Below are 57671 nucleotides of genomic sequence, written 5' to 3'. Positions count from 1 at the left end.
TTTGTGGATCGTTTTGCTTATCAGTTTGTTGATCAGATGGTTTGCCATCTTGCTGTTTATCATCAGTCTGCTGTTCATCACTTTGCTCAGATTCATCGCCTTGTTGAGATTGCTGATCCTGATTTGGCTGCTCACCTTGCTGTGACTTATCTTTATTTTGCTGATCTTGACCTTGTTCACCATCTTGGCTTTTTTGGTCTTGATCTTGGTTTTGTTCGCCGTCTTGGCCTTGTTGATTTTGCTGCTGTTGCTGTTGATTTTTCAATTGCTCAACAAGTGCCTGATTTTCTTTTGCTTGGGTAAAGTCGTCTTGCAAAGCTTGTGCTTGCTGATAGGCGACAATTGCTTCGTCGAGCTTGCCTGCCTTTGCTAGAGCATTACCGTAATTATATAAACCAGTGGCGCTTTTATCTTGGCTAAATTGTGCCAATGCAGCATCAAAATTACCTTGCTGGTAAAGCGCAGCGCCTTTTAGTTGACTAGAATTTGCTGTGGCAGCTTGCTCATATTCACCTTGTTGATAAGCGTCCAGCGCACGTTGATCTTGATTTTTAAAGACCGAAGGCAGCTCTACTGCATAAGCATTGTGTTGCGGTAAAAAGCTCACCACTAAAAATGCAGCTGCAAAAGCTCCTCGGCGAAAAATCCACAGCATCATTGGCAGTAAAATAAACAAGCCATAAATCCCCGCATCAATACGCCAGAGCGCTTGACTTTGTTTTTCATTTTTCAGTATTTCACTATTTGCACTGGGAGCAAAAATTTGAATATCGCGGGCACTCGGTTGATAAGTCGCAAATTTACCGCCACTGTTTCTTGCTAGACCATTAAGCATACTGATGTTGATGGTGGGCACCACAATTTGCCCGTAACTATCTTTTAAAAACCCACCTTCAGGAAGTTTAATTGGCGCGCCTTGCTCTGTTCCGATACCGTAAATGTTTAATCGATAAGGGTTAGCGTCTGTAAATTGGCTGATATCTTGTTGCTCACTTTGTTCAATACCATCTGTTACTAAGATAATATCGCCTTCAAGGTATCCGGCTTGTGTTAATAACTCTTTTGCAGCATCAAGCCCAGCAAGTACGTTGGAGCCTTTATCAGGCATGATATCTGGGCTTAAACTTGGGATCAGGTTTTCAAGCGTCGCGGCATCATTGGTTAGCGGCGAAATGGTATAAGCAGTGCCTGCATAGGCCACTAACGCAGTGTCACCTTCTTTAAATAGTTTGATCATATCCAGCGCTTTGAAGCGCGCTTGCACTAAACGACTGGGCGCAATATCCGTGCTGTACATCGATAGCGACATATCCATCACAATTACACGGGCATTTTTGCTTTGAAATACCGGCACTTGTTTTTCTTCAAAACTGGGCCCTGCGCTAAAAATAACGGCTAACACTGCAAAGAGGGCAATTAGCCACATGGGTTGCGTGTTTTTTTGGTTGTTGGTGTTGATCACAAATTTTGCTAAGTGAGCTGCTATTAATTCACCTTGGCTGGTTTTCTTGTGCTTTATCATTGCAATAGTAAACACTAAACACACAGGAACTAATAACCACAATACGGTCGGGCGGATAAATTCAAAGTCCATTAGGCCTCCTGTCTTAATGCTTTTGCACTGATAAACATAACGCGCAGACCAATCAAGGTCAGTGCAATTAATAAAGGGAAGTAAAATAACGCACTTTGTGGGCGAAAGGTTTGCTCATCAGCGCTGATCGGCTCAAGTTTATCAAGTTCTTGATAAATTTGTTGTAAGCCGGCAACGTCTTTTGCGCGAAAATAAAGGCCGCCAGTTTGTTCGGCAATACGTTTTAGCAGGGTTTCATCTAAACTACCTCCGCTCATGCCACCCATATTAAATAAGCTAAAGCCACGCGGATTATCAGAGCCTACGCCGATGGTATACACTTTAATGCCTTCTTCGCGGGCAAGCAGTAGGGCTTCTTCTGGATCTAAGTTACCGGCGGTGTTTTGACCATCTGTTAATAACACCACAATGCGATTGCTTTCATCTTTACTGGCAAAACGTTTTACTGATAAGCCCAGCGCATCGCCAATGGCGGTGGCACGGCCAACCAAGCCTATTTGCGCTTCTGATAGCATTTGGCTTACGGTTTTAACGTCTCGCGTTAGTGGTGTTTGTAAAAATGCCGTATCACCAAATAAAATCAGCCCTAAACGATCGCCTTGACGTTGCTCAATAAAGTCACTTAATACCGCTTTTACCATAGTTAAACGGTCAACATATTGGCCCTGATAAGCCATATCTTGCTCGGTCATTGATCCTGACAAATCCACAGCTAGCATGATATCGCGGCCTTCGTTAGGTAAGGTAATTGGCTCATCAAGCCAGGTTGGGTTAGCTAAAGCGGTGACTAAAAGCAACCAAACCAACCATTCAAATATACTAATACCACGCGCCTGTTGCTGGACAACTTGCGCGCCTAAATTGTGTTTGGCGAAGCTTGGAATACGTAAGCGGGTATTGCCTTCACTGTGCACTGGCTTAAATAAGCGCAACAACCAAGGCAGCGGTAATAATACAAATAACCAAGGCCAGCTAAATTCAAACATTCAGCGGCTCCTTTAATTTAAATTGCACAATGGCGAGTTTTAATTTCTGTGCCAGCGCAGTTTGATTGCTTTGTGATTGATAAAGGCTCATCAGCTCGTGTTCAGTAAATTGTTGTCCGGTCAGCTTATTTAGAGTAATACACCATTGTTTCGTGCCTTGTGATGCAGCACTTTGCTGATAATAGTGTAAAACCAGGCGTTTAATTAAAATATGTAGTTGCTGGGCATCTTCTGCGTGTTGTTCACTGAGGGAAATAGCTTGGCGTTTGGCTTTTTTAAACTGCCGTGCCCGGTACAACTGGTAACTTATAAAGCTTACAGTTACGAGTAACACGACAATGATGAGCCACCAAATAGGTGCTAAAGGCCACCAAGAAACATGGCTTGGCACAATCACATCATGGAGGCCAGCTAATGGAGAGGTTTGCATATTACTTTCTCACTAATTGCAGCTCAAGAGGTGTGGCTGCATTGAATGATATTAAATTAAGACCCGATTTAGTTAAGCGTTGCATTCGTGTGGTAAATGCTTGCTCAGCAGTTTTAGCAAATTTATCACGAAAACTTTTATCCATCAGCGGTAACGCAAAGTCACTGCCGTTGGCGCTCACCGTGACTGTTTGTTTAAACGCCGGTAGCTGATGCTCAAATGGGTCGCTAATATGGCAGCCGATCAGTTCACAATGTCGACTCAGTATTTCGAGTTGTTTAAAACTGGCATCATCAAGGGCGCTAAAATCAGACACTAAATAGACTAAGCTGCCCGGCTTGGCTAAATGATTCAAACGTTTTAGGTTATCACTGAGTTTATTGTCTGCGGGCTCATCAATCTGCGCGAGTGCTTGCTGGTGGTTATTACACAAATTGTGGCATAGTTTTAACACGGCTTTTTCGCGGGCGCTGGGCTTGAGCTCTAAATGACCGTGTTGATTAAACACTATGCCACCGATGCGATCGCCGCGTTGGCACGCTGACCACGCAACCAAGGCACTGATATGCGCCGCTTGCACAGATTTAAGTAATAGCTTTGAGCCAAACAGCATTGAATTAGAAAAGTCTGTAAACACAAACACTGGCCGTTCTTTTTCCTCTTGAAACAACTTAGTGTGTGTTTCGCCAGTACGTGCTGTAACGCGCCAATCAATTGAGCGAATATCATCGCCTTGTTGATAATGACGTACTTCAGCAAACTCCATACCACGGCCTTTATGAGGCGCGAGATATTGGCCGGTCAGGCTATTTCTAATTTTAACTTTTGGCGCAAGCTCTAATAAGCGAGCTTTCGCTTTATAATACATCAGCTCTTTCAAGCCTAAGTCGACCCCATGGCTATGACTTAGGCTGAGCCACTGTTGGTTATCTAATTGGCTTTGCATGGTTTATGGCACGGCAACAAGTTCTAAAATACGGCTAATGACTTGATCTTTAGTAATACCATCGGCTTGTGCTTCATAGCTTAAAATAATGCGATGGCGCAGAACATTATGTAACACAGCTTGAATATCATCTGGAGCAACAAAGTCACGACCTTGTAACCATGCATGAGCACGGGCACATTTATCTAAGGCGATGGTGGCACGCGGACTTGCGCCATATTCAATCCAGCTGCCTAATTGGGCGTCTAGTTTTGCGCCTTCACGCGTTGCAATAATAAGTTGCACTAAATATTGCTCAAGTGGCTCGGCTAAATACAGCCCTAAAATTGCTTTGCGAGAGGCAAATAAATCGCTTTGACTAATTTGTTGTGCTGGTGCTTGATGCTCGCTCAACGCTTCGCCACGGGTAAGGCGTAAAATATCAAGCTCATGCTCGGCGCCTGGATAATCAATACTTAGGTGGAGTAAGAAACGGTCTAATTGCGCCTCTGGTAGCGGGTAAGTACCTTCTTGCTCCAGTGGATTTTGGGTTGCCATCACCATAAATAAATCCGACAGCGGATAAGTGTTTTTACCAACCGTGACTTGGCGCTCAGCCATGGCTTCTAATAAGGCTGATTGCACTTTAGCTGGGGCACGGTTAATTTCGTCGGCTAAAATAAGGTTATGAAAGAGTGGGCCTTTTTCAAAAACGAATTCGCTGGTCTGTTGGCGATAAATATCAGTACCGGTTACGTCAGCAGGTAATAGATCTGGGGTAAACTGTACGCGTTGGAATGAGCCTTCAACGCCTTTGGCTAATGCATTTACTGCGCGAGTTTTAGCAAGCCCTGGAGGGCCTTCTACTAATAAGTGACCATCGGCTAAAATAGCAATAAGTAGTGCTTGCGTTAATTCTGGCTGGCCAATAATTTGGCTATCTAAATAAGTTTTTAATTGTGAAAATACGTTAGTGGCCATAGTAAAAAAACTGTCCTGATTTGCAAGGTTTATAAAAGCTTAACTAGTAATATGGGTAAATAGTTTATAACACAAGTGTTAGACTCAAGTTTTCAAAATAGTTCGTTATTTTTTAACGATTTTTACCCTAGCATAGAAAGCGCAGTATTTTTTGTAAATATGCTAAAAAAAGCCTATGGTTGGTAACTAATTATACTATTTTCAATTTCGCTATTGGCTTTAGCACACGGGTTGTTTAGAATCGAGGAAAACAAACAGGTCAGACCTGTCAGCGGGAGAGCATTAATGTCTGAGCAAAATATACTAAAAACAGCAAAGGGCGATCGTATTGCCATCGTCAGTGGTTTACGTACGCCATTTGCTAAACAAGCAACTGCATTTCATCATGTACCAGCCCTTGATATGGGGAAGTTAGTCGTTAACGAAATGCTTGAACGCCTTAACTTTGATAAATCTGAAATTGATCAATTAGTGTTTGGTCAAGTAGTACAAATGCCAGAAGCGCCAAACATTGCCCGCGAAATCGTATTGGGTACTGGCATGCCAGTATCTGTTGATGCGTACTCCGTATCACGTGCTTGTGCCACTAGTTTTCAGGCGATTGCTAATGTGGCTGAATCAATCATGGCAGGTTCGGTGCAAGTGGGTATTGCTGGTGGTGCAGACTCGTCATCGGTATTGCCAATCGGCGTAAGTAAAAAATTAGCAGGTAGCCTTGTTGATCTTAATAAAGCACGTACCTTAGGGCAACGCTTAAAAATATTCTCTAAGCTGCGTTTAAAAGATTTATTACCAGTACCGCCTGCGGTTGCAGAATATTCAACTGGTTTATCTATGGGTCAAACTGCCGAGCAGATGGCAAAAACTCACAGTATTAGCCGTGAAGATCAAGATGCCTTAGCACATCGTTCACATACTCTTGCTAGCCAAGCATGGGCAGATGGTAAACTTGCTGATGAAGTGATGACTGCACATTTACCGCCGTATAAAAGTTTTATCGAACAAGATAATAATATTCGCCATAATTCAACGGTTGAAGGGTACGCTAAATTAAAACCAGCGTTTGACCGTCAGCATGGCTCAGTCACTGCTGCAAACTCAACACCGCTAACTGATGGTGCAGCAGCGGTATTAATGATGAGCGAAAGTAAAGCCAAAGCATTAGGCTATAACATTTTAGGTTATGTACGTAGCTTTGCATTCTCTGCCATTGGTGTGAATGAAGACATGCTAATGGGGCCGGCTCATTCAACGCCTGTTGCCTTAGCGAGAGCTGGCATAACGCTTGCCGATCTTGATTTAATTGAAATGCACGAAGCCTTTGCAGCACAAACGTTAGCGAACATGAAAATGTTTGCCTCAGATAAGTTTGCGCAAGAAAAACTCGGTCGCAGCAAAGCGATTGGTGAAATTAACATGGATAAGTTTAACGTTTTAGGCGGTTCGCTTGCATATGGTCATCCATTTGCAGCCACCGGCGCACGACTTATCACCCAAAGTTTACATGAACTCAACCGCCGTGGCGGTGGCTTAGCACTAACAACTGCGTGTGCCGCAGGTGGCTTAGGTGCAGCCTTTGTATTGGAGAGTGCGTAATGACACAGTCAGTATTTAATTTAGACGTTGATGATAGCGGTATTGCCGTTGTCACCATTGATGTGCCGGGCGAAAAAATGAATACCCTGCGCGACACTTTTGCAGATGATTTAACAGCCTTACTTGATGACGCAAAACAGCAGTCAGTGAAGGGCATGGTATTCATTAGTGGTAAAAGCGATAACTTTATTGCTGGTGCTGATGTAAAAATGCTTGATAACGTGCAAAGTCGTGATGATGCACTGGCGATCAGCGAATTATGCCACCGTGCATTTTTTGATATGAAAAAACTGCCATTTCCAACTGTTAGTGCCATTCATGGTGCGGCATTGGGTGGTGGTTTAGAATTTGCCTTGGCGTGCGATTATCGCGTATGTACAGACAGTGATATCACTAAACTAGGCTTACCTGAAGTACAACTTGGTTTATTACCCGGTGGTGGTGGAACGCAACGCTTGCCTAAACTGGTTGGTTTGCAAAAAGCCCTTGAGTGGACGTTAACAGGTAAACAAATTCGCGCTAAACAAGCTAAAAAATCGGGTTTGGTAGATGATTGTGTACCACAGACCGTATTGCTAAAAGTAGCAAAAGAATTTGCTTCAAAAGGTAAAGCGAAAGCGGCCAAGCCTAAGCTTGATCGTATTAGCCAATTATTAGAATCGAATCCGTTTGGCCGAAACTTCATCTTTAAAAAAGCACAAGAAAATGTACTGAAAAAAACCGGTGGTCATTATCCTGCGCCGTTGGCTATTATCAAAGCAATACGCGCAAGTGTTGAGCTGGATGAACTAAAAGCTTATAAAACAGAAGCGGAAGGTTTTGCTACTTTAGTAATGAGTAGCGAATCAAAGTCATTACGTGGGATATTTTTTGCCACCACTGAAATGAAAAAAGAGTGGCGCAACGACGACGCTCCAGCAATCACTAAAACAGCCGTACTAGGCGGTGGTTTAATGGGCGCAGGTATTGCCCATGTTAGTGCTGTAAAAGCCGGTGTACCAGTTCGTATCAAAGATGTTGCAGAGCAGGGCATAAGTAATGCCATGAATTACAGCTATAAAATTTTAGATAAAAAGCAAAAGCGCCGTATTTTATCTAAGGCTGAACTGCAACAAACTATGAACCGAATTACTGGTACAACTAACTACAGTGGTTTTAAACACATTGATTTAGTGATTGAAGCGGTATTTGAAGACCTAAGCCTTAAGCAAGGTATGGTGGCAGATGTAGAACGTGAATGCCAAGCAAACACAATTTTTGCTAGTAACACGTCATCATTGCCTATCTCACAAATTGCGGCAGAAGCTGCCCGTCCAGAGAATGTAATTGGCTTACATTATTTCTCACCAGTTGAGAAAATGCCATTGGTTGAAATCATTCCACACGAAGGCACCTCAGAAGAGACTATCGCCCGGATTGTAAATTTTGCCCGTAAGCAAGGTAAAACACCAATCGTTGTTAAAGATAGCGCAGGCTTTTACGTTAACCGTATTTTAGCGCCTTATGTGAATGAAGCGGCTAACTTATTACTGGCAGGTGAGCCAATTGAAAAGATTGATGCGGCACTCGTTGAGTTTGGTTTCCCTGTTGGACCATTAGCACTATTAGACGAAGTCGGCATTGATATCGGCTCTAAGATTGCGCCAATTCTTGAAAAAGAACTCGGTGATCGTTTTAAAGCACCCGATGCGTTTTCACGTTTAATTGATGCCAAACGCTTAGGCCGGAAGACTGGCCGTGGTTTTTATCTTTACGATAAGAAAGCTAAAAAAGTAGACGAATCAGTTTACGAATTACTCGGCGTGAGCCCATCACCACGTTTAAATAAAAGCGAAATTGCTAAACGTTGTGTGGCACAAATGCTTAACGAAGCTGCCCGCTGTTTAGACGAAGGCATTATTGCCAGTCCTCGTGATGGTGATATTGGCGCAATCTTTGGTATTGGCTTCCCGCCATTTTTAGGTGGTCCATTTAGCTATATGGATAAACTTGGCGCAAACAAAGTAAGCTCAGAAATGGCTACTTTTGCTAACTTTAACCCGGTATTTGCGCCGTGTGCAGCTTTAGTTTCGATGGCTGATGCTGGTGCAAGCTTTTATCAGCCTGAGTCTGCACAGCCAAGTAAAGCAGTTGTGATAGAACAAACCGTGGCGGCTAAGCAAGACGTTGCCGATGTAGAACCTGTCGAAGCGGTTGAGGCTCAAGAAGTTATTGTTCCGCCAGCGCCAGCTACTGAAGCTGAATCGGTAACCGACGCGCACCCAGCTGATGCAAGCGATGATAAAGTGAAATAGTATTTAATTGCTAGTTATAAAAACGCACTGATAGTTTGAAGTGCGTTTTTTTATGCCTAGAATTTAAAAAATTTAGTTGCTGAAATCATTTTGCTTTGTTGTTATAACAGGGGCATCCTAACTGATACCGCGTAAAGACGAATAATGAACATCAGCACTGCAAGATTACAATTGAGACTCCTTGAACAAGACGATTGGTCGTTTTTTCTAGCTTTGCATGATGAGCCATGCGTTATTGAAAAATGTTTTGACAGGCCTTCTGATACGCAAATACGTAGTAAGTTTATGCAGCGGTTGGCGCCGGGGCACCCTACAGCCAATAAGTCTTTGTGTTTGATGATCATTGAAATAAAAACAGGCAAAAAAGTGGGCGTTACAGGGCTTACAACATCCTCATCAAACACTCCCGAAGTTGGTTATCTGTTAATGCCTGAGTTTTATGGTCAAGGTTATGCAACTGAAGCACTACAAGCATTTTTAACATGGGCGACGACAGCGTTTAACATTCAACAATTTACTGCTGTGGTTACGAAAGGGAATGTAGGCTCAGAAAAAGTGTTGGCTAAATGTGGCTTTAAGTTAGTTAGCGTTGAACCGTCAGCTTACGAAATTGGTGGGGTATTATTTGATGATCATCATTTTTTACTAACGTGTACGGAGTAAGGCTAAGTTGTACTGAACAAGTAGCTTGCGCAGTACAACATTAAAATTGTGACTTACATATGAATTTCAATCGCTTTGCGATCTTTTTCCGGCATATTGGCAACCACTAAGTTAAATGAATTATCAATCATACGTTCAATTTCACCTTGCGGGATTGAGCCATCTAAAATAACAGTATTCCATAACCGTTTATTCATATGATAGCCCGGGATCACTGAAGGAAAAATATCACGAAGTGATTGCGCTTCATCCGGGTCGCATTTTAAATTCATCCACCAAATAGGGTTGCCGTCTTCGTCAGTTTCCCCTTCGTTGCCAACCGATAAAGTGGCAAACATTTTATGGTTTACTTTATATACATCAACTTCTTGGCCGAAAGGTTGGGTAACCATAACCAGAGGTTTTTTTGCTAAATACTCATGTGCAGTGTGCTGATCCATGATCCAGTCCTTGAAGTCATTTTTGGTAGTTTAACCATAGCAGCTTTTTCGTAGTTTAGTCATGAAAAATCGATTAATAGGTAAAATTTATGAGTAAATACAGGCCCTACGAGAAAAATAGCGGTATGTGATATTTTCTTATTGAAGAAAATCCAGTTCGTGGTATGTTTCTGGGGATTTATAAATTATAGGAAATACACTGATGCCAAAGGCAAGTGAAGTTAAAAAAGGTACTGCGATTGAGTTTAATGGCCGCGTTTTAGTGGTTAAAGATATTGTTCGTTCTGTACCACAAGGCCGTGCTGGTGGAAGTTTGTACCGTATGCGCTTATACGATGTAGTAACTGGTAGCAAAGTAGATGAAACATTCAAAGATAGCGACATGTTAAAACTAGCTGATTTAACTCGTCGTGAAGCAATGTTCTCGTATTTAGATGGCGAAGAATACGTATTTATGGATAACGAAGATTACACGCCATATAATCTTAATAAAGAAGCGATCAGCGAAGAAATTTTATTCGTCAACGAAGAAACCCAAGGCGTGCATGTCATTGTAATTGATGGCGCACCAGTGGGATTAGATTTACCATCAAGTGTTGAACTTGTGGTTGAAGAAACAGACCCTTCAATTAAAGGTGCTTCAGCGAGCGCTCGCTCTAAACCTGCACGATTATCAACTGGTTTGATCATTCAAGTGCCGGAGCATATTTCTACAGGTGACCGCATCCGTATTAATACCGCAGAGCATAAATTTATGGGCCGTGCTGAAAAATAATAATCTTTACGTCTTTTGCAGTATTAATCCATCAAACACCCAAGCTATTTAATTAATTTAAGTAGCTTGGGTGTTTTATGGACTTCGTAGGTATATTCTTTATTTAAAGCAAGGTGAGAAAAAACTCTTGAACTAAATTGAATAATCAATCCCCTCCACACTTAAATCCCCCCTATGTTTTGTTATTTTTACCGAGTTTATAAACACCTCAAAAGTAAACTAGAAATGTGTGAAATGGCTGAAGCGGTTAAGTCCAGCTACTTAATGTTTTTCATGATTAAACATTTTATACTAAAGGAAGATTGAAAAATAACACAAAAACGCGCATTATAACGCGTCATTTCCTTGGTTGAATGTTACTTCTTTCGATACGTTCAACTTTATGTAATCATCAAATTTGTAGTAAATGTAATGCTAAACCATGGATTGGAAAATAGGGCGTTTGTTAAATTACCTGAAGGTGTGGATATAGCTATCACATCCGCTGGATTGGTTTCGCGTAGTTACGCCTACATCATCGATTTTATTCTTCGCACAATTTTGATAGCCATTATTGCTACTGTGCTTATGTTATTCGGCGATTTTGGGGAAGGCATTTTACTTGTCATGTATTTTTTAATTTCATGGGGATATAACATCTTTTATGAAGTTAAAAATGGCCAGACCCCAGGTAAAAAACGTCTAAAAATTCGTGTTGTTCAAGATAATGGCTTACCTCCAACCTTTTCACAAATTGTTGTAAGAAACTTAATTCGCCCCGCAGATATGCTGCCTGTTGGTTATTTTCTTGGGTTAATTGTTATGTGTTTTAATCCCCGTTTCAAACGCATCGGTGATTGGGCCGCAGGAACTATCGTAGTTTACGAAGAAGACGCTATGAGTCGGGAGTTTTTACCAGATGGGCCAGCTGAAGTACCTAGCATTGCGTTTAGTACCGAAGAGCAATTAGCTGTTTTAGACTTTACTGAGCGTGCCCATGAACTTTCTCCTGCAAGACGTCAAGAAATAGCAAATATTTTATCCAAGCCATTAAATATCGAAGAAAATGATAGTGTTGAAACATTATTTAATTACGCAAGGCATTTTGCTGGGCAGAATAATATCAACAGTGGTCGCTCCAATAGTGAGAGTAAGCAATGAAGCAAACTCAATTTGTAAATTTAAACAGCCAAATATGGCAACAATATCAAGCATATTGCGAACTAAATAGTACTTTTCCTGAAGACTTTCCTAAATTATATCGAAAGATTTGCAACGATTTAGCCATCGCAAGAAGTAGGCAGTACAGTCCTTTACTAATTCAGCAGCTAAATCAGCTGGTACAACAGGGTCAAAAAACACTGTATTTATCCCGCAAAAACCAATTTTCAGAAATTTGGCAAATAGCCCGCACCGCTTTTCCTCGTGCTTTGTACGAAAACCGTTTCATGTTAGGCGCTAATTTGTTGGCATTTTGGGGGTTGGCGGTTATTGCTTTTATTTGGGTCACCCTTTATCCAGATGCCGTTTATACTTTTTTAGGTCAAAGTACGGTGCTTGAAATTGAAAAAATGTATAACCCAACTGGAGCTGTTCAAACAGAGACCCGTGCTCCTGACAAAGATATATTGATGTTTGGTGTCTATATATATAACAACATTGGTATTGCCTTTCAAATGTTTGCAGGGGGAGTTTTACTTTGTTTCGGTGCTGTATTCTTTTTGCTATTTAATAGTTTTTATTTCGGCGCCATTGGTGCGCATATTGTCAATGTTGGTTTTGAAAAAACATTTTTCTCGTTTGTTATTACTCACGGTTCGTTTGAATTAACAGCGATTATTATTGCCTCTGCAGCGGGATGTCAGATTGGCTACGCGTTATTAAACCCAAGCCAATTTACACGCAGTTATGCTATGAAAAAAGCGGCTCAAACAGCACTACCATTAATTGTTGGTGCTTTTGTTATGTTAGTTTTAGCTGCCTTTATTGAAGCATTTTGGTCGCCCCGTGCCATTGCTCATGAAATTAAATTCGTCGTAGGTACTGTTTGTTGGACATATGTAATTTATCGATTGTATAGAGGTATGCGCTATGGAACTTAATCGTCTTAGCTTTAATCCTCGAAAACGCGGCGCCTATGAAACGTTTGATTTGACGGTATTACTTACTAAACAACATTTTTTACCATTATTTAGTTTGTATATTTGTTTAGCTGTGCCAGTGTTCATCCTTGCCGGTGTATTGTTTGGTTGGTCATGGAGCGCCTTTATTGTATGGTTTTTTAAACCGTTATTTGAACGGCCAATTTTAGACTACATGTCAAAAGTAGTATTTAATCAACAGGCAACCATTTCGAGTAGTTTAAAATCAATCCTGAAGCTGCAAGCGGGTGACATATTCATCAATATGACGCTTTATCGACTGAGCCCTAACAGAGCTTTTTTAGCACCTGTAACACAGTTAGAAAGGCTAGATGGCCGTCGTAAAGAAATGCGAAAACAGGTGCTGTTTGCAACATCAAAGCCCAAACAAACGCTTTGGATGATGTTTTGCGTACATTTTGAGTTTATCTTAATGATCGGTATTTCTGCGATTATTTTTACCCTTATTCCAACGTCGTTGTCACTTGAAGAGCCATTGTATCAAATATTAGAAAGCCCTTTGTGGATGGAAATTGCATTTAATAGTGTGTATGTGATCAGTGTCGCTTTAGTCGCACCATTATTTGTCACCGGAGGTTTTATGGCCTACTTGCACCGCCGTATAGATTTAGAAGGCTGGGACATTGAGCTAACCTTCAAAAATATGCGTGCCAGATTAAATACTTTATTATCAAGTGCTTGCTTGTTTTTTGCTTGCTGTTTGTTTGCTGTGCCGAGTAAGTCAATGGCAGAGCCAATAGATAAGTTAATTATAAAAGAGCAAGTTTCTACACTTTATGCGCAGGATGATGTTATCGAAAAGAAAACCACTTGGGTACCAAATTTTGATTTAGAAAAGGACTCTTCAGCGGATGGTGATTATCGTTGGCTTGCTAATTTTTTCAAGAGCTTAGGCAATTTTCTTAGTTATTTTATTTGGTTGCTAATTGTTTTATTTGTGTTGTGGTTGGTGTATTTATTAGTTAAAAAGCGTGGCTTCTTCTTAGCACTAGAATTACCGAAAAGACAAAAAAATCAGCATCGAGAACATATAATCCCAACCATGTTTGCTGATATTAAACCGCAAGACTTACCTGAGGATTTAATTGCAGCTGCAAGGTCAGCATATCAGGAGAATAATCAGCGTCTAGCGCTTGCTTATTTACTGCATTTTTCGCTTCGCTGGGCGCAGAGCACTCATCAAGTAAAATTACACCGTTCGATGACCGAAACAGAGTGTAAATCAGCAATTGATGCAAAAGTCACTGAGCAAAGCAAAGATGTTTTTACTCAACTTTTTTCTGCTTGGGTAAAAGTGGCTTGGGGCCATCAATCACTTAATTTTGATTTTAACGTATTAATAGCACAAATAGAGGCTATGGCATCAGCAAACAAGGAGTAAATAAATGAAGCTTAAGTTTGTGGTGGTTTTTTTGTGCTGTGTGTTAGTTTTTTTTATTGGCTCAGCGTTGTTGTCAGCTGACTGGCAAAAAGAAGAGATTGAAATAGGTTTTCACTCCGAAGTTAGCAAAGATAATTTCACAATGGCGCAGAGATTATTAGCTGAACATGGGGTGCTATGGAAAAAAGAAAAGCAATTAGATAACAATAATCAACAACCACTTATTATTGATCACCGCAGTATGTTAATTGTCGATGAAGCGGCGCTTAGTAATTCGCACACACTTGATCAGCAATTGTCCCAATGGGTGAGTGAAGGTGGGCGTCTTGTTTATATATTAAATAAGCAAAGGGATGAACTTGGTTTAGACAATACTTTTACCTTTCAAGATCTTGGGATTAGTGTAAACACGAGTGAAGGGATTTTTGAAAATCATTTTGTGATGGTAAAAGAGGGGCAGAAAAATAGCGTGTTAACGCTCAATGAAAATACCCAACTGGATTTAGAATTGAGTCAGGCATTTGAAATTGAAAACTGCCCAGGTATAGCCACCAAAAATAGTGATGATCAAGTTATCATGTGTGATTTTAAATTTGGTGATGGCCGTATTATTGTGATGCCGTCTCTAGCTCCCTTTACAAACTATCAGTTGCGCCATTTAGATCATGGCAGTTTACTGGTTTGGTTGAGTCAGGGGGTTGATGTAATAACTTATGTTCCTTATTTAAGTTACCCTAATTGGTTTGCTAAGTTATGGCAATGGAGCTGGCAGTGGGTGATCTGTGTGATGCTATTGATGTTATTATTTATTTGGCATATTAGTAGTCGTATTGGTCGCGCTTATGCGCCTGATTTAATTTTAACCGTAGGCTTTAAACACCACATTCGAGCGATTGCTAATTTTTATATAAAGCACGGTTTTGAGCAACGCTTGTTTACTGCATTAAAAAAAGATTTTAACGCCAAAGTAGAAACTAGGATCCCTCACTTCAAATCACTAACCGAAGTTCGCCAAGCAGAGATAATCGCCAACTTAGTGCATTTTGATAAGCAACAGGTAGCTGAGCTTCTAAGTGTTGAATTGCCAGAATCTCAGCAACAACGAACAGAGTATATCAAACTATTTAAACAATTAAGGAATGCCCTATGAGCACCGAATTTGCAACAGGACAAATAAGCTTAACGGATGCGGCGCAAGCAGTTAAGCAAGTTAAGGATAATATCTCCCGTGTGTTAGTTGGACAAGATGCCATTATTGAAGATGTGTTAACTGTGTTATTTGCAGGAGGTCATGTATTACTTGAGGGAGTACCGGGCCTTGGCAAAACTTTACTTGTAAGAGCATTAGCGAAAAGCTTAAGTGTGTCGTTTTCACGAGTGCAATTTACACCCGATTTAATGCCATCTGATGTTGTAGGACACAGTATGTATGATATGAAGTCTGGCGATTTCAATATAAAAAAAGGCCCAGCATTTACCAATATTTTGCTTGCTGATGAAATCAACCGAGCACCTGCTAAAACTCAGTCAGCTTTATTGGAAGTAATGCAAGAACAACAAATTACCATTGATGGCGAAACCTTATCTATTGGCTCACCGTTTATGGTACTTGCAACGCAAAATCCGCTTGATCAAGAGGGGACTTATCCATTACCTGAAGCTGAGTTAGACCGTTTTATGATGAAAATTGAATTGGGTTTTCCATCATTAGAGGCCGAGGTTGAATTATTAAAGCTCAACACCAAAGTTGTTTCGAATGAGTCAGAAGTTAGCCAATTGCCGGCAGTATTAAGCGTCAGTAATATTGCTCAGATTAAGCAATTATGTGCTGACATTTTAGTAGATGAAAAGATTTATAATTATGCGGTGGAGTTAGTTCGTAGTTCGCGAACATGGCAAGGAGTATTACATGGTGCAGGACTACGAGCATCAATCAACATTATTAAAGCAGCAAAAGTAATGGCATTGATGAATGGCCGAGATTTTGTTACCCCTGATGACGTTAAGCTAGTGGTACCTAATATTTTACGCCACCGCTTGATACTTTCAGCCGATCTAGAGTTAGAAGGGGTGTCTTTTAATGAAGTGATTTCAGCAATACTAGCCAGTGTTGAAGCGCCTAGATCATGATCCGCACTAAGTTACGACCAGCAAAGCGTTTGTTGCAGCTGGTTTGCGCATTAGTTTTGCTGTTACCCATATTAATCTTTACTGAGACAGCGAGTTTATTAACTACAGTACTCATTGCTGGACTGCTTGTACTAGCGTTATTAGATTATTTGCCTACTCGCTTCAAACATAAATTAAGTATTGAGGTAAACACCAATCAAAACATGTCATTGGGACGTTGGCAACCAGTTAAACTAAGTATTAAAAATACCTCAGAGCAATTATTAATTACTGATATAAGTTTGCACCTAAGCAATGCGATTGAGCTATCTGAATTATATACCAGCGTAACTCTGGCAGAAAATGAGCAAGCCCGTTTACAATGGAGTATGTGCGCACATCAACGCGGAGATGCGCAATTGGCTGCCGTTGAGCTTAGAATTAGTTCACGGTTAAAGCTGTGGCAGGCAAATTGGATAATACCTCAAGATTTAGCGTTAAAAGTTTACCCAGATTTTAGTCGAGTAGCTCAAAATCAAGCGCTTAATGGGGTGACAAACACACCAATAAGTGGTTTAAAACTGACAAAAAAACGAGGTGATGGTATTGAATTCCATCAACTTAGGGAATACCGACAAGGTGACAGTATTAAACAGATAGACTGGCAGGCTACAAGTAAACGTCGCAAACTAATTTCTAAAGAGTACCAAGAAGAACAAAATCAGCATGTTGTTGTAATGCTTGATGCATCGAAGAAGATGAATATAGATACCATATCGGGTACTCACTTTGATCACGCATTAAATGCTTTGCTCTTACTTGCTCATACAGTACTCAAACAAGGGGATTGGTTTAGCATGCAAAGTTTTAATCATGATATTCGCTGGTTACCTAATGTTAAAGGTGCACAGAATGTATCGCGTGTGATGAATCATTTTTATGATCTGTACCCTGACCAAAGTATCAGCGATTACCTTGTTGCAGCTAATCAATTAATCGCAAAAAGAAGTAAGCGTTCTTTAGTATTACTTGTTACGACATTTGATGATCAAAGCTTAGATGAGGTGCTTCCAGCTATAAAGTTATTGCAAAAGCATCACCTTGTTGCAGTTATTAACCTCTCTAATCATGCATTGACAGAAGTACTTGCAGAGCCAATAGAGAATTATGATGAAGCTACGACCTATTGTGCTGCATTAGATTTATTAAATACGCATAAAGCTAATATGGCAAGGCTTAAAAAAGAAGGCGTTATCGCAATTGATACACAACCACAAAAGTTACTTCCTAATGTGCTAAATACATATTTGAATGTAAAGCACTCAGGAGTGCTTTAGAAACAGGTTGAGATGAAAAAGGCATTAAAATAATGCCTTTTTACTTTTTATTTCTGTTGATCAATTGCTTCGTTAATTTTGTATTGGAAGTAAATTATATTAAAGAAGAAGGTTAAAACGCCATTGAGCTTAACGGGTTCACTACTACCTTTATTGATTAGTTCTGAAATAGAAGAACGTAACGAAAAAATAAAGATTAATCCGACCAAGATAGAAGCTAGCGAAATAATAATTGACAACACTGGTAGTACTTCGGTTATAGAGAGAATTAAATTCGCAACGTATAAAGCTAAATAACCATATATCAATCCTTGGCTAATTTGTTTAGTTGCTAATGCATTGGCTTTATTGGTTCTGCTTATTAGCCAATATACACCATAAATTCCAAAAGTAATGACGGCTAAAAAGAACACTCCCCAAGCCGAAAAACGATCAAAATTTAAAACAGGTTTATCTCCGCTTTCATTATTTTTGGTTAGGTTTGCTGCTGGTGCTTCGTATACATTTGAAGTATTTTCTGACATGATATCTCCTAGAAATATTTAATTATCCTTTAAATGTGTATTGCACACGCAAATACACGGGTAGATAATAGCAACAGTAATAGTTTTTGTATATCATTCTTGTTACTGAAAGAATTAAATATTCTGATTTTATTAGTGAAAATAAAGAACTAATTATTGTACATTGCAGGTTAATTTTAAGCGGTATGGGTGTGGTGAATTTGCAATATTTATTGATCAGTGTTGTATCTATTGTCGTTATGTATGCACAGGCAATTAAAAAAGGTATGCCAGTTAAACGCTGGTTGCTGCTAGCAGGGTTGTTAGGCCCCGTTGCATGGTGCTTGTTTAACTTACATTATCGTCGTGCACTAGTGCGCTGCGTGGGTATACAAGCGTGCACATGGCGACCATAGGCTGTCATTTATGCCTGTTGTACTAAACTAAGTGCCGCTTGGTTTTGTTGTTTCTTCAAAAATTCTGTAAATTCAGCTCGCGATAAAGGTTTTGAATAGTAGTAGCCTTGCATCGTTTCGCAATTAAGCTCTTTTAAGATTGCAATTTGCTCTGCTTGCTCAACCCCTTCAGCCACCACATGTAAGTCTAAGTTATGTGCAATAGTAACTATTGAGTCAACCATATTACGGCCTCGCTCTGTTTGCATATCATCAATAAACGCTTTATCAACTTTTAGGGTATTAAGTGGAAACTGCTTTAAATATGCAAGTGATGAGTAGCCAGTGCCAAAGTCATCCATGGCTAAATGAATACCACGAGCACTGAGAGAGCGCATGATCGAAATAGCATCTTGTGGGTCGTCCATTACCGTACCTTCAGTAATTTCAAGTTCTAAAAAGTACGATGGCAAGGCGTGATTTTGTAAAATCACATCAATACGAGTAGTTAGATCCGGTAGGCTAAATTGTTTAGCAGACAAGTTTACCGCAACTCGGCCATTAAATAAGCCAGCATCCAGCCAGGCTTTAACATCACGGCATGCTTTATGAAGTACCACTTCACCAATTTCGATGATTTGCCCGGTTTCTTCTGCGATGGGAATGAACACGCCAGGACTAATAATGCCTTTTTTCGGAGTAATAAAACGCACCAAGGCTTCCATTCCAGTGAATTTACCGGTGCGGATATTCATTTTTGGTTGGTAGTAAACTTCAAAATGATCTTCTTTTAAACCAAATCGCATTAAGTTTTCAATTTGCAGGCGTTTTACTGCTTGGCGGTTCATGGTGTCGTTAAAGAATAAGTAGCTATTACCTTTCTTTTTCGCATGGTACATCGCAGTATCGGCATTTTTAAGCAGTAGTTCTGGGGTATTACCATCTTCTGGGAATAACACAATACCGACACTTGAAGTGATCACTAATTCGTGACCTGCCATTTTAAATGGCGTGGCAATGGCGGCTAAAAACTGTTTTGCCATTCTGGTAATGGTATGAATATCGTTAGTGCCAGACATAACTAAGGCAAATTCATCGCCACCTAAGCGGTAAAACACATCTTTTTCACGGGTGAGTTTACTCAACCGCATTGCTAGTTTTGCCAGTAAACTGTCGCCTAGTTGATGCCCTAATGAGTCATTAATTTTTTTAAAGTTATCTAAATCAAATACTAGTAATGCATGGTGGCTGTCTTGTTTTGCCAGCTTTTTAAGATCGGTAAAAAATAGATTTCGGTTAGGTAAGCCAGTTGTACGATCGCGATTTGATAAGTTATGTAGTTGTGATTCGGCTTTTTTACGCTCGGTTAAATCTGAATATACAATGACATAGTTACAAATTTGATTATGTTCATTCTTAATTTCATCGATTGAGATTTCAATCGGTAGTAGTTTTCGCTCACTGTTGCGCAGTTTAACTTCTTGTTGCCAATGGTCGGTAAGACGAACAGTATTTTTAATATCATCAATATAACTTTGCTCGTAACCTGGTAAGGTAAATGGCTTGTTTAAATAGTTATCTCGGTTCCCACCAAACTGCGATAAAAAGCTGGGATTAAGATCAACCAGGTTAAAGTTTTTATCGTAAATGGCTAATGCATCAGTGAGTGATTCAACACATTTAGCGAATAAGTTAAGGCGTGCCTCGGTTGATTTTAATTGCGTGATATCGCGTACCGTGCCAGTCATGCGTAGCGGGTTTAAATTGGTGTCTTTTTCAATGATCTTGCCTCTGTCGAGTACCCAATGCCAGCGATCAAAGCTGTCTTTAATGCGATAGCTGGCTTCAAAGAAAGCGGTTTGCTCCGCAAAGTGTTGCTTTAACAGTAATTCAACTTGCGCTATATCATTAGGGTGAATAAGGGCTTTATTAGGTGGAATATCAATGATGGTATTTCTATCCATCATGTATTTATCGTTAATGCGCAGTACTTCACCAGTTTTGATATTCCAATCCCAAAGTGTGTCACCACTGCCTTCAACCGTGCTTTTTAAACGCCGTTCAGAAATACATAATTGGCGTCGTGAGCGGCGTAATTTGTAGATTGTGAATAATAAGTAAGGCAGCACTAACGTAACAAATGCACTCGGTAAATAAAGCATTAAAGTTTGCTGATCGACTAATTGCTCGCTATAGCCCAATGGGCTAAAGCAGAGTAATAATGAGGCGAATATGAATGTGTTGAATATTATTTTTATTATTATCATAGGGCACTTCTGTATTTTGCACTTGATAATCTAATTGAAGCACGGTGTTGTGTCAAAGAGAATGAGAAGAAATCAGCTTTTTTGTCGTTTTGTTTGTTTTAGGTACGCTTAGTAGCTCATATCTTGGTCTATGTTCTGCAAATGTCTCGCGAATATAAGTAACTATCTGCGCAAGACTAAGGTTTTCCAATGCTTCTAACAATTTTTGTTGCATATGAAAGTGATGATCTTGATTACCAATGGCAAGCCACAAGCGTTGTGAACGCAGCCGGAGGTTTTTATCTTTTTCGGCGATGTGGGTGGTTAAGCCATGTTTTTGTTGCTGCCATTGCTCTTCATTTAATTGCTCTAATGAAGCAAGGAATTGCTCAAGAAACGCATTATGACGCTCAAAAATCGCGGTTGCACTGTAGTTAGGTGACTGCACGTAGAAGGCGATGCCCGCACGAGTATTAAAGGGCGCATAACCTGCGCCCACTAGGTAGCCTAACTGTTGTTTGGTACGAAGTTCATTAAAGTAATCTTGATTAATAAGATGGTTTAGCGCCATCATTTTTACTTTTTCAACAACGTCATCGGTTTGTGCTTGGTAATAAATAACCATCGCATGATCGCTACAATTTAGGGTCAGTTGCGAGCGGGTTATTTTGTCTATTTCAAATAACGGTCGCGTCAAATCTTCGATAGTCGCTGATTTGGCTAAGTGGTGAGCCACTTTCTTTTGAAACTCTATCGCATCACTTTCGCGCCAATTACCATGTAAAAATGATTCAACATGCAAGGCATTGAAAAATTCGCGACGAAAACAATTAAATTGATGAAAGCTGGTATCTTTAAGTGCAACAGCAAGTTGTTCTGGTTCTGGGTTCCACGGCATTATTTTAGCGCCAAGTACACTAAATAACTCGCCAACGGGTTTATTTTGATTACTGTTACGCCAATGACGGACTAACTGTTTTTTATACTCAGCAAAACGTTTGGCGCAAATATCGACATTGAATAAAGCTTCAAGTAACTCATCAACTAATTCTAATTGGCTCGATGAGAGCCCCGCAGTGTGCAAGGTTAAGCCACCTTGATGTGACGTTAAATGGTAACTTAAACCGGCTAGTTCTGCTGGGTAAAACTGCTCTGCAACACTGTCCATAAATAAATCCGCAAATAAGCGCGTCAGTGCCATATGCTTAATATCTTTAACGGCAAAATCTGAGTCCATTGCTAAATAAAAATGGCCTTTGGCAACTCGAAAAGTGTTGTCTTGCTTGAACCAAAAATCAAACCCCGGCTCTTTTACTAGTAGTTGTGGCTTTGACTGCGGTTGCTCAACATCGTACAGCGACACTTCCTTAGTCAAATAAGGGTTGGCAGTAGGCAGCAGCATTTCAGGTAATGGGGTATTAATCTCACATAATGCTTCAAGCCAACAGCTAGAAATACTTTCGATCCGATAGGGCGTGTGATACCACTGAGTGGTATGCTCAGGTTCAACATCAGGATGGATCAACACCAAGCGCATATTATGCGGCGTTAACCATTGCATTGCAGTTTCATGAGCCGTTTGATTAAAACCATCCATGAGATAGTCACCTTGCACATAATTGGCTTCATCGTAGTGTTGCATGTTGATGCTTAAATTACTGACCCAATCGATTAAGCGGGCTTTTTCTTGGTTATCAAAGGCGATTTGTAATAGATTTTTTTTATCTTGATATAAGCGCGGTAATTTATCGATGTTTTGATTAATTAAACAAATATATTCAAACACCATTTCAACGATGTCTTCATAGTATTCAATTCCTTCATCGGTCAGTGCCATGCTGATATTAAAATCTTTAAAGTTGCTACCGTTAATGCCACCTCCAGCAGAGAGGGCATTGATCCAACCTTGCGCTTTTAAAATAGAGTAAAGCGACCCTTGCCCTTCATACCCTAATAAATGCGCAATAAAACTAACGGTTTTATGGCGATAAAAATCATCAATATTAGGCATCGCAAAACTTACTATGAGTTTTTGCATATGCTTATGCGGTTCTATATGCAGTACTTTGCAAAGATCTTGCGCGCGATAAAGTGATGCCTCAATGACGGGTTTTGGTTGCTGCTGACCTTTAATATCATTAAATAATGTAGTTACCCATTGCACCATAGTGTCAATTTCTGCATCAGCGCAGATCACTAGGCTCATCCACTGGGCTTGATAATGGGTGTTAAAAAAATCTCGCAATTCTTTGCTTACACAGCCATTACGATCCGCTAAGGTTTGCTGATTACCCACTGAAAATTTAGCAAATGGATGAGCAGGATTAACGGTTTCTTTGTGTGCTTGATAGATGCGTCGGCCATCGTCTTTTATTTTTAATTTAAACTCTGCATCAATGGCATTACGTTCTTTTTCAGTTTCGCCAGGGTTGAGAGAAGGTGCAATAAAAAACCGGCTAAATTGGCTCAGTGCTTGTGCAAACTCTTGATTGTTAATATCGAAGAAATAACACGTGTGCTCGGTGCCGGTCCATGCGTTGGTGTTGCCACCGGATTGGGAAACAAAATTACCAAACCCGCCGGATTCCGGAAATTGGTCTGTGCCTAAAAAAAGCATATGCTCTAAAAAGTGTGCGAGCCCTTGTCTATCAACAGGATCGTCAAAGTGACCAGCATTCACGGCCATCGATGCAGCGGCTTTAGTTGAATCTTTATCTTGCACTAACAGGACTTTTAGACCATTGTCCAGTGTGAGGGCACGGTATGTTCTGTTATCATTGCGGCTGATATTCAAATGATGCTCCTGAAACGTTAAGTTTACTCGTTAACAACAATGATAACTTCAGGGCTGCGATTAAATTGCTTGGCGATTTTTACCTGAATATCATAAGCGAAATGTGTGACGTTGTTTTAATATAGCGGACAAACAGGCAAACTGGCTACTGTTTTATATTCTTTAATCGGTTGATTTTTTATGAAAACAATCTTAATAATGCGCCACGGCGAAGCAACACCGATGCAAGCTGACGATGCAAGTAGAAATTTGACCTCGGTTGGCCAACAACAGGCCGAAAAAATGGGTTTATGGTTGCAAGCAACGCATACCCCAACGGCATTGTTAGTAAGCCCTTACATTCGTGCTCAGCAAACAGCGGAAGGAGTAAAAAAGCATAACGCTTTTTTATTCGAAGAAACTTGCAGCGATATAATCCCTGAAGGCAATCCACAAATTGCCGCCGATTATCTAGAAACTCTCATCGCGATGCATCCACAATGCGATACCTGGTTGGTCGTAGCTCACATGCCAATAGTTAGTTATTTAGTTGACCAATTGAGTGCTGGGAATATGCCGATATTTAACACTGGAGCGGTTGCCGTATTGAGTTACGATGAAAGTCGCCATAAAAGCCAATACCTCAGTATTCATGCACCTAATAACGTAGCAGTTTAGCCTCATACCCAAACCTTGCGTTCCTTTTTAAATTTGCTAAATTAGCGACACACTAATTTAGCAAAGACAATTTTATGACAATTGAACGTATTCAAACCGCAACTCGCATGAGTCGTATCGTTAAGCACAATGGTACGGTGTACTTATGTGGCCAAGTATGTGCTGACGCAGAGCAGGGCATCACCGAACAAACGCAAACTATGCTTGATAAAGTTGAGTTACTTTTGAATGAGGCTGGAAGTTCAAAAGAGCATATGCTCAGCGCCACTATTTATGTAAAAAGCATGGATTACTTTGCCGATATGAATGCGGTTTGGGATGCGTGGGTACCAGCAGGTCATGCGCCCGCACGTGCCTGCGTGGAAGCTAAAATGGCCCGCGATGCTTTGTTAGTTGAGATTTCAGTTGTTGCTGCAATCAAGTAACCCCCAAGCAATTGAACGACTTATAAATGAATTTAATTACGCCTACAGTCGTTCAATCACAAAGCTCCCGGTTTGGCACTTTTGTGATAATCAAATTGATGCCGATGAATGTGCAGCACTGGTTTTAAAGGGCATAAAGCAAGCAACTACAACATCACTTTATTGGTTTGAGCATAGTAAAGAAGCGCTTCCCAAAGTAGGTGATTTAGCCATTTTCACTAACTGGCATGGTGAGCCTTTAGGGATTATTGAAACAACGAATGTCGCAATCGTGCCTTACAACGAAATAACCGCTGAATATGCGGCGTTAGAAGGTGAAGGAGATAAAAGTCTTCACTATTGGCGAAAAGTGCACTGGACGTATTATCAGCGGGAACTTGCCGAAACTAAATTTGAACGTAGTAATATGATGCCCTTAGTTTGTGAACAATTTAAATTGGTTTATGTGGCGTATATTATTTTGTATAGATAAGGACAGACAATGAAATCTAACCCAGTAGTACTTATAACCGGAGCAAGCCGAGGAATTGGTGCTGCAACCGCAATTTATTTTGCTCGTCACGGTTATGATGTTTGTATTAATTATAAAACGGATCAACACAGCGCAGAAAAAATAGCAGATCAAGCACGCGGCTTTGCTGTAAAAGCCGAAATAGTGCAAGCCGATGTGTCTGATGAAACGCAAGTGCTGACCCTGTTTACAAAAGTAGATGAGTTATTTGGCAAATTAGATGTGCTTATAAATAATGCAGGTATTTTGAAACCGCAAATGCCATTACTTGAGATGGGAGCCTCGCGTATAAATGAAGTGCTAACCACCAATGTAACAAGCGCTTTTTTATGTGCCCGTGAAGCGATTAAGCGAATGCCCAGTGGCGGCAGTATAGTTAATGTATCATCGGCAGCGGCTAAAACCGGTTCACCAAATGAATATATTGATTATGCCGCATCTAAAGGAGCAATGGACACGTTAACCATTGGTTTAGCCAAAGAAGTAGCCAAGTTAGGTATTCGTGTTAACTCAGTGCGCCCAGGATTAATTTACACCGATATGCACCGCGATGGTGGTGAAGTAAATCGGGTGGAGCGTCTTAAAGACAAGCTGCCATTGGGTCGAGGTGGACAACCTGAGGAAGTTGCCGCTGCAATTTACTTTTTAGCCTCTGAGCAGGCATCGTTTACCACAGGTAGCTTTGTTGATGTAGCTGGCGGTTTGTAAAGGTTAAAGCAATACCGATAACCAAAAACTAAAGCTAATCACACTTAAAACCGTTGACAGTACAACTGCACCGGCTAATGTCACCTGATGTTGACCTATTTGACTGGCAATAAGGTAAGCATTTACACCAACAGGAGAGGCGCTTAATAGCACTAACACGTTCATAATCTCTCTATCTAATTCAAATGCGTATGCACCGATTAAAAATACCCCAGCAGGAAGTAACAAAATCTTCATTAACGAGGCGATTAATGCGGGTTGCCAGTTAGCTGCAATTTTGTAAAACGCTAAGTTGGCGCCTAATACAAATAACGCGCAGGCAATGGCGGGGGTCGCTAAAAGCTCTAAACTCTTTGCTAGGTTATCAAACAAAACAATGCCGCTGACATTTAATATTAGCCCGCAGCCGATGCTCAATACAATCGGATTCAGTACCATGCTCTTAGCAAAACTTGACCATGAAAATGCGTGTTCGCTGCCCTTTGCGCCGATTAAATAGGTGAGTGCAAACAGCAATGTGCTATGAAAGGTAATGATCATAAAAGCGATGGCGATCATTTCTTTGCCAAGGGATGCGATGATGATAGGAATGCCCACCAACACCATGTTTGAGTAACTCGACGCTAAGCCAAATACACTGTGTTGTTGATAATTTTTTTGCTTAGCTAAATAACAGCGGTCAACCAAAATACCTAAGGCAAATACGCTCAGTACAGGAATATAAAAACTCAGAAAGGCCGATAAACTAATACTTTGCTGTAAATCGATTTGCGACATATTTAAAAATAAAAATGCTGGCAGGCTAATGTAAAAAGTAAACTTACTTAGCCCTGCAATGTGTTGCTGTTCAAAAAACTTTAATTTACAACAACTAAAACCAAGCGCAACAATGAAAATCAGCGGAAAGATGATAGAGAAAATATGCACTGCACTGTTGCCTTGAAATAGGGATAACGTTAACGCTTAGCGTCTAAATTCATCACTTTGTGGTAAGTTTATTAAAATAAGTACTGCACCTTTACCACCGTATTCAAGTGGCGCTTGGTGTATTGCTATGACATCTGGATGCTGTACTAAATATTGCGGCACTTTGTGTCTGAGTATATGTCCACCAATACCATGTACTACACACGCACAGTAGTAATGCTTCTTTTTGCACTCATGGATCAGTCCTGCGAGTTCATCTTTTGCCAACTCCTTATTTAAACCATGTAAATCAAGGGTTAAATCAGGTACAAAGTCACCTCGGCGTAACTGCTTTGCTAAAAAACGATCTTGACCGTCTTGCACATAATTAACCGTTCCGTTGGTATCAATATCTGGCACATATTCATCAGAAAAGAAAAATTCTGCCTGATGTTGCTTTTTTTGCTGGGCAAACAGCTTAGCTTGTGAGATTTTAGGTTTGTTAGCAAAGCGATGCGTGTCTTGTTTAAATACACGGGCACCATTAATACTTTGACGAAACATATCGATGTCGTCAGGGCTAATATCTGCGTTTGAGAGAGGATCTTTTTTCATAGCGGCAGTCTAAACAAAAAAACGCTAGAAATCGAGTGAAAACAGAGTAAAAACTGTGTAAAAAAGCGTTACAATAGGGCAATCATGGGGCCTTAATTGCGCCTCGATTGAATTGATATTTTCTAAAGCAGCAGGTAGATAACGAATATGAGCGAATTATTAATAGAAGAAGCAACCTTAGATGAAGCTGTAGCAGAACTGTCAACGTTACACGATTGGCTACGGTGGACCACGAGTCAATTTGCCAGCAGTGGTATTTTCTTTGGTCATGGAACTGATAACGCATGGGATGAAGCAGTCAACTTGTTACTGCCCGCGTTAAGCTTACCCATTGATGCACCAAAAGAATTAATGCATGCCCGGTTAACTAGCACCGAAAAAAACCGCCTTGCGGGATTAATTGCAGAACGTATAAATGATTTCACGCCAGTACCTTATCTGACTAATATTGCATGGTTTGCTAATATGCCATTTTATGTCGATGAGCGCGTATTGATCCCACGTTCACCTTTTGCAGAGTTAATACATAATCGCTTTTCACCTTGGCTAGCTGAGCCTGAATCGGTAAATCGTATTTTAGATTTATGTACCGGTTCTGGTTGTATCGCGATTGCATTAGCACAAACTTTTGCAGAAGCGCAGGTTGATGCCGTTGATATTTCTTATGAAGCACTCGAAGTTGCTGATATCAATATCACAGATTATCAGTTAAGTGACCGTGTATTACCTATTCAATCCGACGTATTCAGCGGTGTACCAGGGCAGAAATATGACCTGATCGTGGCAAACCCTCCGTATGTAGACGCCGAAGATATGGCTGATTTACCGCGTGAGTTCCACCATGAGCCAGAGCTTGGCTTGGCATCAGGCCATGATGGTCTTGATGTAACCCGTACTATTTTGAGTGAAGCGGCCGATCATCTAACTGACAACGGTTTGTTATTTGTCGAAGTTGGTAATTCTATGGTACACATGGATGCTCTTTATCCAAATGCGCCTTTTGAATGGGTTGAGTTTGAGCAAGGTGGATTTGGCGTATTTGTGATCAGCAAAAAACAACTCGTTGCATATTTCGCAGACTGATCACCACAAAAATCAAAGCCGAGCCTCAGGCTCGGTACTTAGTAGTCATTAGGAATGAGGAAAGTTAATGGCAGGTAATAGCATAGGGCAGTTATTTAAAGTGTCCACCTTTGGCGAAAGCCACGGCGTCGCCTTAGGCGGTGTTGTGGATGGCACGCCCGCAGGTCTTGAAATCACTGAGGCAGATTTACAAATCGATTTAGATCGTCGTAAGCCAGGGCAAAGCCGTTACACTACGCAGCGCCGTGAGAGCGATCAAATTAAAATTTTAGCGGGTGTTTTTGAAGGTAAAACCACCGGCACCAGTATTGGTTTATTAATTGAAAATACCGACCAACGTTCACAAGATTATGGCAAAATTAAAGACGTATTTCGCCCAGGTCATGGTGACTACACGTACTGGCATAAATACGGCCTACGCGATTATCGCGGTGGTGGCCGTTCATCTGCTCGCGAAACCGCTATTCGTGTTGCCGCAGGCGCTATTGCTAAAAAGTATCTAAAGCAATTTCATGGTATTGAAGTACGTGCGTGTTTGAGTCAACTTGGGCCAATTAAAGCTGAAAATTACGATTGGGATGAAGTTGAAAATAATCTTTTCTTTTTCCCAGATGCAAGCAAGTTAGACGCGCTTGACGACTATATGCGCGACCTTAAAAAACAAGGTGACTCAGTCGGCGCGAAGGTAAAAGTAGTGGCTAAGAATGTACCTGTTGGTTTAGGTGAGCCGGTATTTGACCGCCTTGATGCAGAACTTGCCCACTCACTGATGAGTATTAACGCAGTAAAAGGCGTTGAAATTGGCGACGGCTTTGATGTGGTTGAGCAAAAAGGCTCTGAGCATCGTGATGAGTTAACCCCTGATGGCTTTACCTCAAATCATGCCGGTGGGGTGCTTGCAGGTATCTCTACAGGGCAAGATATAATCGCGTCAATTGCACTCAAACCGACATCAAGTATTACGATCCCCGGTAATAGTATTAACACGAGTAATGAATCGGTTGAGATGATCACCAAAGGCCGTCACGACCCATGTGTTGGCATTCGTGCAATCCCGATTGCCGAGGCGATGATGGCCATTACTTTAATGGATCATTTACTACGTCAACGTGGTCAAAACCCGCATGTTCATCATGAGCATGGGCCAATAAATGGCTCTGTTTAGGGTTTAGTTAAAAGCATTTAGAATTATTTAAAAGCGCGATGTTAATCGCGCTTTTTTGTTGTGGTTATTTTAAGATAGACATCAAAGTTTCAGGAGCGGGATCAGGCTGTGTTTTTGATCTGTCCATTGCGCCAAATGTACTGTTGAATAAGGTGTTATCGGTGATAAGTCTGTCATGGCTATCGAATTTAAAAATGCTTGGTTATTCGTCATTACGACCCATTGTGAGCCTAACTGCGTACCGCTATAGTTAAATTTGATCAGAGATTTATCGAAGCGCTTACTGTGAGCTTGGAGCACTGGCATCAAATCAATATGATTATTGGATATATGGATAATTAATAAGCCGCCTTTTGTTAGTCGCTGCCAATATAACTGAAAAGCTTCCTCAGTCAGTAAATGGGTAGGAATAACATCACTTGAAAAAGCATCAATAATTAACGCATTCATTAACGGTGCATTATTTTTTTGCTCTTCAGTTAAGGTGATTCTGCCATCGCCAATAGCCACATCAATGCGTGCAGGACTATCTGTTAAATATGAAAAATAATTCATGGCCATGTTATAAACCGCAGGGTTAAGTTCATAAAAGCGGATTTTATCGAACTTATCGCCAAACTTTGCTAAAACTCCAGCACCTAAACCAATAATACCTATATTTAAATCTTGTTGCTTTTTTAATGCTGACAATGATTTAGCGATACCAGTATGGTGATGGTAATAGCTGTTTGTGAGTTCAGTTTGTTTATTAAGTGGCTGTGAGCCATGAATCGTTGTGCCATCGATTAGGCGTCGTTCAGCAAGATCAGACGTTGTAATGTCTTTGACAGTGACATAACCGTAAAAATTTCTCTCAGACGCTAAGTTGTATTGATTAAAATTAACAAAAAGATAGCTATATCCTGTGCCCCAAATAACCAGCGTAGCCAGTAAAGCTATTGTATAGCAAGAGGACGTTTTCGTCGTCTGGGTGAGTAGCGTGTATATAAATAATGAAAGCGCTACAGCTAACGCCACAATGAATTCTGTTATTTGTTCAAACAGTAGCGGTGCGACTAAGGCACTGAGTAAACTGCCGATCACTCCTCCTAAAGCGATATATAAATAAAATACAGTAAGCAGTGAGCCATCTGGCGCGAGTTTTCGAAGTTCACCATGACAGATCATACAAACAATGAATAAAATAAAGCTGTAGATCACCAGTTGAGCTAAAGCATTAAATTGGCTGCCAAGGAAAAACATCATCAGCCCTGCGAATGCGCTAAATATTAATAAGTACGTCCAATGGGCGCGATTATAGCTTTTTGCGGATGCAAACGCATAACTGAAGGTCAGCAAATATATTACCAATGGTAAAGCCCATATCAGAGGCATAGGCGGGATGTTGATGCTGATCATCTGAGTTGTCGCGATCAACATCATTGAACTGGTTGCTGAGAACACAATCCACAGCCAATTAGGTTTGACGAGCAAAGTCGTTTTTGACTTAGTAATAGCTTTATCAGCGATACTGCCATTACTAAATAATACATAAATTAGGCACAATAACAGTATGCAGTATGCAAATAACCCCACTGTCCAATAGCTCTTTTGCTCATCGATTGAAAATAAAACTTCAAAAATAAATGGGTAACTCAGCAAAGCAAGTAGTGAACCCAGATTCGAAAGCGAATACCATTGATAAGGTACAGTCATAGCGGTCGATTCAATATACCAGCGCTGCAATAGTACGCTGGTGGCACTTAGTAACATAAAGACTAAGCCAACCTGTAAAAACAATTTAGCAATCACTGACCACGCTGGTGTTAGTGATAAAAATAGACTGACTTCAATTGTGTTAAAAGTAATGATGCTCGATACAGCCACTAACAATGTGTGTATAAATAATTGTCGTTTGAGCTGATAACGGCTTAACAAATGAGCATATAAATAGCCGAGTAACAGCATGCTTTGATAAAAAAATAGGCTGGTTGACCAAACCGAAGCGCCACCGCCAAACTCGGGTAGTAGCTCTTTCGATAAGATAGGTTGAATTTGAAAGAGTAGAAACGCGCTCACAAAAATAATGAATGTCGATAATATCCGTTGCATCTTTTTTATTACTTAGTAAATGGTGCCTAACCATTAACTGAACTAATTAATGCGGCAATGTAATAACCCTTGAGTTTATCTTAAGAAAATCTTAATCTATGATTTGTATGAATTTATTGGAGTTGTAAGTGGGTAGGTTTCGAATCGGGAATTTTGACGTCGATGTTAGCCGTGGTAAAATTTCCTCAGCTGAAGGCGTACAAATTGTCGAACCTAAGGTTATGGATGTGCTCCAATTTTTGTACTCTCATAGGGGCAATGTGGTTAGCCAGGAAGAAATTTTTGCAGCTGTGTGGCCTAATTCAGTGTTTAGCCCAAGTAATGTGCAACGCAATATTGCACTGCTTAGGAAAGCATTAAATGAAGATTCTAAAAATCCACAATTCATCATTACCCACCCGAAACGGGGTTATTGCCTTGAGCTTAACGAACAAACACGTTCTCACTGTGTAAAGTGGCCGTTGTTGGCTTTTATCGCCGTGACAATTGTATGTTTGGTTGGTGGTTGGTTCGCATTTGCAACGCAGGTTGTTAAAACTGATTTCTCTGCGTTGGTGCCTGTAACATCAAATGAAGCCAATGAATCCTCTCAATCGCAATCTAATAACGGCAATTATTTAGCATTTGTTCGCGGTGACAATGATAATCAGCATATCTGGCTAAAAGAATTAACGACAGGTAAAGAGGTACAATTATCCCAGCACCCATCGACCTACTATAGTCTAGGCTGGAGTCCGGATAATCGCGCATTGGCTTTTATAGAAAAACAAAATGATGTTAGCCAATTAGCGTATTTTAATTTAGACATGATAACTCTAACGAGTTTAAATTACGCCAACGTACTGGAATTTAAAGAATATTTAGTTACCAGCCAGCAATTACAATGGACTAATAACAATCAGGTTTATTTTATTGAGCGACGAAAACATAAAAATGATACGCAGCTTTCGACCGTCAATATAGAAACTAAACAAAAACAGGTAATCAAAGCCTCAATGGGTCAAGACTGGTTAAAGTTACATGCGTTGTCGCCAGATCAAACGCAACTAGCGCTTGGTTATGAAGCAGGACAAAATAACTACCGTATTGAAATACTGAATTTAACGGATAATAGCAGTAAAACAATTGCCGTTATTGAAGATGGTATTCAGGGGCTTAGTTGGCACCCAAGTGGTGAATACTTGCTGATAAGCAACACAAGTAATCTATTACTTATTGATCGTCAGGGCAACTTAACTGATATCGCCTTTAATAATTATCAAGTTATTCGAGATGCTGCATTCACGCCATCTGGTGAGGAGATATTGATGGAGCTTGTAAATATTGATGTTGATATTTTGCGTGCAACTAGTGCAACTAGTGCAACACCTCAGCAGTATGAAAAGCTTGTCGATACCTCGTCGGTTGATTTTTTACCGGTGTTCTCACCTGATTCAACTAAGTTTGTCTTTGAATCCCATCGTTTTGGTTTAAAACAGCTATTTTTATATGAGCAAGGTAAACAAACGCTGATTTTTGCAAACCTTAATAATGAAGAACTGTTTGGGGTTGTTTGGTCAAAAAATGGCGAAGAAGTGATCACCGCAAGCAAAGATAAACTGTTTCGAATTGATTTAAAAAGTGGCGATTATCAAGAAATAGCCCACCATCATCATTCGTTTTATCTCAGAGAGAAGTTTTATAATGAAGATGCGATCTTGGTTTCATATCGCGCTGACGATGGCGTTACATTTCACCCAGCAAAATTAGACATGCAAACATTAAGTTTATCGCCATTCACTGGCCAAGGAGAGCGGCTGGCTTGTTATGCAATGGCTTTAGACAAACACGATCAGATTTATTTTTCAAATAACAAACAGGTATTTCGACTCGATCAAGATGGCAATTTTGCTCAAGTATGGCACGCAGATGATAGTGATATTATTGGTCTGGCGGTCGATGAGCAAACGTTGAGTATTACCTTAGAGCAAGAAGATGGTTATGAGCTTAATATGCTTGATTTACAAAGCGCTCACTCAGAAATACGCCATATTGCGAACGAGAAAGGCAATATGTTAATTAATGCTTCACACGATAATACGCAACTTTTATATCTTACTGAGCCAAAGCGAAAACGCACCTTAGTAAGGCTGCGATAGTCTTTAAAACCCAAGATTCACAAGGTAAGTGCATAGTCTGCTGCTATTAGCTTTACTAACTCTCGTTTTATCGGGTTATGAGCGTGGTTAGCGTGTAATAGCACGATATCAATAACGGGCAAGGGCGGCAGAGTTGAGTCAGTAACCGTCACCAGCTCCTGAGTGTTACTTACCTCAGCCATCACACCAACGGCTAGATTGGCTTTTACTAATGCTGTGAGCGCACTGAGCGAGCCGCAGCAAGCAACAATGTTAAATGGGCGTTCAGCCTTTAGTAACCCTTCAATAGCCGCTTGATGAAATTTACAATCTCGTTGAAATATTGCAACCGGCAGGGTCATAGCGGATTGATAGTTAAATTCGGCACTTTTAACCCACACACCTTTGCTTGATTGTAAAAAATAACCTTCTTCAGAGCTGGGCGAGCGCGTCGCAATCACCATGTCTAGCAAGCCTTGATCTAGCTGTGTTTTGAGCTGGTTGGTCGGCGCGCAACTGATTTGTAAATCAAGTTGCGGTATATGTTTATGTAATAAAGCCACAACTTTAGGTAATACTGTGCCTGCATAATCGTCAGGACATGCTAAGCGCACGCGAGTTTGCCCACCACCGGTTTTAAGTTGTTTATAGGCTTCATCATGCAGTGCTAATAATTGTTTTGCGTAGCTGGCTAAGTGAACGCCACTTGACGATAGTACAAGCTGCCTGCCTTGTTTGATAAATAATGGATTACCCAGCTCTTGTTCGAGCTTTTTCATTTGCATGCTCACTGCCGATTGGGTGCGGCATACTTGTTGAGCAGCGCGAGTAAAGCTGCCCGTTTCAACAAAAGCGCAAAAAGTACGTAGGGCGTCTAAATCCATATTTAACTCATCTATCAATTTTATTTATGTATTGTATAAAAACTATTGGTAAGTAATTAATTTACTACTGCTCTATATTAGGGATATTAAACACTACTAAGGAATGCAAATGCAATTATTTATCGGTAATAAAAACTATTCGACATGGTCGCTTAGAGCATGGTATTTAATGAGTAAATTCAATGTTATTTTTACTGAGAAACAACTCGTATTAGACACCCCTGAGTTTTATGAAACGCTTAAAAACAGTTTTGCAGTACAGAAAGTACCCGCCTTAGTCGATGGCGACTTGCAGGTATGGGATTCATTGGCAATTTGTGAATACATCAATGATGCTTATTTATCAAATACAGCTTGGCCTATTGATACTGCGCAGCGAGCGACAGCCCGCAGTTTAAGCGCTGAAATGCATACCGGCTTTATGGCGCTGCGTAATGAAATGCCAATGAATATTCGTGCAACTCGCCTAATTGAGTTATCTGCGGCGGCTAAAAAAGACATTAGCCGCATTGATGAAATATTCAGCCAGCAACAACGTAGTTACCCAAATGCGTGGTTGTTTGGTGAGTTTAGTATCGCAGATGCTATGTATGCGCCTGTAGTACTTAGGTTAAAAACCTACCAAATTTCACTTTCAGCTTTGGCGGAGCATTATTGTCAGCATGTTTTAAGTTGCCCTACATTACAACAGTGGATCACCGAAGCGCTAAAAGAAACTGATATTGTTGCTTGCGATGAAGCAGGGGTTGATGTTACTTAAAGTAACTTGCCAAGCGATAAGGTTATGAGGACGTATGGAACAGATTAAGCTATCACACCAAGATACATTAAAGCGGCTAGAAAGGTTTAGTCGCTTTACCGACAGCAGTATTGGCATTCCTTTTACTCGGTTTAAGTTTGGCGTAGAGGCACTGATCGGTATTCTGCCTGGTATTGGAGATCTAGCTGGGCTAATTTTATCTAGCTATATTCTATTTGAAGCCCAGCGTCTAGGAGTTAGTAAGCGTATAAAATTACGTATCGTAATAAATATGTTGATTGATTTTTTTGGTGGCCTAATTCCGCTTGTCGGTGATATTTTTGACGCTTACTTTAAAGCAAATACCCGCAATACCCGTCTACTGAAACGCTACTTAGTAAAACAATAACGATAAAAATAAGTTAGTTTTTATCGTTATTAAAAAAGTATTCTGCAATCACTTGTTTCTGTTGGCCAAACGGGTCTGAAATGCCAATCCCAATGCCGATTATTTTACCCTGCGCTTCAGGCGGGTGGGCTTGCATTTGTTTATTTAAAATAACGAGCTTAGGGCTTTTCTCGTTAGCTAATAATGTTAAATGCGGCTGAAAGTTCTGAAATACATTGGGGCTACCATAGCGCTCAAATGCCGTTAATTTGTTGGGGTAGTTTTTAACCCAGCTAGGGATTGTGGCATTTGTATCGCGTAATGGCTCAATCGCCATTGTTACTTCATCTGCTAGCCTTTGCAGCTTAGGCGAATACTGTAAGTTAATAAATGCCCAATTACTTTGCGTAACACTAAAACCTTGCGCTGTTATAGCAAACTCTTGATGTTGCTCGGTGATACTTTTTACAGCACGTTTAATGTCTTCTTCTGAGCCTTCAACAAAGTCAGTTAAATACAAAGTAGCGTGCACTGGCTTACCTTTTTCATAAAAACTCATGATCCCTTCTTTTTTTAATGCATCACTAGTTTGCTCAACTAAGTTAATGATTGACTTGGAAGGGATTGCAAACACATTGATGCTGACACTTTTTGCAAATGAGGGCAGGGGGATACTTATCAGCGTAATTAAAGTAACAACTAAAAGCTTCGGTCGTTTTATAAAAAGTAATTTGAACATGGGTTTATAATTTTATTCTTAAATTCGGATAGTAAGTGTAAAGAGGATAAGGGTTATTACTTGAACAGTAAATAAAAGGAGCTAGATTGCAGCGAATACATATTTTTGGCTTAGCTAAATTTGCAAAGTAAAGGCAAGACAATAACGCATGGCTGCTTAGTCGTTATCAACTTTTACATTCTTGCTAAAAGCCCGTACAATTCGCCTCGATTTTAATGTGCATTTGTTGCATTTTACCGAGGCGAATTAATCAGACTTTTATGCATCAAATAGCCGATTTAACATCTATTTTTGAACGCACTTTTTACCACAGCCATAATACACGCTTGGTCAAAGGTGAGCATGAGCCTATTTATATTCCCGCTGATGTTAAAACGCCGTATCATCAAATTGTGTTTGCCCATGGTTTTTATGCCAGTGCACTGCACGAAATAGCTCATTGGCTAGTGGCGGGTGATAAACGTCGTTTACTCGAAGATTACGGTTATTGGTATTGCCCAGATGGCCGTGATAAAGCTCAGCAAGCAGAATTTGAAGCCGTTGAAGTAAAACCGCAAGCAATCGAGTGGGCGTTGAGTGTTGCTACAGGTTTTGAGTTTAATGTTTCGGTTGATAATTTAAATGGTGAGCAAACCTGTCGTTTTGATTTTCAGGCGCGAGTACACAAGCAACTTTTACAGTTACTAAAAATAGGCTTTAATCCTCGGACTACTGCACTTTTAAAAGCATTAAGCGAATTTTACAATACGCCATGGCCATTGAATGCCGGGCAGTTTGTATGGCAACATCCTCAGGAGTTAAGTAATGCAGTTTAAGTTAGGACTAATTGTAAACCCAGTTGCTGGTTTAGGTGGCAGTGTGGCGCTCAAAGGTAGTGATGGTGTTGCGGCTAAAGCTCTGGCGCTTGGCGCTGAGCCAAAAGCTAATTTACGCACTAAAGCAGCGCTTGAGGTGTTATTGCCTTATCAAGATAAAATAACAATTTATACTGTTAATCACTCAATGGGTGAAAGCACCGCGGCAGATCTTGGTTTTAATACCGAAGTTGTGTATCAAAGCGAGCACCCCAGTAGTGCAGATGATACTGAGCGTGCAGCCAAGGTATTGCAACAGCTAGGTGTTGATTTAATTTTATTTGCTGGTGGCGATGGCACTGCGCGTAATATTTGTCATGCGGTTGAAGATAGCTTACCGGCACTGGGCATTCCTGCCGGCTGTAAAATTCATTCAGGGGTTTATGCAATCACGCCAAAGGCCGCAGGGCGGGTAGTCGAAATGCTGGTCAAAGGTGAACTAGTTACCTTAGGCGATGCCGATGTGATGGATATTGACGAAGATGCGTTTCGTCAAGGCACAGTTAAAGCAAAACGTTATGGTGAAATGCAAGTACCCAGTGAAGTACGTTATGTACAAGCGGTAAAAAATGGCGGTAAAGAAACCGACGAGCTGGTACTTGCTGATATTGCCGCCTATGTCGTCAGTGAAATGGATGAAGATACGTTATATGTAATGGGCAGTGGCTCAACAGTTGCAGCTATTATGCAAGAAATGGGGCTTGAAAATACCTTATTAGGTGTTGATTTAGTTGCAGATCAAAGCTTAATTGCGCAAGATCTTACAGCTGAACAATTATTAGCGATGACCCATCAGCGCGACACTAAATTAGTGATCACGCTAATTGGTGGCCAAGGCCATATTTTTGGCCGTGGCAATCAACAGTTAAGCCCAGCACTTATTCGCGCGATAGGGCTGGATAATATTATTGTGGTGGCTACCAAAACTAAATTACAGGCTTTAAACGGCCGCCCGCTCATTTGCGATACAGGCGATAGTGAGCTGGATGATGAATTAAGCGGTTATATTCGTGTAACCTGCGGATTTAACGACCATATTATGTATGCAGTAGGCCATCAAGATTGATTGGTAGAAGACCCTGCAAAATCAGGAGAAGTAGAAGTGAGTTTAGTAAATTATATTGACGCAGCCCAACAGTATTTTGATGACTTAGTGATCAAAGCCACTGATGATGAGTTATTTGCCGGTGGTTATTTACGAGGCCATTTTGATTTAGCAGTAGGCTATGCGCAAGTTGAAGAGCTTAATCTTGAAATAGATGAGCTCAATGAAACCGTTGAAAAAAGTTTAGTGAAAGCGTATCGCAATGGTGAGCTTAACGAAGAAGATAAAGCCCTAGTAGTAAGATTATGGGAAGAAGTAAAAGCACTCGCTTAAAAGACTAAATAAAAAGTTATTTAAAAAAACGGCAATAGTGCCGTTTTTTTGTGCATTGAGCCTATTTAGTTCCTATAAAATGTATTTTCTGTTCACTTAAAATTTACCTCATTCCCTAGATACGCTAAAGTACCACTGACTAAACTCTAGGGAACAAGTGAAATGAATAATAATAAAGATGTGGCAATGCCCTCGGGCATAGTTGCGCGATTTTTAAATTTTGTTGAGCGGGTAGGAAATAAACTGCCTGATCCGGCAATCATCTTTTTGTTTGCCATGTTACTAATTTGGCTACTGTCGTGGTGGTTCTCAGGTGTTACTTTTGACGCTATCGACCCTCGTACCGGTGAAGCCATTATTATTAATAATATGTTGGCGAGTGATTCGTTAGCGACCTTTTTATCATCAATGGTAAAAACTTTTACCGGTTTTGCACCGTTAGGTGTGGTGTTAGTGGCCATGCTGGGTGTAGGGGTTGCTGAACATTCTGGCTTTATTAATACTGGCCTTAAGTTAATGTTAAAGGTGACACCTAAAAAACTTTTAACACCGTCAATTATTTTAGTCGCCATCGTCAGCCATACAGCAACCGATGCAGGTTATGTGTTAGTCATTCCGTTAGCTGGTGTTATATTTTATGCAGCAGGGCGCCATCCATTGGCGGGTATTGCGGCGGCATTTGCGGGAGTCAGTGGTGGCTTTGGTGCAAACTTTATTCCGTCGGGGATTGATCCACTACTGCAAAGCTTTACCCAAAGTGCGGCGCAAATTATTAACCCCGCGATGTCGATTAACCCATTAAATAACTGGGCGTTTACCTCGGCTTCAAGTTTATTCATTATTTTATTAGGCTGGTACATCACCGATAAAATCATTGAACCACGGTTAAAAAATACCGAATTAGATGGTAATAAAGAAGATTTACCTGCATTTGAAGATGCCCGTAGCGACGAAAAACGCGCGTTTTTTATTGCAAGTACAGTGATGATTGCAGGTCTTGCGTTATTAGCCTATGTGTCAGCCCCTGCGGACTCTGCAATGCGAAGCGAAGATGGCTCTTTAACTAATTTTCGCTCGCCTTTAATGCAATCTATCGTACCGCTAATTTTCCTACTGTTTTGGATACCTGGTGCAGTGTATGGTTTTACCGTTGGCACCTTTAAAAGCTCTAAAGATATGATAGATGCCATGAGTAAAGCAATGGGCGGCATGGCGTATTATATTGTAATGGCGTTCTTTTGTGCCTTGTTTATTGCTGCATTTAGTAAATCAAACTTGGGAGCTCTGCTGGCAATTGAAGGCGCGCAGCTGTTAAAAGCCATGCAGTTACCAAGTGCGGTGACTGTTGTCGGTATCATCTTTTTAACTGGTTTTGTAAACTTGTTTGTTGGCTCAAGTTCAGCAAAGTGGGCGCTACTGGGCCCGGTGTTTGTGCCTATGTTAATGCAGTTAGGTATCTCGCCAGATTTAACTCAAGCGGCTTATCGCGTGGGCGATTCTAGTTCAAACATCATCACTCCTTTAATGCCGTATTTCCCATTAGTTGTGGTGTACTGCCAAAAATACGTCAAAGGCACGGGCATTGGCACGCTTATCGCGATGATGCTGCCATATTCAATCGCTTTTATGATTGGCTGGAGCTTATTTTTACTCGGTTACTGGGCACTGGGTATCCCGCTTGGATTAGACGCAAGTTACGTGTACCCAGCAGTCGCGCCTTAATAAAGCACGGCTAAATATTTATGTGTAAAAACCTCGTCATTATAATGGCGAGGTTTTTTTGTGGTTAGTTTTATCCAGCCAGTTGTCAATTCGATCGTATACCCAGCTTGGTACGTATAAACCGGTAAATATATTCGTTAACTAGGTTTTAGTATGGCCAATGAACGCGCTGTTCCTACATCTCGATTTTCACGCTTTGCAAAGTTAGGCTCATTAGCAACCAGTGTCGCGAGTAATATGTTATTTGAGGGAGCCAAAAGTACTCTTTCAGGAAAGGGTTGGGATAATAAAAGCTTATTACTGCAGCCTAAAAACATAAAAAATCTAGCGACAGAACTATCACACTTACGCGGTGCGGCAATGAAATTAGGGCAGCTACTGTCAATGGATGCTGGGGATCTACTCAGTCCAGAGCTTGCTCAATTACTTGCATTACTTCGATCAGACGCTAACCCCATGCCACATAAACAACTCATTACTGTATTAAAAGAGCAGTGGGGAGATGACTGGTTATCGCGTTTTTCACATATTGAGCTTAGGCCATTTGCTGCCGCTTCTATTGGTCAAGTGCATTTGGCCTACCATGAAAACGGCGAGCAATTAGCTGTAAAAATTCAATACCCGGGGATCGCAAAAAGTGTGGTCAGTGATGTTGATAATGTTATATCGCTGCTTACACTGTCTCGTTTACTACCTAAAGATCTTGATATCAAGCCACTCGTCGCAGAGGCTAAAATACAATTATTAGCGGAAGCTGATTATCACCGTGAAGCGCAGTATTTATTACGTTATAAAAATGCATTGGCAAATAACCGACACTTTATTGTTCCTAACGTCTATAAAGAGCACAGTACTAAACAAATATTAACGATGCAGTATATTGAGGCTCAGCCTATAGAGGGAATTACCGATCTACCCAAAGCAGAGCAAAGCTTTGTGGCACAGCAACTTATTGCGTTATTTTTTAAAGAAATGTTTGAATTTAGACTGATACAAACAGATCCAAACTTTGCTAATTTTCATTATCAACCAGCCACACAAAAAATCGTTTTATTTGATTTTGGGGCAACCCGTGAGATTTCGCCTCAGTTGAGCCAAGCTTATCTAGCTTTATTTAAAGCAGGCAGTGAGAATAATCGTGATGGGGTATTAAATGCGGCCACTCAGATTGGTTATTTTAAAGATACATTGCGTGACAGTTATAAAGATAATGTTATAGAGCTATTTTTAATGGCGTGTGAGCCACTGCGTCACGATGGTGATTTTGATTTTAAAAATAGTCAACTGGCAGCAAATATTAAAGATGCTGGGTTGCAACTTAGTGCACAAGCACAGCAATGGCATACACCACCAGTGGATGCATTATTTATTCACCGTAAACTTGCTGGTTTATATTTGATTGCGGCTCGCTTAGAAGCAAAAATAGATGTTAGAGCGTTATTTATGCCAATTTTATTAAAAACATGATTATTTTAGCGAATTCAAATACTCATTCATTCAATGCAATTGCTATCAACGAATATTGTGACTTCACAAAATCTTCCCCTCACGAATATTTACTTTATTCCAAACACAAAAAAACCTTGTCACTTTCGTGGCAAGGTTTTTTTTATTAAAGAGTCGTTGCTTATTTAGCTGTGAAGCTTACTGGGCGACGTTCTTTACGAGGACCGCTACGCTTATCACCGCGTGCACTGTCATCTTTGTTAAAGCTGCGTTTTTTGTCACCTGATGGACGCTCAGAGCGTTCAGCACGTGGTTCAGCAGGACCTTGATCTTGTGTTAATGTTAAGCCCATTGGACGTTTACAAATAAACACTTTTTGGAAATGATCAAGTACATCTTTAGGCATGTTTTGCGGTAATTGAACCGTACTGTGATTGTCGTGTAAACGAATATCACCAATAAACTTGCTTGAGATGTCAGCTTCGTTAGCGATAGCGCCAACAATGTTCTTAACTTGAACACCATGTTCACGACCTACTTCGATACGGTAAGTATCCATAGGGCCTGCATCACGGCTATTACGTTCACGTGGTTTAGCATCACGGTCACGTGCAGGGCGTTCGCTGCGTTCATTACGACGACCACGGTCACCACGATCATTACGCTCACGTGGGTTACGGTCATTACGTTCGCTACGCTCACGTTGTTGGATCTTAACTTCTTCAACCTTAATTGGTGATTGTTGCTGTGCTAAACACAGTAACGCACCTGCTAGGTCTTCAGGAGCAAGTTCAAGCTTTTGCGCCATATTAGCTGCTACTTCATTAAAGAAAGTAATATCTTTATTTTCAAGCGCAATAGCTAATTTAGCTTGTAACGCTTCGATACGTTTTTCTTCAACAACTTTTGCAGTTGGTAGTTCAACTTGTACAATATCTGAATTCGTATGACGAATGATATTTTTAAGTAAATAACGTTCGTTATGTTTTACGAAAAGAATCGCTTTACCAGTACGACCAGCACGACCTGTACGGCCAATACGGTGAACATAAGCTTCAGAATCTTGTGGGATATCGTAGTTGATAACAAGGCTTAAACGGTCAACATCTAGACCACGTGCTGCAACGTCTGTTGCGATAACAACGTTTAGCATGCCACTTTTTAAGCGTTCTACTGTGCGTTCACGTGCTTGCTGGTTCATGTCACCGTTAAGTGGAGCTGCAGAGAAACCTTCGCGCTCTAATAATTCAGCAAGTTGTACTGTATCGTTACGTGTACGTACGAAAACAATCGCGCCTTCATATTGTTCAGCTTCTAAAAAGCGAACAATCGCTTTATTCTTGTGTACGCTGGCATTCCAAAATACTTGCTCAACAGATGATACTGTTGAGTTACGCGCAGATATATGAACCTGTTCAGGGTTATTCATATATTTGCTGCTGATGTTTTGAATTTGCTTAGGCATGGTCGCAGAGAAAAGACATGTTTGCTTTTCGCGCGGCGTTTTTTCCATGATGTTTTCAACATCATCGATAAAGCCCATACGTAACATTTCATCGGCTTCATCAAGTACAAGAGCTTGTAAGCTGTCAAACTTGATAGTGCCACGGTTAATATGATCGATTAAGCGACCTGGAGTAGCGACAATAACTTGCGCGCCACGACGAAGTGCACTTAATTGGATACTGTAGCTCTGGCCACCATAAAGTGCCAATACTTCAATACCACGAACATGTTTAGCATATTGTTCGAATGCCTCAGCTACTTGGATCGCAAGCTCACGGGTTGGTGTGAGTACAAGGATCTGCGGCTGCTTCACAGACGGGTCAATATTATTAAGTAATGGCAGTGCAAATGCTGCGGTTTTACCTGTACCCGTTTGAGCTAGTCCCAGTACGTCCTTTCTTTCTAGCAATAACGGTATACATTGAGCTTGGATTTCAGATGGTGTCTTGTAACCCAACTCTTCAACTGCCTTCAAAATTGCAGGAGAAAGATTTAGAGATTCAAACGTGACTGGTTCTGACATTAATACGCCTCAACGAATTTAAAGAGGCGCGCATTGTATAGGATTTACGAGGCAAATGCTTGTATAAATTGAAACTAATTTGTATGTAGTTGATGTTGGTCATAATTTAATCAATTTGATTGTGGGTAAATCAAATTGATTAACAAATTTTATACAGAACTTATTGATAAAGTCCAAGATTCTCTTTAGCGTAAGCTTCAAACTCAGTGAAACCACCGATGTGTGCTTGGTCAATAAAGATTTGTGGCACGGTTGGGCAAGGCTTACCTGCTGATTGTTCTAAATCGGCTTTACTCACGCCTTCTTTAATAATATCAACATAACGATATTTAAAATCATCACGTTCATTTGCTAGTTTTTCAGCAACATCTTTAGCACGTACACAATAAGGGCAGCCTTCACGGCCAAAAATTACAGTTAACATATCGCTCTCCTCGATTTTATTTACATTCATCTTAACTAATTGAGAAAAAATAAACAGCGTAAAAAAACGATTGATGAATTCTATTTTAATGATTACATACACCTTTAATCAATATTAAAGGTGTATGTGGGGTGGCTAATTAAAACTTAACACTAAAGCCAATTGAAGGGCGCATTTCAAAATCATCCTCGTTTTCTTTGATAATTAAATCATTAGTCGAGGTTACTTTCTGATAATCTAAATCAATGCTACTGGTGTTTGCTTGGCCGTAGGCGTTCATTAATTCTAAAATTAACACACCGTCTAAGCCCCAAAAGTCGGTTTGACGTTCAAAACGAAGATCAAGCCGATGATAAACATCGAAACGCTCAGAAAATGGATCACCATATTGTGGTAAAAAACGTCCTTCGAATTCGGAATTTTCTGTGACGCCAACAATCGGGGTGTAAGCTTGACCGCTGCGGGCAGTAAAGTTAAAGCCGCCTTGCCATTTTTCACTGATTTGGTAATTAAACACCATGTTGACAACTAAAGGGGTATCAGCGTAATAATCCCGAGTGATATTTTGGCGTTGGTCAGTACGTTCACTTTTGGCATAACTAACTGCAAGCCAGCCATACCATTTATCAGTTTTATTTTTGTTTATTAATAGATCAACACCGTAAGCTCGCCCAGTTACATCATTACTGTAACGAATTGCTGCATCGGAATAATTGTTTAATGCCAACGGTAAATCGTCCATGGTTTTGTAATACCCTTCAATAGACCATGTCCATTCATCGGCAAGTTCTTGTGCAAAACCCAAACTGCTGTGTTTTGAGGTTTGCGAACGTAAATTCGGGTTGCCGTGTTCAGGCAATAGAGTGTCAATATCTTGCATGCGATTATAATGCCCGTATTTAGCATTGATGCTATTGTGATTATTAATAAAGTAGCTAAGCGCAAGGCGCGGCATCACAAAATCTTCATCAGTGTAATCATTGCTTTGATATTGCACGCCGACTTCGCTTTGCCATTGTTCGTTAATAACCCAAACATGGCTAACACCAACAAAGAACTTATCAAGGGCTAGCTTGTCTTTACCCGTTATTCGCTCACCTTTGTTTAGATCGCAATCAGGATCGAGCTCGGTACAAAGATATTGAAAACTATCGTAACTGTAAGTACTGTCGTTATCAAAATAGGCGGCATCAAACACCAGTTGCTGGGCTTTAGTAACACGCCAATTTAATCGTCCTTTATAAGTGATTTGCTTTTGTTGTTCTTCATCAAAATAGCCATCACTTAGCGTGGCACGTTTAGCGTATTCCAATCGGCCAGAATGTTCGAGCGAACCAACGCCTAAGCGTAAATGAAAGTCTTTATTAAAGTGATCCCATAAAATACTTTGGCTGGTAAATTCACGAATAAAATCAGCATCGCCTTGATACTCAGGATTTTTTAGTGAAAGTTCAGCGCGTTGATTAAAGCCTGCTGCAACCGAGTCTTTTGCGCCTGTAAATGACACTGTTAGGGCGTTTTGATTGTTTATATCCCAGATCCATTTGCCTTGGTAATCATGATCATCTGGGGGATCATTGATGGTGATACCACTGAGTTCACCATCGTCGTTTTCAAGCTCTTCACCTTTAGAGAAGAACAGTGGTAATGTACTTTTACGTGCTGATAAATAAAACGCGGTGTTCTGCGTGAGTTGCCCTTCAACAAAGACACCGGCATTAAACATTGTAAGATCAAGCGTGGTAGTAATCGGTTGATATTTAGGATTACGCAGTGTTACGTCAAATACGGCACCGGTGGCGTTGCTGTAACTGGTGCCATAGCCGGCTGAGTAAAGTTGAAAATCTTGAATAATGTACTTGTTGAAAATAGAACTGCCGAAATCATGAAAAATATAGCCTGCAGGCATAAAATCCACTTCAAACAAATTATCATCGGGCGATGAGCCACGTACCGCCGGTTCACTCATTGAGCCGCCAGCGGCGACAACGCCTGGTAATGCAAATACTGCCCGCAGTGGATCGCCCATAGCACCGGGCATAGTGATCAGTTTTTCAGTATTTTCGGTTATTTCACTGGTAATGCTACTGCGTTTATAAACGGTTTCAAGACGCTCTATTATTTCTTCATTAGCATCAACGTTGGCGTGCGTTAAAAATGGCAAACACAACGCCAGTGGCGTTAAACGGTAAAGTGATGGCAAGCAGGTGGCTAACATGATTCTTCCATGGTTATGAGTAAGTGTGACTGCGACCTATAGTAATGAGAAAATATATAAAAATACGTAGTAAACTGTACGAAAATGTAGGCAAATGTAGGGAGGTGTTACAAGCTGTTACATTTAGTTTTGAGCTCTGATAGTAATACCTAATTGGCTTGAATAGCCCATTGAGCGTGCGGTTATTCGCAGTTGTTGATCAATTACATAGTAAGTAGGAAAGGCGCTGATTTTATAATTACTCTGGGTATTTTTATCGCCTAGTAAAATGGGCATTGTGAGTTTAAGTTCACTAACAAACTGCGCAACTGCTTGTTCATTTTTATAATCAAGTGCAATGCCAATGGCGTTGATATTAGAATCAACCAATGCCGCTTCTAGGTTTGGCATACTGTAACGACAGATTGTGCACCATGGCGCAAAAAAATAAACCACGGTGGTGTTACCTTTGAGCATCGCAATATCAATACGTTGTTCGCTGTCATTGAGCACAGGTAAATTAAAATATGGAGCAGGGCTGCTATCTGAGCTGAGTAAATTGCGTTGCTGATATGTAGTCACTACAAAAAACACCACAACTAACATAATTATATTGAGCAGCAAACTCGTTACTTTTTTCATATCGACCTCTAAAGCTAATTCCCCTTATTACTATTTAAAGACTTGAAAAGCAAACTTTGAGTCCTCACTTTATTGAGTAGGCAAAAAGAGATTTTGAAAAAAATAAAACTTTTTTCAAAAATAATCTTGAAAACAATTTTGCCGTCCATATATAGTTTAGTGAGGACGCCTGATGGGTCCCAACTAAACATAAGTAATTGAAATTTATATTATTAATTAAACTTTGCTTGCGCTTGTTCAACCGAAAAGCACATGCAAAATATCGCTTAAATATGAGGATATTATTATGCGTACAGTAGATTTATCACCACTTTATCGTTCATTCATTGGCTTCGATCATTTAGCATCTTTAATGGATGCGGCCGCTCGCACTGACAAGCAGCCAAGTTTTCCTCCGTATAACATTGAAGCACTCGATAAAGACAAATATCGCATTACTATGGCTGTTGCCGGTTTTAGTGATAATGAGCTGACGATAGAGTCAGAAAATAACACCTTAAAAGTTGCTGGCATTAAAGCCAATAAAGATGACAGCGCAGAGCGCAAATTTATTCATCAAGGCATTGCTGAGCGCAACTTTGAACGCAAATTCCAGCTAGGTGACCACGTTAAAGTACTCGGCGCTGATTTAGCCAATGGGCTACTTAGTATCGACTTGCAACGCGAGATCCCTGAAGCACTTAAACCACGTAAAATTGAAATTGGCAGTGGTAACTTGCTAGAAGGTAAATAACCATCCCTTTGACAGTGTTTTTCCCCTAATTTACTTGTTATTTTTAGTAGCCGCCTCAGTTGAGGCGGCTTTTTTAGCTTTGCTTAAACATCGGGTCCGCTTAGCGCACCATTAATCGCAGATGATTAATGATGCTGTGTTCAGTTTGTATCTTTACTTTTTAATTTGGCTTGCATGTCTTTTAAGGCGGCAATTTTATCAATAGCAACTTGCAGCTGCCGTTGAGGGAGGCCTTTTTGACGGCCTTTTTCGAGCAAGCTTTCAAGGTTAGTTATTTTTTGTTGAGCAGCTATTACAAAGCGTTGCTCGAGCTGAGTTTGCTGCTGTTTATGAAAATCGAGGTAAGCTTGATGATCGGTTAAGTCGCCTTGAAACTGACTCGCACTGATTGGATTTTTTGCGATGACAGGCAAGTAACTCGGTGTAGTAATGGGCGGCAGTTGTTGACTGGCATCAGTATTTTTTAATGAGGTGTGACTATCAATCGCCGCTTCAGCAGTCATATCTGGATTAATAGCTGTCGGTGCCGACGCATTATTTATTTGTGGTGCGGGCGTTACTGGCGTTAAATCATCAGCAGCGCGGATGGGAGCTATTTCACGTTTTCGCTCTGTTGTTAAATTTATTACTAAAAAACCTAAACAAGCGACGCCTGTAATTATGTAGATAGCTTTTTTATTCATAGTTTTACTGCATTTTGTTGTTGCCAAGCCAGCCAATTTTGCTGATAGCGTTGCTGCGCTTTTTGTATTGCGATGGCTTTTTTAGCTTGATAGCGAACCGTTTCGTCAGTAGCGCTAAAGTAGTTATACTGATGGTTATTACTAATTATGACGACCCATAGACCTTCAGGTGAGCGCATCACCGCAGATAATTCTTCTGCTTTTAGCGTATAAGCCAGTTGCACAGCCCAATTACTTTTATTTTTGCGAGTTAGTTTATTGTGATACTTAGCATAAATGTCGGTTTGCTGTGATATATATAATGCATCTGTAAAAGAGCTTGCTTGTACTGTGTTTCTAAAGCGAACCGCTTGCTCTCGCTCAGTAAACGCAGCGCCGTAAGCTGTCACTTCACTAAGGTATTTAAAGCGCGCTTTATTTGCCTGATAATAATTTTTTATTTCTTTATCGGATATTTGTTGTTCAAGACTGTCGAGTATTGGGCTTTGAACGTGCATCATGTCTTTAATACCTAGCCAACTTTGAATCGAAGGCCTTAAAATATCGCCTTTTGCTAGTTCTTCTAGGTGCGCGATACTGATCCCTTGCTTTAAAAGTAATGGCGTTGCTTTTAAAAGCAACGCCTCAAATTGTTGCTTTTTTATCACTTCAGTTTTGAATAAGTCACTTTCACCTTGGTGCAGTCGAAAGCGTACTTGCATAGATAAAGGGGCTATAAACTCATAAAGATTGACGGCGGTTGTAAAGAGACCTCTGAGCTCAGTGCGCTGCATTTTATTGATTTGTTCAGCGTTGTATTGGCCATCAGCAGGGTAGCTAGGCAATACTTTGAGCAGCCACTGGGCATTATATTGTGTGAGATTACTTCCTTTAACATAGGATGTTGATAAATTGAGTTGCCTGTCAAATATGTTCATTAAATAGCGCTCAACATGGTACTGCGTGCTAAAGCCTACCGCAGATTGACGTTCAAGCAGCTCAGGCATATGTTGTTCTGCTTGATATAATAAAAATTGATTTTCAAACATATGTTTACGAACGTCTTTGCGACTAATGTTGGCATTGTGTTGTTGATAAACTTGCTGCATTAAACGCACTTCAGCAGCGCTATATTGGTTAAATGATGCCATTGTTAGGCTGCTATAAAGCAGTCCTAACAATAACAAAATACAACTGCTCAGCGCTTTCATTGGCGTACGACCATGGCATGATTAAGTAGGTGCACAACCATGGCAATCGCATGTGGGATCACTTGTTTTGCCGTATTTAAGCGGTCGTAATGGTCTTGTGAATTAAGCACAATACCGCCTTGAGCATAAGAAAAAGCGCCACCTTGTGTCAGTAAAGGGCGTACGTCTTGACTGTTTATATCCAGTGCTGAAAATGTTTGCATGGCTTGTGTAATAAGGGCAGAGTCATTGAGTTGTTCCTGATCATAGTAGTCTTTTACCCAGCTTTCCCAGCTTGAATGATTGAGATCAGATGTGGTCCAAGTATGGTGTGGTTGTAGTAAGTCAGTTGTATGGAAAACAAAACCTAACACTTGTGGGTTGCCACTTTGCAAATAGCTTTGATACCAGTATTGACCTAAATTATCAATTGGCTGAAAAGGCATTTCTTCAAAGTCATCGTACATGTTGTAATTTGATTGGCTGTCAATTCGGTAATTAGCTTCAGTAATACCATAGCTGTTGTACTTTGATGAATCGGCATTAAACCAGCCTGTTTCACCGCCTTGACCGTCATCAAGGTAGTCACCTTTTAACCAGCTTGAAGCCAAGTTATCAACGGTGCCCCATACCGTCAGTTTTTGGTAATTGTAGCCACCAAAGTCGTTACCGTGTTGATCAGCCCCTTGGGTATGGTTTTGGAAATGCCAATAGCTGGTATATTTAACAATACTCTCTGCTGCTCCCCATATTGGTGCTTGAACACATGACCCCGTTACAGCACCACAAAAGAAGGTGTCTTCAAAGTCATCCACATCATAGGCTGCTTGGCCTAGTACTTCGGCTAACTGGGTTACCGTCATATTATTTTGTTGAGCGTATTTGCTTAATGCCGAAAACTGTGTGCTGCTTGGGTGCTGCTGCATATAGTTCACTGCATCGATGACGATACGTTTATGTGTTTCTTGGCTAAATGCCTGTGCTTGGCTTGTACTGATCAGTAATAATGCCGTTAAAAACTGTTTTTTCATCGTGTTCTCATAGTGTTGTGGAGTAATTTCTAATATTAGAAAGTAGGGTAATTACACTATAATTACAAATTAATTAAACATTTAATTAACAATATTACCTGATATGATACTTCTGTTAGAGTTTTTCTATATTATTTAGGCACCATTGCGCTCGCTCTAAAATAGCGTGCTGTTGTGATGTATCTTGTTTTTGCCAATTTTTATAGACCATGCCAATACGTGGGTTACGAGCTAAGCGGGCTTCATGGGTGTGCATAAATTGCCAATATAAACTATTAAAAGGGCAAGCCGTGTCGTCACTTTTTTGTTTTACGTTATAGTGGCAGCTGGTGCAGTAATCACTCATTTTGTTTATGTAGTTACCGCTTGCGGCATACGGTTTTGTGGCGATTAGGCCGCCATCTGCAAATTGACTCATACCACGGGTGTTAGGCATTTCTACCCATTCAATGGCATCGATGTAAATGCCCAAATACCAGCTATCAACTTCATTTGGATCAATACCGGTTAATAAGCAAAAGTTTCCGGTGATCATTAAGCGTTGAATATGATGCGCGTAGGCGGTCTCTAAGCTCTGCGTGATTGCCTGTTTCATACAGTTCATTTTTGTTTTGCCACTCCAAAAATAATCTGGTAACAGACGAGCAGCCTCAAGTTCATTTTTACTCGCGTAATCAGGCATATTTTGCCAATAAATACCTCTTACATATTCTCGCCAACCTAAAATTTGCCTAATAAACCCCTCAACTTGGGCAAGCGTGATCTGTTCTTGCCGTGCCGCAAACTCAGCCAGTACTTGCTTAATAACTTGCATTGGGTGCAGCATTTTTGTGTTAAGTGCAAACGCGATACGACTATGATACAAGCTCCATTTGTATGAGCTCTGACAGGTCATCGCGTCTTGAAATTTTCCGAAACAGGGGAGTAGATGAGTGCAAAAGTAATCGAGTAATTGTTTTGCTTGAGCACGACTGGTTGGCCATAATAAAGTTGCTGAACAATGGCCAAGGGTATTTACCTGGTGTTTTTTTATGCGCTGTAAAATAGCTTCAATATTATTGGTAAATATTTTTGGTTCAGGGATAGCAGCTAAATCAGTTTTTTTTAATTTGTTACGATTGTCTTGGTCAAAGTTCCATTGCCCGCCTAGTGGAGCATTATCTTGCATCAATATGTCAAAGCGCTTGCGCATCATGCGATAAAAAAATTCCATTTTCACATGCTTATCTTTTTTAAAATGGTCGCTGATATCAGCAAAAGGTAATAAAAAATGTTCGCTGTCTGTGGCACTAACATTAAAGTCACTGCTGTTTGCAAACTCTTGCAGTTGAGTTTTTAATCTATACTCATCAGGATACTGATATTGGATTTGTTGACACTGATATTGCTTCGCCAAGCGTGTTAGTAATGAGGTAATGCATGCGTCATCGTGGGTATCATCGAGTGTTAAATGAAGCACATTTAATTGTGCTTGTTTGAGCGCAGTCGCAAAGTTCTCCATTGCCGCAAAAAACGCCGCTACCTTTTGTATATGGTGTTTTACATAATCTGTTTCTTGTTTTAATTCAGCAATGACATAAAGGTATTGTGTTTGATCCTCTTCTTTATACCAACTGTGATTGGCATTAAGTTGGTCGCCAAAAATAAATCTCAGAGTTTTATAGATCATTAATTTTGCTCAAAATTGTTTTATACGAATTAAATTGTCGATTAGATCGCATTTATTAATACTGATAGTCGTGGTATAGGTATTAATACGTAAACAAAGGAGTGTCGCCTTATGAATCAATATCAGTATGCTATTTGCAAATTTAAAATTGTTTTACCTTGTCTCATTGCACTTTGCCATGTTAGTTCTTTGCATGCCACAGTCTATCAGTGTGAAAAAAAAGGCGTCGTGGAATTTAGTCAATTTCCATGTGGTGATGATGCGAAACTAATCTCTGTAAAAGAGCAAAACCCAAGCTTATCTAGTCAGATTGTTGCTAATGAAAATATTGATACCTCGGGCGTTGATAGTTATATTCGGACTCGGCAAATTGATGCTGATATTCAACAGCATCAAGATAAAATTGATAGCTTAAGCGAGAAAATGAATCAGCAAATTGCCGCCTTAGGTGAGCAATCAGATGCGCAGTTAAATAATTTATCTGGTGCAAAAAAAGAAACTGCAATAGCTAATCAAATGACCAGTATTTCAGAGCGCTATAACGTTTTAATTGCACGTGAACAGCGGGATATTGATCGACTCTTAAAAGAAAAACACGCTTTGCCTGCGTCGAAAAACACGTCTGAAATTGACCAACAATCAACCCAGAGCAAAGGTATTGATTCGTTCATTCGGTCACAAGAAATCAAACGAGATGTTGAACAGCGACAATCAAAAATAGATACTTACCAAGCTCAAATGGATCGCCAAATAGCAGCCCTCGAAGCTCAGGCTAAAGAGCAACCTAATAACTTAACTGATGCGACTTTTGATAACTCCTTATCTAGAAAAATGAGTGCGTTAACATCAAAATATGCAACTTTAATCGATGTTGAACAGCACCAAATAGATCGTCTTCTACAAGAGTTAGCCAGTATAGAATAATGCATGTAGGTTATTTGTTATGAATTCACTTGCTGCTGCACGGACTTGTTAATTGCAACAATATTACTGGTATTAAATAAATAGCTTTTCACTATGCTGTTAAACATCCTGAGTGCATAACGCCACGCTTGTTCTAGGTTTAGCGTAAATTCTCGGCCCAAATGAATTTTTAGCGCAGCTATAAAAGCATCACATAATAAATCAACATCCTGACAAGTGAGGCCAGATTTACTTAGGTTGTTGGCATGATAATGAATAAAAGGTAATACAGACAATAAGCGATCTAAGTGGGTAATAGTGCGTTCCAATGAGCAATACAACAAATAACTTTTTTCACTTATTTCATCACTGCTAGGCCATTGCATTGTCAATGCATGACGTTTTAATTGCACATGAAAGGTAACAGTAAAACAGTGAAAGTTGGGTTTTATTATTGCGATACTTCATAATAACATTTTTTGATGATGAGCAGAAATACTCATAATAAGCCCTCTCTAAATAGCCTTAAATATGCAGATTGCCATTAAAAACTTAGTATAGACGCTGTGTAGGAAAGAGTGAGTAAATCGATGGAAATTGCGCGATAGCATGCTTTATTAATGCCAATAAGGCTAGGGCGTGTTGACCTTTGTGGATTGAAATTTGTTCAATCTAGGGGCGATTTAATCGCGGCGCGAGGTTTGTAACCTAGTGGGCTAAGTAAAAATCGAGCAACAAAGAGTTAATCGCCCCTAGGAAGAACCCTTTGGGCAGCGCATGTTTGGAATTTATACTGCGTTATCGCCTATTTATGGGGAACAACCACACTACATAGACTCTGCCTTGCCTAAATACCAAACATACTGCTGCAAAATTAATCACAAAAGGTCAACACGCCCTAGGGCCTTTATGTTGGTTTTTAAAAATCGCACTTGGTGTTCCGTTATAGCTAATTGTTCTGACCTATAATTTTGTACTTTATAATCTAGTCATTCTTTACCAGTTTTTGGTTGCTAATTCCGCCAAGCCTCTTTATAATAGCCGCCATTGTCTAGCTCACTTAATTAGCTGCTAGGCAAGTATCAGATATTTGATACAAGTTGGCGCGGGATGGAGCAGCCTGGTAGCTCGTCGGGCTCATAACCCGAAGGTCGTCGGTTCAAATCCGGCTCCCGCAACCAAGTTTTTGAGATAAGCCATTAATTTTATTAATGTTTCTCAATTCTTGAAGCCATACTTTTGAGTAGCGATTTTAGTTACTGATTTGAAGTCGCGCATTCTATGTAATGCGCGTTTTGCGTTTAAGCCTTTGGGTTTAATTTAGATGGTGTTAGCTATCCGCAACCAAGCTTGGCCCATGGCCACACAGTTTTATGCTTTAGGTGTGACGCCCCGCTTGGTTCGGGGCGTTGTTGTATCTGCACCTCTTGATTTTAAATCAAGGTATAAGCTAAGTATTTTAGGGCTATAAGCCCTTTTTTTGTTTGTATGGAGAATTTTCGTGACAAAACTTGAGCAAGATTTATTAACCATGCTTTCACCGTCAGTTGAAATGTTAGGCTTTGAATTACATGGTCTAGAGTTTGTGCAAGCGGGTCGCCATTCTACGCTTAGGGTCTATATCGATCACGAAGCGGGGATCTCGGTTGATAATTGTGCTGATGCAAGTCGTCAAATAAGCGCAATTTTAGATGTCGAAGACCCGATTACAAATGAATATGATTTGGAAGTATCGTCTCCTGGTGTTGATCGTCTATTATTCAAACAAGATCACTACGAGAAGGCACAAGGAGAGGAAGTACGCGTGCGTACTAAGCTTCCACAAGATGGTCGCCGTAATTTTAAAGGCGATCTAATAGCAGTTAGCAGTGATATGATCACACTTTCATATGACGGTACTGAGCAGTTAATTATGCTCAGTAACATTGAACGTGCGAACATCATCGCAAAGTTTTAATCCGAGTGCGAAGGAATAGGGCAAGCGAGGCATAACCCATGGCAAAAGAGATATTATTGGTTGCTGAAGCCGTTTCCAATGAGAAAGCGGTTCCAAAAGAAAAGATTTTCGAAGCGTTAGAGTTCGCATTAGCGACTGCGACTAAGAAAAAACATACTGGTGAAATTGAAGTACGCGTTGCAATTGACCGTAAAACAGGTGACTACGACACTTACCGTCGTTGGCAGATTGCTGCAGTACTTGAAGATGGCTCACTGGAAAACCCTTACAGCGAAATCACGTTAGAAGCGGCTCAGGTTGATGACCCAGATCTTAAGATTGGTGATTTCATCGAAGAGCAAATCGAGTCAATTAAATTTGACCGTATTACTACACAAATGGCGAAACAAGTAATCGTACAAAAAGTACGTGAAGCTGAGCGCGCACTTGTTGTAGAAGCTTATAAAGATCAACAAGGCGAGTTAGTAACAGGTGTTGTGAAAAAAGCAACGCGTGACGCAATCGTATTAGATTTAGGTAACAATGCTGAAGCGGTTATTTACCGTGATGACATGTTACCACGTGAAAACTTCCGTCCAGGCGATCGCATCCGTGGTTTACTTTATGAAGTAAAACCTGATGCTCGTGGTGCACAGTTATTTGTAACACGCTCTAAGCCAGAAATGCTGATGGAATTATTCCGCATTGAGGTGCCAGAAATTGGCGAAGAGATGATTGAACTACGTGCAGCGGCACGTGATCCAGGTTCACGTGCTAAAATCGCCGTGAAATCTAACGACAAACGTATCGACCCAATTGGTGCGTGTGTTGGTATGCGTGGTGCACGTGTACAAGCTGTTTCTACCGAATTAGGTGGTGAACGTGTTGATATCGTACTTTACGATGACAACCCAGCCCAGTTCGTTATTAATGCAATGTCACCTGCTGAAGTTGCTTCAATTGTAATGGATGAAGACACCCATTCAATGGATATCGCTGTTGAAGCTGATAACCTAGCACAAGCAATTGGTCGTAACGGTCAAAACGTACGTCTTGCTAGCCAGTTAACTGGTTGGGAACTAAACGTAATGACAGTTGAAGAGATGCGCGCTAAGAACGAAGCTGAATCTGATAAGTTAATTAACTTATTCACTGAAAACTTAGACATCGATGAAGACTTTGCAACATTACTTATCAACGAAGGTTTCTCAACCCTTGAAGAAGTTGCCTATGTGCCTGCGTCTGAGTTTTTAGAAATTGATGGTTTAGATGAAGATACTGTTGATTTGTTACGCTCACGTGCAAAAGATGCATTAACGACTAAAGCACTTAAAACAGAAGAAAGCCTTGATGGTGCAGAGCCTGCTGAAGACTTATTAGCACTTGAAGGGTTAGAGCGTCACCTTGCGTTTGTTATGGCAAGCAAAGGGGTTGTTACGCTAGAAGATTTAGCAGAGCAAGGTATTGATGAATTAGTCGATATCACAGAGCTTTCTCCAGAGAAAGCGGGTGAGCTAATTATGGCTGCGCGCAACATTTGTTGGTTCGCAGACGAGTAATTTATTAACGGAGGTATTAGAGACTATGGCAGAAGTAAATGTTGAAAAACTAGCCGGGGATATTGGTACAACTGTTGATAAATTGCTTCAACAATTATCGCAAGCCGGTATCACTAAGCAAGCGGGTGATAATGTAACTGAAGCAGAAAAAGCAACGTTACTTGATCACTTAAGCAAGCAACACGGCGGCACAGGCTCAGATGGCCCAGCGCGTATGACATTGCAACGTAAGAGCAAAAGCACATTAAGTGTTACGGGTTCTACAGGTCAAGCAAAGTCAGTACAAGTTGAAGTACGTAAAACACGTACTTACGTGAAGAAAAGCGCGGTTGAGCAAGAGCAAGAGCAAGCACGTATAGCAGCAGAAGAAGCCGCTCGTCGTGAACTTGAGCAACAAGCTGCAAAAGAAGCAGCTGAGCTTAAAGCAAAACAAGACGCAGAGCGTAAAGCCAAAGAAGAGGCTGACCGTAAAGTGAAAGAAGAAGCTAAACGTAAAGCAGATGCTGAACGTGTAGCAAAACAGAAGCAGATGACCCCAGAACAAACCGCGAAGTCTGAAAAAGATCGCGTTGAAGCTGAGCGTCTGCAAAAAGAAGCAGAAGAGGCCGCATTGAAGAAAGCTGAAGAAGAAGCGAAACGTCAAGCAGAAGAGGCAAGAAAGCTAGCAGAAGAAAATTC

53 protein-coding genes and 1 tRNA gene (1 of these 54 running past the window's edge) are annotated in these 57671 nt (G+C 40.5%); 31 read left to right on the top strand and 23 right to left on the bottom strand.

Translation table 11 applies throughout. The features are described from left to right. The 5 genes in view from H5200_RS12500 to H5200_RS12480 are tightly spaced (at most 3 nt apart) and all read right to left on the bottom strand, a layout consistent with a single transcriptional unit that may run on beyond the window. Positions 1–1594 carry the 5' portion of a VWA domain-containing protein gene (locus tag H5200_RS12500; protein WP_182761611.1) on the bottom strand. Its footprint begins 338 nt before the window's first position, so 1594 of the gene's 1932 nt are visible here — the first part of the coding sequence; the start codon lies at positions 1592–1594; its stop codon lies off the left edge, out of view. After that, positions 1594–2580: a VWA domain-containing protein gene (locus tag H5200_RS12495; protein ID WP_145240351.1), complete on the bottom strand. Its 987-nt coding sequence runs from the start codon at positions 2578–2580 to the stop codon at positions 1594–1596. Before H5200_RS12495 ends, H5200_RS12500 begins: the two co-directional genes overlap by 1 nt. Further along, entirely contained in the window at positions 2573–3010 is a 438-nt protein-coding gene (locus H5200_RS12490) for a DUF4381 domain-containing protein (protein ID WP_145240353.1), read from the bottom strand. Before H5200_RS12490 ends, H5200_RS12495 begins: the two co-directional genes overlap by 8 nt. A 1-nt stretch (position 3011) precedes the next feature. After that, positions 3012–3956 (bottom strand): DUF58 domain-containing protein, encoded by a 945-nt coding sequence (locus H5200_RS12485; protein WP_145240355.1) that lies wholly within the window; start codon positions 3954–3956, stop codon positions 3012–3014. Between the two features lie 3 nt (positions 3957–3959). After that, positions 3960–4916, bottom strand: a complete 957-nt coding sequence (locus H5200_RS12480) for a MoxR family ATPase (protein WP_182718611.1) — start codon at positions 4914–4916, stop codon at positions 3960–3962. Between the two features lie 285 nt (positions 4917–5201). Here H5200_RS12480 and fadI point away from each other — a divergent pair, with 285 nt between their 5' ends. From fadI to H5200_RS12465, 3 genes are all read left to right on the top strand, one after another. Then, on the top strand, positions 5202–6512 hold the full coding sequence (gene fadI, locus H5200_RS12475; protein ID WP_145240359.1) for an acetyl-CoA C-acyltransferase FadI: 1311 nt from the start codon (positions 5202–5204) through the stop codon (positions 6510–6512). Next, a complete protein-coding gene (gene fadJ, locus H5200_RS12470; protein WP_182761610.1) occupies positions 6512–8806 on the top strand; it encodes a fatty acid oxidation complex subunit alpha FadJ in 2295 nt (764 codons plus the stop codon). The genes fadI and fadJ overlap by 1 nt, the downstream gene beginning before the upstream one ends. Positions 8807–8950: 144 nt before the next feature. Beyond that, entirely contained in the window at positions 8951–9469 is a 519-nt protein-coding gene (locus H5200_RS12465; RefSeq protein ID WP_182740096.1) for a GNAT family N-acetyltransferase, read from the top strand. Positions 9470–9522: 53 nt separating this feature from the next. On the opposite strand, the gene H5200_RS12460 is transcribed toward H5200_RS12465, so the two are convergent. Next, entirely contained in the window at positions 9523–9909 is a 387-nt protein-coding gene (locus H5200_RS12460) for an MmcQ/YjbR family DNA-binding protein (protein ID WP_145240364.1), read from the bottom strand. A 202-nt stretch (positions 9910–10111) separates the two neighbouring features. Here H5200_RS12460 and yeiP point away from each other — a divergent pair, with 202 nt between their 5' ends. From yeiP to H5200_RS12425, 7 genes are all read left to right on the top strand, one after another. Next, complete coding sequence (yeiP, locus tag H5200_RS12455) at positions 10112–10684, top strand: elongation factor P-like protein YeiP (protein ID WP_145240366.1); 573 nt, start codon at positions 10112–10114, stop codon at positions 10682–10684. Between the two features lie 411 nt (positions 10685–11095). Next, positions 11096–11824 carry an RDD family protein gene (locus H5200_RS12450; RefSeq protein WP_182761609.1) on the top strand — a complete coding sequence of 243 codons (729 nt, stop codon included), beginning with the start codon at positions 11096–11098 and terminating at the stop codon, positions 11822–11824. 302 nt (positions 11825–12126) lie between these two features. Then, positions 12127–12765 carry a stage II sporulation protein M gene (locus tag H5200_RS12445; RefSeq protein ID WP_182761608.1) on the top strand — a complete coding sequence of 213 codons (639 nt, stop codon included), beginning with the start codon at positions 12127–12129 and terminating at the stop codon, positions 12763–12765. Next, positions 12755–14206 carry a hypothetical protein gene (locus tag H5200_RS12440; RefSeq protein ID WP_182761607.1) on the top strand — a complete coding sequence of 484 codons (1452 nt, stop codon included), beginning with the start codon at positions 12755–12757 and terminating at the stop codon, positions 14204–14206. The genes H5200_RS12445 and H5200_RS12440 overlap by 11 nt, the downstream gene beginning before the upstream one ends. Positions 14207–14210: 4 nt before the next feature. Next, entirely contained in the window at positions 14211–15356 is a 1146-nt protein-coding gene (locus tag H5200_RS12435; RefSeq protein ID WP_149983035.1) for a hypothetical protein, read from the top strand. Continuing rightward, positions 15353–16336 (top strand): MoxR family ATPase, encoded by a 984-nt coding sequence (locus H5200_RS12430; protein ID WP_182761606.1) that lies wholly within the window; start codon positions 15353–15355, stop codon positions 16334–16336. Before H5200_RS12435 ends, H5200_RS12430 begins: the two co-directional genes overlap by 4 nt. Then, positions 16333–17652 carry a DUF58 domain-containing protein gene (locus H5200_RS12425; protein WP_182761605.1) on the top strand — a complete coding sequence of 440 codons (1320 nt, stop codon included), beginning with the start codon at positions 16333–16335 and terminating at the stop codon, positions 17650–17652. The genes H5200_RS12430 and H5200_RS12425 overlap by 4 nt, the downstream gene beginning before the upstream one ends. Positions 17653–17699: 47 nt before the next feature. Here H5200_RS12425 and H5200_RS12420 read toward each other — a convergent pair whose 3' ends face one another. Then, positions 17700–18176 carry a DUF4234 domain-containing protein gene (locus H5200_RS12420; protein ID WP_182761604.1) on the bottom strand — a complete coding sequence of 159 codons (477 nt, stop codon included), beginning with the start codon at positions 18174–18176 and terminating at the stop codon, positions 17700–17702. 86 nt (positions 18177–18262) lie between these two features. On the opposite strand from H5200_RS12420, the gene H5200_RS24450 reads away from it, so the two are divergent. After that, positions 18263–18571 (top strand): hypothetical protein, encoded by a 309-nt coding sequence (locus tag H5200_RS24450; protein WP_149983031.1) that lies wholly within the window; start codon positions 18263–18265, stop codon positions 18569–18571. 8 nt (positions 18572–18579) lie between these two features. On the opposite strand, the gene H5200_RS12410 is transcribed toward H5200_RS24450, so the two are convergent. Together H5200_RS12410 and H5200_RS12405 are read right to left on the bottom strand one after the other, a co-directional pair. Continuing rightward, entirely contained in the window at positions 18580–20712 is a 2133-nt protein-coding gene (locus tag H5200_RS12410; protein ID WP_246175623.1) for a bifunctional diguanylate cyclase/phosphodiesterase, read from the bottom strand. A gap of 157 nt (positions 20713–20869) precedes the next feature. Beyond that, positions 20870–23590: an insulinase family protein gene (locus H5200_RS12405; protein WP_182761603.1), complete on the bottom strand. Its 2721-nt coding sequence runs from the start codon at positions 23588–23590 to the stop codon at positions 20870–20872. A 180-nt stretch (positions 23591–23770) separates the two neighbouring features. On the opposite strand from H5200_RS12405, the gene sixA reads away from it, so the two are divergent. The 4 genes from sixA (at position 23771) to H5200_RS12385 (ending at position 25891) form a co-directional block, all read left to right on the top strand. Continuing rightward, complete coding sequence (gene sixA / locus H5200_RS12400) at positions 23771–24247, top strand: phosphohistidine phosphatase SixA (protein WP_179959228.1); 477 nt, start codon at positions 23771–23773, stop codon at positions 24245–24247. Between the two features lie 74 nt (positions 24248–24321). Then, the gene (locus H5200_RS12395; protein ID WP_149983028.1) at positions 24322–24672 is read left to right on the top strand and encodes a RidA family protein; all 351 of its coding nucleotides are present in this window, start codon (positions 24322–24324) and stop codon (positions 24670–24672) included. Then, a complete protein-coding gene (locus H5200_RS12390; RefSeq protein WP_182761602.1) occupies positions 24653–25144 on the top strand; it encodes an ASCH domain-containing protein in 492 nt (163 codons plus the stop codon). The genes H5200_RS12395 and H5200_RS12390 overlap by 20 nt, the downstream gene beginning before the upstream one ends. A 9-nt stretch (positions 25145–25153) precedes the next feature. Next, positions 25154–25891: an SDR family oxidoreductase gene (locus tag H5200_RS12385; RefSeq protein ID WP_182761601.1), complete on the top strand. Its 738-nt coding sequence runs from the start codon at positions 25154–25156 to the stop codon at positions 25889–25891. Positions 25892–25894: 3 nt separating this feature from the next. On the opposite strand, the gene H5200_RS12380 is transcribed toward H5200_RS12385, so the two are convergent. Together H5200_RS12380 and smrB are read right to left on the bottom strand one after the other, a co-directional pair. Continuing rightward, positions 25895–26818: an AEC family transporter gene (locus H5200_RS12380; protein WP_182761600.1), complete on the bottom strand. Its 924-nt coding sequence runs from the start codon at positions 26816–26818 to the stop codon at positions 25895–25897. A gap of 36 nt (positions 26819–26854) precedes the next feature. After that, positions 26855–27412: an endonuclease SmrB gene (smrB, locus tag H5200_RS12375; RefSeq protein WP_145240381.1), complete on the bottom strand. Its 558-nt coding sequence runs from the start codon at positions 27410–27412 to the stop codon at positions 26855–26857. Positions 27413–27559: 147 nt separating this feature from the next. On the opposite strand from smrB, the gene prmB reads away from it, so the two are divergent. Next, positions 27560–28495 carry a 50S ribosomal protein L3 N(5)-glutamine methyltransferase gene (gene prmB / locus H5200_RS12370; RefSeq protein WP_145240383.1) on the top strand — a complete coding sequence of 312 codons (936 nt, stop codon included), beginning with the start codon at positions 27560–27562 and terminating at the stop codon, positions 28493–28495. Positions 28496–28562: 67 nt separating this feature from the next. Continuing rightward, complete coding sequence (gene aroC, locus H5200_RS12365) at positions 28563–29660, top strand: chorismate synthase (RefSeq protein ID WP_145240385.1); 1098 nt, start codon at positions 28563–28565, stop codon at positions 29658–29660. An 81-nt stretch (positions 29661–29741) separates the two neighbouring features. Here the strand turns inward: aroC and H5200_RS12360 are convergent, their stop codons facing one another. Beyond that, entirely contained in the window at positions 29742–31751 is a 2010-nt protein-coding gene (locus H5200_RS12360; RefSeq protein WP_182761599.1) for a fused MFS/spermidine synthase, read from the bottom strand. Between the two features lie 128 nt (positions 31752–31879). Between H5200_RS12360 and H5200_RS12355 the strand changes: the two genes are divergently transcribed. Beyond that, on the top strand, positions 31880–33889 hold the full coding sequence (locus H5200_RS12355; RefSeq protein ID WP_182761598.1) for a winged helix-turn-helix domain-containing protein: 2010 nt from the start codon (positions 31880–31882) through the stop codon (positions 33887–33889). Between the two features lie 17 nt (positions 33890–33906). Here the strand turns inward: H5200_RS12355 and H5200_RS12350 are convergent, their stop codons facing one another. Then, positions 33907–34752, bottom strand: coding sequence for a LysR family transcriptional regulator (locus H5200_RS12350; protein ID WP_182761597.1), 846 nt, complete (start codon positions 34750–34752; stop codon positions 33907–33909). A 109-nt stretch (positions 34753–34861) separates the two neighbouring features. Here H5200_RS12350 and H5200_RS12345 point away from each other — a divergent pair, with 109 nt between their 5' ends. Next, a complete protein-coding gene (locus tag H5200_RS12345) occupies positions 34862–35512 on the top strand; it encodes a glutathione S-transferase family protein (RefSeq protein ID WP_145240393.1) in 651 nt (216 codons plus the stop codon). 34 nt (positions 35513–35546) lie between these two features. Then, positions 35547–35900, top strand: a complete 354-nt coding sequence (locus tag H5200_RS12340; RefSeq protein WP_145240395.1) for a DUF4112 domain-containing protein — start codon at positions 35547–35549, stop codon at positions 35898–35900. A 13-nt stretch (positions 35901–35913) separates the two neighbouring features. Here the strand turns inward: H5200_RS12340 and H5200_RS12335 are convergent, their stop codons facing one another. After that, a complete protein-coding gene (locus tag H5200_RS12335) occupies positions 35914–36513 on the bottom strand; it encodes a DUF1045 domain-containing protein (protein ID WP_310736561.1) in 600 nt (199 codons plus the stop codon). 365 nt (positions 36514–36878) lie between these two features. Here H5200_RS12335 and H5200_RS12330 point away from each other — a divergent pair, with 365 nt between their 5' ends. The 5 genes from H5200_RS12330 (at position 36879) to H5200_RS12310 (ending at position 42039) form a co-directional block, all read left to right on the top strand. Then, the gene (locus tag H5200_RS12330; RefSeq protein WP_149983018.1) at positions 36879–37433 is read left to right on the top strand and encodes an elongation factor P hydroxylase; all 555 of its coding nucleotides are present in this window, start codon (positions 36879–36881) and stop codon (positions 37431–37433) included. Then, complete coding sequence (locus H5200_RS12325) at positions 37423–38538, top strand: ATP-NAD kinase family protein (protein ID WP_182740106.1); 1116 nt, start codon at positions 37423–37425, stop codon at positions 38536–38538. Before H5200_RS12330 ends, H5200_RS12325 begins: the two co-directional genes overlap by 11 nt. A 36-nt stretch (positions 38539–38574) precedes the next feature. Then, entirely contained in the window at positions 38575–38850 is a 276-nt protein-coding gene (locus H5200_RS12320) for a YfcL family protein (protein WP_145240403.1), read from the top strand. Between the two features lie 162 nt (positions 38851–39012). After that, positions 39013–40572 (top strand): AbgT family transporter, encoded by a 1560-nt coding sequence (locus H5200_RS12315; protein WP_182761596.1) that lies wholly within the window; start codon positions 39013–39015, stop codon positions 40570–40572. Between the two features lie 153 nt (positions 40573–40725). Continuing rightward, positions 40726–42039, top strand: a complete 1314-nt coding sequence (locus tag H5200_RS12310) for an AarF/ABC1/UbiB kinase family protein (RefSeq protein ID WP_149983015.1) — start codon at positions 40726–40728, stop codon at positions 42037–42039. A 160-nt stretch (positions 42040–42199) separates the two neighbouring features. Here H5200_RS12310 and H5200_RS12305 read toward each other — a convergent pair whose 3' ends face one another. From H5200_RS12305 to H5200_RS12290, 4 genes are all read right to left on the bottom strand, one after another. Continuing rightward, positions 42200–44047, bottom strand: a complete 1848-nt coding sequence (locus tag H5200_RS12305; protein ID WP_145240410.1) for a DEAD/DEAH box helicase — start codon at positions 44045–44047, stop codon at positions 42200–42202. Between the two features lie 160 nt (positions 44048–44207). Next, positions 44208–44471, bottom strand: coding sequence for a GrxA family glutaredoxin (locus H5200_RS12300; RefSeq protein ID WP_149983014.1), 264 nt, complete (start codon positions 44469–44471; stop codon positions 44208–44210). A gap of 139 nt (positions 44472–44610) precedes the next feature. Then, entirely contained in the window at positions 44611–46689 is a 2079-nt protein-coding gene (locus H5200_RS12295; RefSeq protein WP_182718629.1) for a TonB-dependent siderophore receptor, read from the bottom strand. A gap of 123 nt (positions 46690–46812) precedes the next feature. After that, complete coding sequence (locus tag H5200_RS12290) at positions 46813–47310, bottom strand: TlpA disulfide reductase family protein (RefSeq protein ID WP_145240416.1); 498 nt, start codon at positions 47308–47310, stop codon at positions 46813–46815. A gap of 286 nt (positions 47311–47596) precedes the next feature. On the opposite strand from H5200_RS12290, the gene H5200_RS12285 reads away from it, so the two are divergent. After that, the gene (locus H5200_RS12285; protein WP_145240418.1) at positions 47597–48043 is read left to right on the top strand and encodes an Hsp20 family protein; all 447 of its coding nucleotides are present in this window, start codon (positions 47597–47599) and stop codon (positions 48041–48043) included. A 140-nt stretch (positions 48044–48183) separates the two neighbouring features. Here H5200_RS12285 and H5200_RS12280 read toward each other — a convergent pair whose 3' ends face one another. From H5200_RS12280 to H5200_RS12265, 4 genes are all read right to left on the bottom strand, one after another. Beyond that, entirely contained in the window at positions 48184–48726 is a 543-nt protein-coding gene (locus tag H5200_RS12280; RefSeq protein WP_145240420.1) for a hypothetical protein, read from the bottom strand. Beyond that, entirely contained in the window at positions 48723–49856 is a 1134-nt protein-coding gene (locus H5200_RS12275) for a peptidylprolyl isomerase (protein ID WP_259399208.1), read from the bottom strand. Before H5200_RS12275 ends, H5200_RS12280 begins: the two co-directional genes overlap by 4 nt. Positions 49857–49912: 56 nt before the next feature. After that, a complete protein-coding gene (locus H5200_RS12270; protein WP_182718632.1) occupies positions 49913–50926 on the bottom strand; it encodes a phospholipase in 1014 nt (337 codons plus the stop codon). A gap of 115 nt (positions 50927–51041) precedes the next feature. After that, on the bottom strand, positions 51042–52595 hold the full coding sequence (locus tag H5200_RS12265; protein ID WP_182758339.1) for a cryptochrome/photolyase family protein: 1554 nt from the start codon (positions 52593–52595) through the stop codon (positions 51042–51044). 111 nt (positions 52596–52706) lie between these two features. On the opposite strand from H5200_RS12265, the gene H5200_RS12260 reads away from it, so the two are divergent. After that, positions 52707–53519, top strand: coding sequence for a hypothetical protein (locus H5200_RS12260; RefSeq protein WP_182718633.1), 813 nt, complete (start codon positions 52707–52709; stop codon positions 53517–53519). A 17-nt stretch (positions 53520–53536) separates the two neighbouring features. Here the strand turns inward: H5200_RS12260 and H5200_RS12255 are convergent, their stop codons facing one another. Next, the gene (locus tag H5200_RS12255; protein ID WP_182740117.1) at positions 53537–53884 is read right to left on the bottom strand and encodes a globin; all 348 of its coding nucleotides are present in this window, start codon (positions 53882–53884) and stop codon (positions 53537–53539) included. A gap of 718 nt (positions 53885–54602) precedes the next feature. Here H5200_RS12255 and H5200_RS12250 point away from each other — a divergent pair. From H5200_RS12250 to H5200_RS12235, 4 genes are all read left to right on the top strand, one after another. Further along, a tRNA-Met gene (locus tag H5200_RS12250) sits at positions 54603–54679 on the top strand. 320 nt (positions 54680–54999) lie between these two features. Continuing rightward, positions 55000–55455, top strand: coding sequence for a ribosome maturation factor RimP (gene rimP / locus H5200_RS12245; protein ID WP_145240432.1), 456 nt, complete (start codon positions 55000–55002; stop codon positions 55453–55455). A 38-nt stretch (positions 55456–55493) separates the two neighbouring features. Next, a complete protein-coding gene (nusA, locus tag H5200_RS12240; protein WP_145240434.1) occupies positions 55494–56993 on the top strand; it encodes a transcription termination factor NusA in 1500 nt (499 codons plus the stop codon). Positions 56994–57018: 25 nt separating this feature from the next. Then, the coding region (locus H5200_RS12235) for a translation initiation factor IF-2 associated domain-containing protein (protein ID WP_182761595.1) at positions 57019–57671 on the top strand (653 nt) is incomplete at its 3' end.

The organism is Pseudoalteromonas sp. SG43-7, assembly GCF_014164295.1.
Classification (GTDB): domain Bacteria; phylum Pseudomonadota; class Gammaproteobacteria; order Enterobacterales; family Alteromonadaceae; genus Pseudoalteromonas; species Pseudoalteromonas rhizosphaerae.
The sequence above is the reverse complement of the archived record's forward strand: the minus strand, read 5'-3'. Positions and strand labels throughout refer to the sequence as shown.

Excerpts from the sequence above, each read along its gene's own strand:
- H5200_RS12305 (WP_145240410.1), bottom strand. The coding sequence starts at position 44,047 with ATGTCAGAACCAGTCACGTTTGAATCTCTAAATCTTTCTCCTGCAATT.
- H5200_RS12340 (WP_145240395.1), top strand. The coding sequence starts at position 35,547 with ATGGAACAGATTAAGCTATCACACCAAGATACATTAAAGCGGCTAGAA.
- H5200_RS12325 (WP_182740106.1), top strand. The coding sequence starts at position 37,423 with ATGCAGTTTAAGTTAGGACTAATTGTAAACCCAGTTGCTGGTTTAGGT.
- H5200_RS12260 (WP_182718633.1), top strand. The coding sequence starts at position 52,707 with ATGAATCAATATCAGTATGCTATTTGCAAATTTAAAATTGTTTTACCT.
- H5200_RS12310 (WP_149983015.1), top strand. The coding sequence starts at position 40,726 with ATGGCCAATGAACGCGCTGTTCCTACATCTCGATTTTCACGCTTTGCA.
- H5200_RS12450 (WP_182761609.1), top strand. The coding sequence starts at position 11,096 with ATGCTAAACCATGGATTGGAAAATAGGGCGTTTGTTAAATTACCTGAA.
- H5200_RS12345 (WP_145240393.1), top strand. The coding sequence starts at position 34,862 with ATGCAATTATTTATCGGTAATAAAAACTATTCGACATGGTCGCTTAGA.
- yeiP (WP_145240366.1), top strand. The coding sequence starts at position 10,112 with ATGCCAAAGGCAAGTGAAGTTAAAAAAGGTACTGCGATTGAGTTTAAT.
- sixA (WP_179959228.1), top strand. The coding sequence starts at position 23,771 with ATGAAAACAATCTTAATAATGCGCCACGGCGAAGCAACACCGATGCAA.
- H5200_RS12425 (WP_182761605.1), top strand. The coding sequence starts at position 16,333 with ATGATCCGCACTAAGTTACGACCAGCAAAGCGTTTGTTGCAGCTGGTT.
- H5200_RS12300 (WP_149983014.1), bottom strand. The coding sequence starts at position 44,471 with ATGTTAACTGTAATTTTTGGCCGTGAAGGCTGCCCTTATTGTGTACGT.
- H5200_RS12290 (WP_145240416.1), bottom strand. The coding sequence starts at position 47,310 with ATGAAAAAAGTAACGAGTTTGCTGCTCAATATAATTATGTTAGTTGTG.
- H5200_RS12385 (WP_182761601.1), top strand. The coding sequence starts at position 25,154 with ATGAAATCTAACCCAGTAGTACTTATAACCGGAGCAAGCCGAGGAATT.
- H5200_RS12410 (WP_246175623.1), bottom strand. The coding sequence starts at position 20,712 with ATGCTTTATTTACCGAGTGCATTTGTTACGTTAGTGCTGCCTTACTTA.
- H5200_RS12285 (WP_145240418.1), top strand. The coding sequence starts at position 47,597 with ATGCGTACAGTAGATTTATCACCACTTTATCGTTCATTCATTGGCTTC.
- H5200_RS12315 (WP_182761596.1), top strand. The coding sequence starts at position 39,013 with ATGAATAATAATAAAGATGTGGCAATGCCCTCGGGCATAGTTGCGCGA.
- H5200_RS12350 (WP_182761597.1), bottom strand. The coding sequence starts at position 34,752 with ATGGATTTAGACGCCCTACGTACTTTTTGCGCTTTTGTTGAAACGGGC.
- H5200_RS12430 (WP_182761606.1), top strand. The coding sequence starts at position 15,353 with ATGAGCACCGAATTTGCAACAGGACAAATAAGCTTAACGGATGCGGCG.
- fadI (WP_145240359.1), top strand. The coding sequence starts at position 5,202 with ATGTCTGAGCAAAATATACTAAAAACAGCAAAGGGCGATCGTATTGCC.
- aroC (WP_145240385.1), top strand. The coding sequence starts at position 28,563 with ATGGCAGGTAATAGCATAGGGCAGTTATTTAAAGTGTCCACCTTTGGC.
- H5200_RS12465 (WP_182740096.1), top strand. The coding sequence starts at position 8,951 with ATGAACATCAGCACTGCAAGATTACAATTGAGACTCCTTGAACAAGAC.
- H5200_RS12460 (WP_145240364.1), bottom strand. The coding sequence starts at position 9,909 with ATGGATCAGCACACTGCACATGAGTATTTAGCAAAAAAACCTCTGGTT.
- smrB (WP_145240381.1), bottom strand. The coding sequence starts at position 27,412 with ATGAAAAAAGATCCTCTCTCAAACGCAGATATTAGCCCTGACGACATC.
- H5200_RS12255 (WP_182740117.1), bottom strand. The coding sequence starts at position 53,884 with ATGCAATGGCCTAGCAGTGATGAAATAAGTGAAAAAAGTTATTTGTTG.
- H5200_RS12275 (WP_259399208.1), bottom strand. The coding sequence starts at position 49,856 with ATGGCATCATTTAACCAATATAGCGCTGCTGAAGTGCGTTTAATGCAG.
- H5200_RS12330 (WP_149983018.1), top strand. The coding sequence starts at position 36,879 with ATGCATCAAATAGCCGATTTAACATCTATTTTTGAACGCACTTTTTAC.
- H5200_RS12435 (WP_149983035.1), top strand. The coding sequence starts at position 14,211 with ATGAAGCTTAAGTTTGTGGTGGTTTTTTTGTGCTGTGTGTTAGTTTTT.
- H5200_RS12265 (WP_182758339.1), bottom strand. The coding sequence starts at position 52,595 with ATGATCTATAAAACTCTGAGATTTATTTTTGGCGACCAACTTAATGCC.
- nusA (WP_145240434.1), top strand. The coding sequence starts at position 55,494 with ATGGCAAAAGAGATATTATTGGTTGCTGAAGCCGTTTCCAATGAGAAA.
- H5200_RS12395 (WP_149983028.1), top strand. The coding sequence starts at position 24,322 with ATGACAATTGAACGTATTCAAACCGCAACTCGCATGAGTCGTATCGTT.
- H5200_RS12440 (WP_182761607.1), top strand. The coding sequence starts at position 12,755 with ATGGAACTTAATCGTCTTAGCTTTAATCCTCGAAAACGCGGCGCCTAT.
- H5200_RS12495 (WP_145240351.1), bottom strand. The coding sequence starts at position 2,580 with ATGTTTGAATTTAGCTGGCCTTGGTTATTTGTATTATTACCGCTGCCT.
- H5200_RS12270 (WP_182718632.1), bottom strand. The coding sequence starts at position 50,926 with ATGAAAAAACAGTTTTTAACGGCATTATTACTGATCAGTACAAGCCAA.
- prmB (WP_145240383.1), top strand. The coding sequence starts at position 27,560 with ATGAGCGAATTATTAATAGAAGAAGCAACCTTAGATGAAGCTGTAGCA.
- H5200_RS12480 (WP_182718611.1), bottom strand. The coding sequence starts at position 4,916 with ATGGCCACTAACGTATTTTCACAATTAAAAACTTATTTAGATAGCCAA.
- H5200_RS12360 (WP_182761599.1), bottom strand. The coding sequence starts at position 31,751 with ATGCAACGGATATTATCGACATTCATTATTTTTGTGAGCGCGTTTCTA.
- H5200_RS12280 (WP_145240420.1), bottom strand. The coding sequence starts at position 48,726 with ATGAATAAAAAAGCTATCTACATAATTACAGGCGTCGCTTGTTTAGGT.
- H5200_RS12420 (WP_182761604.1), bottom strand. The coding sequence starts at position 18,176 with ATGTCAGAAAATACTTCAAATGTATACGAAGCACCAGCAGCAAACCTA.
- H5200_RS12295 (WP_182718629.1), bottom strand. The coding sequence starts at position 46,689 with ATGTTAGCCACCTGCTTGCCATCACTTTACCGTTTAACGCCACTGGCG.
- fadJ (WP_182761610.1), top strand. The coding sequence starts at position 6,512 with ATGACACAGTCAGTATTTAATTTAGACGTTGATGATAGCGGTATTGCC.
- H5200_RS12485 (WP_145240355.1), bottom strand. The coding sequence starts at position 3,956 with ATGCAAAGCCAATTAGATAACCAACAGTGGCTCAGCCTAAGTCATAGC.
- H5200_RS12490 (WP_145240353.1), bottom strand. The coding sequence starts at position 3,010 with ATGCAAACCTCTCCATTAGCTGGCCTCCATGATGTGATTGTGCCAAGC.